This is a genomic window from Barnesiella sp. WM24 (genome assembly GCF_004570975.1).
Taxonomy (GTDB): domain Bacteria; phylum Bacteroidota; class Bacteroidia; order Bacteroidales; family Muribaculaceae; genus Muribaculum.
Map to the genome: position 1 here is coordinate 228,716 of NZ_SPPC01000004.1, position 57,671 is coordinate 286,386.

The 57,671-nt window shown below is 49.2% G+C and carries 47 protein-coding genes, 1 tRNA gene and 2 pseudogenes (2 of these 50 running past the window's edge); 21 read left to right on the plus strand and 29 right to left on the minus strand.

Annotated elements, in window-relative coordinates; genetic code table 11:
- On the minus strand, nt 1–1,248 hold the 5' portion of the coding sequence (locus E4T81_RS05815; RefSeq protein ID WP_135042328.1) for a HAMP domain-containing sensor histidine kinase. Its footprint begins 255 nt before the window's first position; only the first 1,248 of its 1,503 coding nucleotides appear in the window; its start codon is at nt 1,246–1,248; its stop codon lies beyond the left edge, outside the window.
- A gap of 190 nt (nt 1,249–1,438) precedes the next feature.
- On the opposite strand from E4T81_RS05815, the gene htpG reads away from it, so the two are divergent.
- The 7 genes from htpG to E4T81_RS05850 all read left to right on the plus strand — a co-directional run bounded on the left by htpG (nt 1,439) and on the right by E4T81_RS05850 (nt 9,271).
- Nucleotides 1,439–3,487: a molecular chaperone HtpG gene (gene htpG, locus E4T81_RS05820; RefSeq protein ID WP_135042329.1), complete on the plus strand. Its 2,049-nt coding sequence runs from the start codon at nt 1,439–1,441 to the stop codon at nt 3,485–3,487.
- A gap of 154 nt (nt 3,488–3,641) precedes the next feature.
- Nucleotides 3,642–6,431: an alpha-amylase family glycosyl hydrolase gene (locus tag E4T81_RS05825; RefSeq protein WP_135042330.1), complete on the plus strand. Its 2,790-nt coding sequence runs from the start codon at nt 3,642–3,644 to the stop codon at nt 6,429–6,431.
- A gap of 121 nt (nt 6,432–6,552) precedes the next feature.
- Nucleotides 6,553–6,708 (plus strand): 50S ribosomal protein L34, encoded by a 156-nt coding sequence (gene rpmH / locus E4T81_RS05830; RefSeq protein WP_135042331.1) that lies wholly within the window; start codon nt 6,553–6,555, stop codon nt 6,706–6,708.
- Between the two features lie 93 nt (nt 6,709–6,801).
- Nucleotides 6,802–7,686 (plus strand): bifunctional methylenetetrahydrofolate dehydrogenase/methenyltetrahydrofolate cyclohydrolase FolD, encoded by an 885-nt coding sequence (folD, locus tag E4T81_RS05835; protein WP_135042455.1) that lies wholly within the window; start codon nt 6,802–6,804, stop codon nt 7,684–7,686.
- Between the two features lie 8 nt (nt 7,687–7,694).
- Nucleotides 7,695–8,822: a CapA family protein gene (locus tag E4T81_RS05840; protein WP_135042332.1), complete on the plus strand. Its 1,128-nt coding sequence runs from the start codon at nt 7,695–7,697 to the stop codon at nt 8,820–8,822.
- A 23-nt stretch (nt 8,823–8,845) separates the two neighbouring features.
- Nucleotides 8,846–8,921 (plus strand) — tRNA-His (locus E4T81_RS05845).
- A 173-nt stretch (nt 8,922–9,094) separates the two neighbouring features.
- Nucleotides 9,095–9,271: a histone H1 gene (locus tag E4T81_RS05850; RefSeq protein ID WP_135042333.1), complete on the plus strand. Its 177-nt coding sequence runs from the start codon at nt 9,095–9,097 to the stop codon at nt 9,269–9,271.
- A gap of 97 nt (nt 9,272–9,368) precedes the next feature.
- On the opposite strand, the gene E4T81_RS05855 is transcribed toward E4T81_RS05850, so the two are convergent.
- From E4T81_RS05855 to E4T81_RS05920, 15 genes and pseudogenes are all read right to left on the minus strand, one after another.
- Nucleotides 9,369–10,292 (minus strand): DMT family transporter, encoded by a 924-nt coding sequence (locus E4T81_RS05855; RefSeq protein ID WP_135042334.1) that lies wholly within the window; start codon nt 10,290–10,292, stop codon nt 9,369–9,371.
- A gap of 47 nt (nt 10,293–10,339) precedes the next feature.
- Nucleotides 10,340–11,818: an O-antigen translocase gene (locus E4T81_RS05860; protein WP_135042335.1), complete on the minus strand. Its 1,479-nt coding sequence runs from the start codon at nt 11,816–11,818 to the stop codon at nt 10,340–10,342.
- On the minus strand, nt 11,793–12,800 hold the full coding sequence (locus E4T81_RS05865) for a glycosyltransferase family 2 protein (RefSeq protein ID WP_135042336.1): 1,008 nt from the start codon (nt 12,798–12,800) through the stop codon (nt 11,793–11,795). Before E4T81_RS05865 ends, E4T81_RS05860 begins: the two co-directional genes overlap by 26 nt.
- 19 nt (nt 12,801–12,819) lie before the next feature.
- A complete protein-coding gene (locus tag E4T81_RS05870; RefSeq protein WP_135042337.1) occupies nt 12,820–13,134 on the minus strand; it encodes a hypothetical protein in 315 nt (104 codons plus the stop codon).
- Between the two features lie 7 nt (nt 13,135–13,141).
- Nucleotides 13,142–13,942: a DUF4296 domain-containing protein gene (locus E4T81_RS05875; protein WP_167761733.1), complete on the minus strand. Its 801-nt coding sequence runs from the start codon at nt 13,940–13,942 to the stop codon at nt 13,142–13,144.
- Between the two features lie 2 nt (nt 13,943–13,944).
- Entirely contained in the window at nt 13,945–14,589 is a 645-nt protein-coding gene (locus tag E4T81_RS05880; RefSeq protein WP_135042339.1) for a lipoprotein signal peptidase, read from the minus strand.
- Between the two features lie 56 nt (nt 14,590–14,645).
- Nucleotides 14,646–15,029 (minus strand): TraR/DksA C4-type zinc finger protein, encoded by a 384-nt coding sequence (locus tag E4T81_RS05885; protein ID WP_135042340.1) that lies wholly within the window; start codon nt 15,027–15,029, stop codon nt 14,646–14,648.
- 23 nt (nt 15,030–15,052) lie between these two features.
- Nucleotides 15,053–15,706, minus strand: coding sequence for a DUF5915 domain-containing protein (locus E4T81_RS16075; protein WP_371683034.1), 654 nt, complete (start codon nt 15,704–15,706; stop codon nt 15,053–15,055).
- Nucleotides 15,680–18,616 (minus strand): annotated as a pseudogene (ileS, locus tag E4T81_RS05890) (isoleucine--tRNA ligase); the annotation flags it as partial. The pseudogene ileS and the gene E4T81_RS16075, both read right to left, overlap by 27 nt.
- Before the next feature lie 86 nt (nt 18,617–18,702).
- Nucleotides 18,703–19,290, minus strand: a complete 588-nt coding sequence (gene folE / locus E4T81_RS05895) for a GTP cyclohydrolase I FolE (protein WP_135042342.1) — start codon at nt 19,288–19,290, stop codon at nt 18,703–18,705.
- 2 nt (nt 19,291–19,292) lie between these two features.
- Entirely contained in the window at nt 19,293–19,778 is a 486-nt protein-coding gene (locus tag E4T81_RS05900; protein ID WP_209308160.1) for an SPOR domain-containing protein, read from the minus strand.
- Between the two features lie 142 nt (nt 19,779–19,920).
- Nucleotides 19,921–20,676, minus strand: a complete 756-nt coding sequence (tpiA, locus tag E4T81_RS05905; RefSeq protein ID WP_135042344.1) for a triose-phosphate isomerase — start codon at nt 20,674–20,676, stop codon at nt 19,921–19,923.
- Nucleotides 20,677–20,864: 188 nt separating this feature from the next.
- On the minus strand, nt 20,865–22,121 hold the full coding sequence (locus E4T81_RS05910) for a BT_3928 family protein (RefSeq protein ID WP_135042345.1): 1,257 nt from the start codon (nt 22,119–22,121) through the stop codon (nt 20,865–20,867).
- On the minus strand, nt 22,114–22,659 hold the full coding sequence (locus E4T81_RS05915; protein WP_135042346.1) for a DUF1599 domain-containing protein: 546 nt from the start codon (nt 22,657–22,659) through the stop codon (nt 22,114–22,116). The genes E4T81_RS05910 and E4T81_RS05915 overlap by 8 nt, the downstream gene beginning before the upstream one ends.
- Before the next feature lie 77 nt (nt 22,660–22,736).
- The gene (locus E4T81_RS05920) at nt 22,737–23,135 is read right to left on the minus strand and encodes an FKBP-type peptidyl-prolyl cis-trans isomerase (protein WP_135042347.1); all 399 of its coding nucleotides are present in this window, start codon (nt 23,133–23,135) and stop codon (nt 22,737–22,739) included.
- A gap of 189 nt (nt 23,136–23,324) precedes the next feature.
- On the opposite strand from E4T81_RS05920, the pseudogene E4T81_RS05925 reads away from it, so the two are divergent.
- A pseudogene (locus E4T81_RS05925) lies at nt 23,325–24,218 on the plus strand (pectinesterase family protein); the annotation flags it as partial.
- Between the two features lie 107 nt (nt 24,219–24,325).
- Nucleotides 24,326–25,516 carry a formate-dependent phosphoribosylglycinamide formyltransferase gene (purT, locus tag E4T81_RS05930; protein WP_135042349.1) on the plus strand — a complete coding sequence of 397 codons (1,191 nt, stop codon included), beginning with the start codon at nt 24,326–24,328 and terminating at the stop codon, nt 25,514–25,516.
- A 63-nt stretch (nt 25,517–25,579) separates the two neighbouring features.
- Here the strand turns inward: purT and E4T81_RS16025 are convergent, their stop codons facing one another.
- From E4T81_RS16025 to E4T81_RS05950, 4 genes are all read right to left on the minus strand, one after another.
- A complete protein-coding gene (locus E4T81_RS16025; RefSeq protein ID WP_135042350.1) occupies nt 25,580–27,583 on the minus strand; it encodes an AAA family ATPase in 2,004 nt (667 codons plus the stop codon).
- Nucleotides 27,584–27,657: 74 nt separating this feature from the next.
- Nucleotides 27,658–29,349, minus strand: a complete 1,692-nt coding sequence (locus E4T81_RS05940; RefSeq protein ID WP_135042351.1) for an OmpP1/FadL family transporter — start codon at nt 29,347–29,349, stop codon at nt 27,658–27,660.
- A 49-nt stretch (nt 29,350–29,398) separates the two neighbouring features.
- Entirely contained in the window at nt 29,399–30,490 is a 1,092-nt protein-coding gene (locus tag E4T81_RS05945; RefSeq protein ID WP_135042352.1) for a hypothetical protein, read from the minus strand.
- Nucleotides 30,491–30,843: 353 nt separating this feature from the next.
- Nucleotides 30,844–31,404 carry an HdeD family acid-resistance protein gene (locus E4T81_RS05950; RefSeq protein WP_135042353.1) on the minus strand — a complete coding sequence of 187 codons (561 nt, stop codon included), beginning with the start codon at nt 31,402–31,404 and terminating at the stop codon, nt 30,844–30,846.
- 557 nt (nt 31,405–31,961) lie between these two features.
- Between E4T81_RS05950 and E4T81_RS05955 the strand changes: the two genes are divergently transcribed.
- From E4T81_RS05955 to E4T81_RS05970, 4 genes are read left to right on the plus strand one after another with little or no spacing between them, the layout of a single operon-like run.
- Complete coding sequence (locus E4T81_RS05955; RefSeq protein WP_135042354.1) at nt 31,962–32,726, plus strand: glycosyltransferase family 2 protein; 765 nt, start codon at nt 31,962–31,964, stop codon at nt 32,724–32,726.
- Entirely contained in the window at nt 32,698–33,465 is a 768-nt protein-coding gene (locus tag E4T81_RS05960; protein WP_135042355.1) for a hypothetical protein, read from the plus strand. The genes E4T81_RS05955 and E4T81_RS05960 overlap by 29 nt, the downstream gene beginning before the upstream one ends.
- On the plus strand, nt 33,462–34,145 hold the full coding sequence (locus E4T81_RS05965; RefSeq protein ID WP_135042356.1) for a glycosyltransferase family 32 protein: 684 nt from the start codon (nt 33,462–33,464) through the stop codon (nt 34,143–34,145). The genes E4T81_RS05960 and E4T81_RS05965 overlap by 4 nt, the downstream gene beginning before the upstream one ends.
- Nucleotides 34,142–35,008, plus strand: a complete 867-nt coding sequence (locus tag E4T81_RS05970; protein WP_135042357.1) for a glycosyltransferase family 2 protein — start codon at nt 34,142–34,144, stop codon at nt 35,006–35,008. The genes E4T81_RS05965 and E4T81_RS05970 overlap by 4 nt, the downstream gene beginning before the upstream one ends.
- Here E4T81_RS05970 and E4T81_RS05975 read toward each other — a convergent pair.
- Both E4T81_RS05975 and E4T81_RS05980 read right to left on the minus strand, forming a co-directional pair.
- Nucleotides 34,928–35,644, minus strand: coding sequence for a tRNA1(Val) (adenine(37)-N6)-methyltransferase (locus tag E4T81_RS05975; protein WP_135042363.1), 717 nt, complete (start codon nt 35,642–35,644; stop codon nt 34,928–34,930). The two genes, E4T81_RS05970 and E4T81_RS05975, sit on opposite strands and share 81 nt — an antisense overlap.
- 22 nt (nt 35,645–35,666) lie before the next feature.
- Complete coding sequence (locus tag E4T81_RS05980) at nt 35,667–36,698, minus strand: lysylphosphatidylglycerol synthase transmembrane domain-containing protein (RefSeq protein WP_135042365.1); 1,032 nt, start codon at nt 36,696–36,698, stop codon at nt 35,667–35,669.
- A 193-nt stretch (nt 36,699–36,891) separates the two neighbouring features.
- Between E4T81_RS05980 and yihA the strand changes: the two genes are divergently transcribed.
- From yihA to E4T81_RS05995, 3 genes are read left to right on the plus strand one after another with little or no spacing between them, the layout of a single operon-like run.
- Entirely contained in the window at nt 36,892–37,509 is a 618-nt protein-coding gene (yihA, locus tag E4T81_RS05985) for a ribosome biogenesis GTP-binding protein YihA/YsxC (protein ID WP_135042367.1), read from the plus strand.
- 37 nt (nt 37,510–37,546) lie between these two features.
- Nucleotides 37,547–39,751: a bifunctional (p)ppGpp synthetase/guanosine-3',5'-bis(diphosphate) 3'-pyrophosphohydrolase gene (locus E4T81_RS05990; RefSeq protein ID WP_135042369.1), complete on the plus strand. Its 2,205-nt coding sequence runs from the start codon at nt 37,547–37,549 to the stop codon at nt 39,749–39,751.
- Nucleotides 39,732–40,568: a hypothetical protein gene (locus E4T81_RS05995; protein WP_135042371.1), complete on the plus strand. Its 837-nt coding sequence runs from the start codon at nt 39,732–39,734 to the stop codon at nt 40,566–40,568. The genes E4T81_RS05990 and E4T81_RS05995 overlap by 20 nt, the downstream gene beginning before the upstream one ends.
- Here the strand turns inward: E4T81_RS05995 and E4T81_RS06000 are convergent.
- The 3 genes from E4T81_RS06000 to E4T81_RS06010 form a co-directional block, all read right to left on the minus strand.
- A complete protein-coding gene (locus tag E4T81_RS06000) occupies nt 40,492–41,556 on the minus strand; it encodes an alpha/beta hydrolase (protein WP_135042373.1) in 1,065 nt (354 codons plus the stop codon). The genes E4T81_RS05995 and E4T81_RS06000 overlap by 77 nt on opposite strands.
- Nucleotides 41,557–41,641: 85 nt before the next feature.
- Nucleotides 41,642–44,263, minus strand: coding sequence for an alanine--tRNA ligase (gene alaS, locus E4T81_RS06005; RefSeq protein WP_135042375.1), 2,622 nt, complete (start codon nt 44,261–44,263; stop codon nt 41,642–41,644).
- Between the two features lie 198 nt (nt 44,264–44,461).
- The gene (locus tag E4T81_RS06010) at nt 44,462–48,115 is read right to left on the minus strand and encodes a hypothetical protein (protein ID WP_135042377.1); all 3,654 of its coding nucleotides are present in this window, start codon (nt 48,113–48,115) and stop codon (nt 44,462–44,464) included.
- A 204-nt stretch (nt 48,116–48,319) separates the two neighbouring features.
- Here E4T81_RS06010 and E4T81_RS06015 point away from each other — a divergent pair, with 204 nt between their 5' ends.
- A complete protein-coding gene (locus tag E4T81_RS06015; protein ID WP_135042379.1) occupies nt 48,320–48,883 on the plus strand; it encodes an isochorismatase family protein in 564 nt (187 codons plus the stop codon).
- Here the strand turns inward: E4T81_RS06015 and E4T81_RS06020 are convergent.
- Both E4T81_RS06020 and E4T81_RS06025 read right to left on the minus strand, forming a co-directional pair.
- A complete protein-coding gene (locus tag E4T81_RS06020; RefSeq protein ID WP_135042381.1) occupies nt 48,855–50,294 on the minus strand; it encodes a hypothetical protein in 1,440 nt (479 codons plus the stop codon). The two genes, E4T81_RS06015 and E4T81_RS06020, sit on opposite strands and share 29 nt — an antisense overlap.
- A 13-nt stretch (nt 50,295–50,307) precedes the next feature.
- Nucleotides 50,308–52,011: a glutamine--tRNA ligase/YqeY domain fusion protein gene (locus E4T81_RS06025; RefSeq protein ID WP_135042383.1), complete on the minus strand. Its 1,704-nt coding sequence runs from the start codon at nt 52,009–52,011 to the stop codon at nt 50,308–50,310.
- Between the two features lie 90 nt (nt 52,012–52,101).
- Here E4T81_RS06025 and E4T81_RS06030 point away from each other — a divergent pair, with 90 nt between their 5' ends.
- Both E4T81_RS06030 and E4T81_RS06035 read left to right on the plus strand, forming a co-directional pair.
- Nucleotides 52,102–53,967 (plus strand): TrkH family potassium uptake protein, encoded by a 1,866-nt coding sequence (locus E4T81_RS06030; RefSeq protein WP_135042385.1) that lies wholly within the window; start codon nt 52,102–52,104, stop codon nt 53,965–53,967.
- A gap of 16 nt (nt 53,968–53,983) precedes the next feature.
- Nucleotides 53,984–54,676, plus strand: coding sequence for a TrkA family potassium uptake protein (locus E4T81_RS06035; RefSeq protein WP_135042387.1), 693 nt, complete (start codon nt 53,984–53,986; stop codon nt 54,674–54,676).
- Between the two features lie 21 nt (nt 54,677–54,697).
- Here the strand turns inward: E4T81_RS06035 and E4T81_RS06040 are convergent, their stop codons facing one another.
- Both E4T81_RS06040 and E4T81_RS06045 read right to left on the minus strand, forming a co-directional pair.
- Entirely contained in the window at nt 54,698–54,991 is a 294-nt protein-coding gene (locus E4T81_RS06040; RefSeq protein ID WP_135042389.1) for a Dabb family protein, read from the minus strand.
- Nucleotides 54,992–55,011: 20 nt separating this feature from the next.
- On the minus strand, nt 55,012–56,628 hold the full coding sequence (locus E4T81_RS06045; protein ID WP_135042392.1) for an ABC-F family ATP-binding cassette domain-containing protein: 1,617 nt from the start codon (nt 56,626–56,628) through the stop codon (nt 55,012–55,014).
- Nucleotides 56,629–56,731: 103 nt separating this feature from the next.
- Here E4T81_RS06045 and E4T81_RS06050 point away from each other — a divergent pair, with 103 nt between their 5' ends.
- Nucleotides 56,732–57,148 carry a DUF4293 domain-containing protein gene (locus E4T81_RS06050; RefSeq protein ID WP_135042394.1) on the plus strand — a complete coding sequence of 139 codons (417 nt, stop codon included), beginning with the start codon at nt 56,732–56,734 and terminating at the stop codon, nt 57,146–57,148.
- A gap of 156 nt (nt 57,149–57,304) precedes the next feature.
- On the plus strand, nt 57,305–57,671 hold the 5' portion of the coding sequence (locus E4T81_RS06055; RefSeq protein ID WP_135042396.1) for a hypothetical protein. It continues 146 nt past the right edge of the window; the window shows 367 of its 513 coding nt (coding positions 1–367); its start codon is at nt 57,305–57,307; the stop codon falls past the right edge of the window.

A 57,671-nucleotide genomic window follows, 5' to 3' on the forward strand; every position in this document is an offset into this window, starting at 1 on the left:
TCCACCGGAGGGAGTGTTAAGCGATGCATTGACAAGCAGGTGATGCAAGACAGCCTCGACTTCCTCAGGATTGAAGCGCGCACTCATCTTAGGAGCGTTGACCACCATGTTTACATCGGGATTCATTTGTGCCTTTGCATCATCGACCACTTTCTCGCAGAAAGCGAGCACGTTATTGTCCTGCATCTCATAATGCTCCGACAGCGAGCTTTCAAGGTCGGAAAGCTGCTGTATATGGGAAGAGAAAGCCCGCAATGCCTTGACGGCAGGAAGCTTCTGGTCAAGGGTAGAGAGCGTTGGCTCCATCTGAGCCGAAATATTTCTGATAAACTCTGTTTTCAACGAATTATGTTCGTTGGCAACCATTATATTTTTCTTGAGCTTGCGGTTAAGGGCGATATAGCGCATCAACACGATAAAACCGAACACAAGCGCCGCTGCAAGCACACCGAGCAAAATGCCGAGCGTAACGATAATGCCTGTCTTTACGGCAATCGAATGGTCCTTTTCTTCGATAGTCTTCAGACTGTCGTCATATTTCGCCTTCATGGCATGAAGCTCATCTTTGGCAGTGAGGGCGCGTATAGAGTCGGTCCAGTGATTGTATCGTTCATAGGTACGTGCTACAAGGCGTGCATTATTGGTGCGGGTCGCCGTCGCGATAAGCTGCTTGTAACACTCGTCGGCCTTCTCATAGTCCTTTCCTTTCTGATAGGTCTCAATCAAGCGGTTTATCGCAGCGTCACCGAGAGCATTCTGCCCGAATGTATAATAGTAATTTGCCTGTGAATAAAGAAGGTCGTCGTCAAGAGAGCCTTTGGAGTTTTTAGCAAATTCCTCCATACGGTTAAGATATTCCTTTGACTTGGCGGGATTTTTCAGCTTGACATACATGTTCATGCGCTCCTTTGCGGTCTGGTAGTGAAGCTCGGGCATCTGACGTCCCGACTCCAGCTCACCCTGCCCTACAACCATGTCGACCTTGTTGAGCATGTCAAACGCCTCCTTATAATAATTCTCACGATGATACAGTTTCGCAACATTCACACCCGCCTCGGTAGCCTCGGCATATTTCTTTGCCGTAGCATAAGCATTGTAAGATTGCAGGAAATTATAACGAGCCTTGACATATTCCTTTGCCTCAAGCGCGCTTTTAGCCTGCTTCATCAATCCGTCGCCCCTGTCCTGAGCAAACGAGCCGGCGGCACATAGCAGTAGTAGAAGAAATAAAACAGTTAGCTTTTTCATATTAAATTTATAAGATTATACAACAAAGATAATACATTTTTCAAACTACATGACAGAAATTACACTGTCAAGTAAATTTGTCACTGAATTTAACATTAATTACAGATAAATGACACTGCGCGACAATGGCATTTATTTTGCTATATGTTATTACTGAAAGAAACTATTTAAATTTACACATATATTTATTATGAGTACACAAAAAGGAACAATCGGGGTAACGACTGAAAACATATTCCCCGTAATCAAGAAATTTCTTTACAGCGACCACGAGATTTTCCTTCGCGAGCTGGTGAGCAACGCCATTGACGCCACCAGCAAGCTCAAGACCCTTTCATCATTTGGCGAATACAAGGGCGAGCTCGGCGAGATGAACGTAAAAGTCACCGTCGACAAGGAAGCGGGCACCCTTACTGTCAGCGACCACGGCATAGGCATGACAGCCGAGGATATTGACAAATATATAAATCAGATTGCATTTTCAGGCGCAGAGGAATTTCTCGCCAAATATAAGGACAAGGCTGAAAACATAATCGGCCATTTCGGTCTTGGCTTTTACTCAGCCTTCATGGTAGCGAAGAAAGTCGAGATACGGACCCTTTCCTATAAGGAAGGCGCAGAAGCCGTGTGCTGGTCATGTGACGGTTCTCCCGAATATGAGATGACACCCATAGACAAGACTGAACGCGGAACTGACATCGTGCTGTACATCGACGATGATAACAAGGAGTTTCTTGAACAGGCGCGCATTGACACCCTTCTGAAGAAATATTGCCGATTCCTGCCCGTACCGGTGGTTTCCGGCAAGGAGCAGGAGTGGAAAGACGGCAAGTATGTCGACACTGACAAGGATCGTGTAATCAACAACACCGAGCCCGCATGGACAAAGAAACCTGCCGACCTTACCGACGACGACTACCGCAATTTCTACCACGAGCTTTACCCCGGACAGGAAGACCCTCTCTTCTGGATCCACCTCAACGTGGACTACCCGTTCACCCTGACAGGCATACTGTATTTCCCGAAAATCAAAAACAACATAGACGTCACCCGCAACCGCATCCAGCTTTACTGCAATCAGGTGTTTGTGACCGACTCTGTAGAGGGCGTTGTGCCGGAATTCATGATGCTTATGCAGGGCGTAATCGACTCGCCCGACATACCGCTTAACGTGTCACGCTCCTACCTCCAGAGTGACAGCGCCGTCAAAAAAATATCGACCTACATCACCCGAAAAGTAGCCGACCGCCTTGAAGAGATATTCAAGAATAACCGCGATGACTACGAGAAGAAGTGGGACGACATCAAGCTTTTCATCGAATATGGAATGTTGACCGATGAGAAATTTGCAGAACGCGCCATGAAATTTGTGCTTGTCAAGGACACCGACGGCAAGTATTACACGCTTGACGAGTACAAGGCGCTTATCGAAGCGGCACAGACCGACAAGGACGGCAACATCGTGTATCTCTACACAACCGACCCCGTCGCACAATACAATTACATAAACGCGGCAACCGACAAGGGCTACAGCGTGCTTGTGATGGACGGACAGCTTGACAGCCACTTCATAGGACTGCTCGAACAGAAGCTGGAGAAGTCTCACTTCGTGCGTGTCGACTCTGATGTCATCGACAACCTCATCCGCAAAGATGACAAAAAGACAGCCGACCTTACCCCTGAACAGCGCAACATACTCACAACCCTGTTCAAATCGCAGATTCCTCACGTAGAGAAAGCTGAATTCCTCGTATCGTTTGAAGCGCTTGCAGCCGACGCCGCCCCGCTTGTCATCACCCAGAACGAGTATATGCGACGCATGAAGGACATGGCGGCAATGCAGCCCGGCATGGCTCTCTATGGCGAGATGCCCGACAGCTACAATCTGATTGTAAATACAGAACACATTCTCGTCAAGGAGATACGCGACAACGCGGAAAAGGCAGTGGGAGCCACTGTTGCACCCCTGTCGGCCGACATTGAAAAGAAAAATGCTGAAATCACCGCAATACGCGATGCGGCAAAAGACGGTAAGCTGAGTGACGACGACACCAAGAAGACCTCTGACCTCGAGGGCGAAGTAAACAAGCTTCGTGCCGAAGAGACCAAGGTAATCAGCGACTACGCCGCCGGTCAGGACAAGGTAAGACAGCTTATCGACCTCGCTCTTCTCGGCAACGGACTGCTGAAAGGTCAGGATCTGAGCAGCTTTATCAAGCGCTCTATAAGCATGCTCTGACAGAATAATAAGTCATGAAACGGCAAGGGGCAGATTTATTTTGTCCCTTGCCTTTTTATGTTGTAAAACACACCTGACTCTCTTCCTTTTTGACAATAAATTATGCATCTTTGCAAATTGATAGTTGATTAAACAGCAACCATAGCGAAATCATATGACAAGATTCTATTCATTCATCATGCTTCTGGCATGTGTCGTCGTCGCCACCAACGCGCAGGTCGTCACGACATCTCCGGCTGTAGTACAGGAAGACAGCCGCGACATCGTAATCACATTCCATGCCGACAGCGGCAACAAAGGGCTTGCCGGACTCACTGCAAGTGATGCCGTATATGCCCACACGGGTGTGATACTCAAAGGTTCCGACGAGTGGATGTATGCCCCCTCGTGGACAGTAAACCAGGACAAATACAAGATGACCTACGTGTCGCCCGACACCTGGTCGCTCACAATCCCCTCTATCGACTCCTACTATGGCATAAAGGAGGGCGAGACAGTCGAGCGTCTTGCCTTTGTGTTCCGTAATGCCACCGGCTCAAAAGAGGGAAAGACCGCGTCGGGAGGCGACATATTTGTCAACGTATATCCCGCCGACGAGCTGTCGATTGCCTTCACTGCATCGGTAGAGCCTGGAGTGATTCAGTCACCCACAAAGATTGAGTTTACCGTCAACACAACCTCGGCAGCCGACATATATCTGTATGCCAACGACCACGAGCTGACATCAGCCAAGTCGACCGACAATCTCAGCTATGAGTACACCGTAGAAGAGATGGGCACAACCGCGATCAAAGCAAAGGCTGTAGCCGGAAACAAGTCGGCAGAGTCAACGCTCATCTATGTGAGGCCCAACGCGCCCGTGGCAAAGGAGTATCCCGGCGGCACACCCCGAATGGGTGCCACACGCGGTGACGACGGCGTCACCTATTTCTGTCTCGCCGCCCCCGGCAAAGAGAAAGCCAACATAGCGGGCTCATGGAATGAATACATCCCCTCGGCCGATACATATTACCAGGACTATGAAGGCAACCGCTACTTCTGGTGGAGCGTAAGCGGACTTAAAGAGAACACCGACTACATGTATTATTATATAGTCGATTCATCGACCAAAGTAGGCGATCCCTATGCACGCCTCGTGCTTGACCCGTCAAATGACAAGTATATCTCGTCAAGCGTATATCCTGACATGCCGGCTTATCCGTCGGGATATGTCACCGGCAACGTGCCTGTGGCAGTCTATAACTCAGGCGCCGACAATTATGACTGGAAAGTCAAGGACTTCAAAGGCGTCGACAAAGACCGCCTCGTAATCTATGAGCTGCTTATACGCGACTTCACCGGAACAGATGGGAAGGCAAAAGGCAACGGAACAGTAGCCGGCGTGATTGAAAAGCTCGATTATCTGAAAAATCTCGGCATAAACGCCATCGAGCTTCTTCCGATAATGGAGTTCAGCGGCAATAATTCATGGGGCTACAATCCTAATTTCTATTTCGCTCCCGACAAGGCATACGGCACGCCCGACGACTACCGTCGCCTTGTAGACGCCGCCCATGAGCGAGGGATTGCAGTCATCCTTGACGTAGTGTTCAACCAGACCGACGGACTCCACCCCTGGTATAAAATGTATTCGCCTTCTAAAAATCCGTTCTATAACGCCGGAGCGCCCCACTCTTACAGCGTGCTCAACGACTGGAAACAGGAAAATCCGCTTGTGCAGCAGCAGTTCAAAGATGTGCTCCGCTACTGGCTTGAGGCATACAATGTCGATGGATTCCGCTTTGACCTCGTTAAGGGTCTTGGCGACAATGACAGCTACGGCGCTACCTACAATGCATCCACCAATAAATTCACCGGTGTGACAGAGGCGAAGACCAATGCCTACAACGCATCACGCGTGGCACGCATGGCTGAGCTGCACGCCGCCATGAAGGAGGTGAAGCCCGACGCATATTTCATAAATGAGAATCTTGCCGGAGCAAAGGAAGAAAACGAGATGGCTGCCGACGGCGAATTGAACTGGGCAAACGTCAACAACGCGTCATGCCAGTTTGCCATGGGATGGCCAGAGGGCTGCCAGCTCAACCGTTTCTATGCCGTTAACGACAGCCGCACAAAAGGCTCGACCGTATCTTACGCCGAGAGCCATGACGAGGAGCGCATGGCGTTTAAAATCAGCAAGTGGGGAGCGGCAGGCGTGAAGGACGACACAGGCGTTGCCATGCGCCGCCTCGGTTCGGTAGCCGCCATGATGCTTATGACCCCCGGCTCCCACATGATATGGCAGTTCCAGGAACTGGGCGCCAACGAGTCGACCAAGAAGACAAATGCGGCAGGCAATCCGACCGGAGAAAACAATACCGACCCCAAGAAAGTGGTGTGGAGCTATCTTGACGACCCCGACCGTGCCGGACTTTATGCCACATACGTGCATCTCAACAGCCTGCGCAACAGTTACCCCACCCTGTTTGGCAATGATGCGTCGGTGACAATGAAGTGCAACTCTCAGAGTTCGTCAAAGTGGGGCAACGGTTTCACCATCACCGTCAGCGACGGCAGCAGGGAGATGTATTGCATCGTCAATCCCGAAGTGACAGCGGAGATGACAGTTACCGTGCCGTTCAAAAATGCCGCCGACAATTATCATCTGATTCTGGCAAGCCACGCCACCACCCCCTCTCTTGCGGGCAGCGACGTGACACTTGCCCCGGGAGCATTTGCCATCTACGGCACTCTTGACATCTCAGGCATCGACGGGACTGTCAGCGACATGGGCGGCAACGTGACCGTAAAGGGCGGTAACGGCGAGATAATAGTCGAAGGCGACTATACCGACCTGCGTGTCTACTCGCTCGCAGGAGCATCGGCAGGGACAAGCGGTCTACAGCCTGGCATCTACATTGTCATCATCGACGGTGAGCCTTATAAGGTTGCAGTGAGATAAAAATGAGACAAAACCACTTTTTTTCACAAAAAAGCCACGCGGAGTTGCATGAATAAAATGTTTTATGTAATTTTGCACTCGCTTTATACGCTTTGACAACAAAACAAAACATTATACAACGATGAAAAGAACGTTTCAGCCCTCTAACAGAAAAAGAGTAAATAAGCATGGATTCCGTGAACGCATGTCTACCCCCGACGGTCGTAAAGTGCTTGCACGCCGTCGCGCTAAGGGTCGCGCTCGTCTTACTGTAAGCGATTCTATCGCCCACAAGTAATAACATCGGAGACTGCAAACTCATAAAAAGCGCATCGGTCGTAAAGTGCCGGTGCGCTATTTGTACTTATATCAACTTCTAAAAATCATGACAATGACACTTATTGACGGAAAGAAAGTAGCCGATCAGATTAAGGAAGAAATAGGCGCGACCGTAGAAAAGATGGTTGCCGAGGGAAAGAAACGCCCCCACCTCGCCGCGATACTCGTGGGTCACGACGGAGGAAGCGAGACCTACGTGGCACACAAGGTGCGCGCATGTGAGCAGTGTGGCTTCAAGTCCACCCTCATCCGCTTTGAAGATGACGTGACAGAAGAAAAACTGCTTGAGGCAATCGACTCGCTCAACCGTGACGCCGATGTCGACGGATTCATCGTGCAGCTTCCCCTGCCCCGCCACATCTCAGAGCAGAAAATCATCGAAGCGATAGACTACCGCAAGGATGTCGACGGATTTCATCCAATAAATGTTGGACGCATGTCAATCGGTCTTCCCTGCTATCTCTCCGCCACGCCCGCCGGCATCATGGAGCTTATAGCCCGCTACAACATCCCGACCAAAGGAAAGCGCTGCGTAGTGCTCGGCAGAAGCAACATCGTAGGCAAGCCTGTCGCCACACTCATGATGCAGAAGCATCAGCCCGGTGACGCGACAGTGACCGTGTGTCACAGCGCAACTGAAAACATCAAGGAGATATGCCGCGAAGCCGACATTATAATCGCGGCTCTCGGCAAGCCCGGATTTGTCACAGCCGACATGGTGAAGCCCGGTGCGGCAATAATAGACGTAGGCACAACCCGCGTGCCCGACGCGTCACGCAAAAGCGGCTTCCGCTTGCGCGGCGACGTGGACTTCGACAATGTGGCACCGCTGTGCTCCTACATCACTCCGGTCCCGGGCGGCGTAGGTCCCATGACCATCTGCTCGCTGATGAAGAACACCCTTCTTGCCGGACAGGGTGCCATCTACGGTAAATAAAGCGCACCATGCAGCTTTTTGCCATAATGCTATTCACGCTCTCGTCGCTGTTTTCATGCAGCGACGGAGCGTCTATTGTTTTTGCAGGTGACGCAATGCAGCATCAGGCACAGATTGACGCCGCCAAGCGAGCCGGCGACGGCGTCTATGACTACTCCGAATGTTTTGAGGCTGTAGCCCCCTATATCGACGCAGCCGACTATGCCGTGGTCAACCTTGAGACACCGCTCGGTGGCGCGCCTTACGCCGGCTATCCCTGTTTCAGCGCCCCCGACACCTATCTCGATGCCCTCAAGGATGCAGGATTTGACCTGATGCTTACAGCAAACAACCACACCCTTGACAAGCGCGACAAAGGACTTGTCAGGACACTCGACAGGCTTGATGAAGCCAATGTTGATCATATCGGGACTTACCGCAATCGTGCCGAACGCGATTCGGTCATACCGCTCATACGCGACATAAACGGGTTCAAAGTAGCTTTTCTCAATTATACCTATGGCACCAACGGTATAGAACTTCGCTCTCCGGCTGTGGTCGACTACATCGACCGTAACCTTATGAAAAGCGACATCGAACGGGCGCGGAGACTCGGCGCGGAGATTGTCACCGTGTGTATTCACTGGGGCATCGAGTATGACCTGCTTCCATCAAAGCAGCAGAAAGCCCTTGCCGACTTCATTTCCGAAGCTGATGCCGACATCATCATGGGCGGTCATCCCCACGTGATTCAGCCGATGGAGATGCGTCACAACGCCGACGGCAGAAAAGTGCTTGTCGTTTATTCGCTCGGCAACTTCATCTCCAACATGAAGACCCGCGACACCCGCGGAGGCGCCATGATAAAAGTCGATCTTGCGCGCGACCCTGACGGAAAAGCGTCGGTCGCTGCAGCATCTTATCGTCTTATTTTTACCGTTCCGCCTACAGGAGGCAAAAACTTCCGCCTCGTGCCCGTCGAAAAGTGTGATGAATCAGCGTGGAACGCTCATTGTAAGGCTTTTGAACAATCGGCGGAGTCGATATTTAACCGTCACAACATAGGGGTGACACGCGACACGACAGAAATTTCCACAAAAAAAATTACACCAATCGAAATATTTTTTCACAAAACATTTGGTACATTTAAAAATTAGTGCTACCTTTGCACCATCAAAATGGTGAGATTAGCTCAGTTGGTTAGAGCGTCGGATTGTGGTTCCGAAGGTCGTGGGTTCGACCCCCACACCTCACCCTAAGAAGGAGATGCTAAAAAGCATCTCCTTTTTTATTTCCACCACCCCATATTCCTGCCGAGTCCCCAAATCTGTGATTTTTTGAATTTGACGGCACATTATAATCAAAAAAAAGCTTAAATGTGATTTTTTGTATTACCTTTGTGTAGAACTTAGAAACTAAAATTATCACAATGAAAGAAATCGTAGAAAAAATCAAAGAAAGCTACAATGCTTTCTTGACCGACTCAGCTCTCCAGATTGAAAATGGCAACAAGGCAGCCGGTACTCGTGCCCGTAAAGCATCACTCGAACTTGAGAAGCTTATGAAAGAGTTCCGCAAGGCATCACTTGAAGCATCAAAGCAGTAATACTGCCAATTTGCTACAAGCGACAATAACAATCCCCATATGGCACGTTTACAAAGATACGCCATATGGGGTTTCCATTTTCCGGCATGCAACAGCGTCAACGGCGGTGACGCGGGAACAGACGCCTTATCGCTGTAAGATGAACAGAGATTTTACCGCCGACAACAACGAGCGACACCGCTATGATAATCAACACTAGACCAACTAAGATACGGGGTGTTAGTGTCTCATGGAACACAACCACACCTACCACCACAGCCGTAAGCGGCTCCATTGCACCGAGTATAGCCGTAGGCGTCGACCCGATATAGGTAATGGCGAGCGTGGTGCAAAGGAAGGAGACTGCAGTAGGGAGCAATGCCAAAGCGCCGACACGTCCCCATTGAGCCACCCCTGCCGGAATGGTGACATGCTGCTTCAACACAATGTCGCCTACAAATATCAGCAATCCAAACAGCAGCACATAAAAAGTCACAGTCAATGTAGGCACCCTTGAAAGCTGCGACTTGTTGACTCCGACGATATAAATAGCATAAGACAAAGCAGAGAGCATCACAAGCAGGGTGCCGGTCACACTGAGTACCGCACCATCCTCCCCCTTGTAAAGCAGCCCGATGCCGACAAGTGCCGTGGCGAGACACAATACAGTGACCGGCGTGACACGTTCATGAAACATAGCCGCCATAATCAGAGCCACCATAAGCGGATAGACAAACAGCAGTGTCGAGGCAATCCCCGCATCCATATAGCGGTAGGACTCAAACAGCGTCACCGATGACAGCCCGACAAGCAGCCCGAACACCGCAAGCAACCCCAGCTGCCTGCGCGAGACCTTGAATGACTTTCCTCTCACGACTATCATCGCAGCCATGACCGGCAAAGCAAGGAGATAACGGAAAAACAAAATTGACGACGTGTCCATGCCGTCATCCATCAACGGCAACGCAAACAGCGGATTCAATCCATAGGTAGCCGCGGCTATAAAACCGAGCGCATAGCCCTTTATCTTTTTTACATTCATAAACAAGAACCAATTTTCATGAAACCTTCAGGAAAAAGCCTATAAAGTCAATCAATATCAGGCTGCTTTTTATGCAAGCCGCTCAGCTTTTTTATTCTAATCAGAGACACGACGCATACAGCCACAAATATAGCACCCATGGAACAGTAAGACACCGGCGAATCGGATATAAACGAGCATGCAAAAGCCGCTCCGCCACACCCGACGGAATAGAGCGCACTGACAAGCGTCGAACGGTCATAGCCATAGCCATACATGCGACTGTTTATCACATAATACAAGACATATGTCACTGTGGCGCTAACGACCAGACTCACACCAAGCCCTATCAGTCCGAACATATAATATCCCGCACAGCTCAACAAGAGGTTGAGCAGATTGCCAAACACGCCTTCCATCCAGAAGAAAAGTCGTTTATTGTCTTTGGCAAAAGCAATGTAGCCCATAGGATAATTGAGTCCGCGCAGAAGAATTCCAAATCCCATCCAGCGCATAAGCGGCATAATCTCCATAAAAGACCCGGTGAGCAGCAGACGTATAATAACCGGCGCCGTAAGAATCAACCCTACGACAAGAGGCGTAAGCAACAGACTCACGACCTCGGTCTGGCGATTGACAACCTCGCGCATCTTCACGTTGTCAGACGCAATCGCCGTAAGTCTCGGGAAAAAATCAAGCGACATCGCTGTAAACACCACACCGACATACTGATTAGTGACCGAATTAGCAGCCTGATAAAGACCGACACTGTCCACTGAGCCGAAATAACGCACAAAGAGATTTATAAGATAGTTGGTGAAGGTTCCTATCAGAGAGCTTACCATCAAGACCACGCCCAGGCCCACCAGACGGGTGACAAGGGGACGGTGTTCACGCCACACAAACCTCACTCTATCAATGTCGACACTCTTCTTTACCGAGCGGTAATAAAAGACAAACATAGTAAACGACAGCGCTATCATTGCCGGGACAATTCCAGCCGTACCCCAAAAGTAATAAAGAGGCACCCCGACAAAAAGCCCCGTAACACCGCCCACAATTGACGCCTTGGAAAGGCGCTTAACCACATGCAATCCCTGCAAAAGCGACATCTCCCCCGCCGAGGCGATGGCAAAAAACACCATAACCGAAAGCAGCATGAAGCCGAATGTATGAGACGAGTCACCGAATGTCCAGCGGCTAAGGAGCGGAGACAGCAACAGACACACAACCGCACCAGTCAGACCGCTGACAAGAATAAGACGACGCGCTACGGCAAATGTCACAGAAAGCCGCGAACGGTCATCTTTTCCGGCGGCAACCTCTTTCACTATCGCAAGATTCAGCCCAAGCGACGCAAACTGCTGTAAAGTATTAGCCGCTGTCGTATAAAGCGAGGCGACACCCATACCGGCAGGTCCGAGAAGCAACGCAACAAACTTGCCTCTCACCAAAGCGAGAAGAATCTGAAACACCTGCACCCCGCCAAATACAGAAGTGCCCTTCAGAATATTCCTGTAACTATTTTCTTCCTTTAATCCAGCCATTAACCAATGAAACAAAACGATAGGGCGTCACACCCGCGCGGAGCAGCCAATACTTGGCTCGCGACACCTTATCATGTATACTTTTCCAATCGACTGCCTCACGAGCCTCCGTCATCATCCTGTATATATGGTCATAATGAGGCGCAAGCTCCCCGGCGTGCATAGTCCAGAATGTCATCAAGCCTGCAATATCACAAAAAAGATGCAGATCCACCAATGACCGCTCTTCACTACCGGCAGGGTAACAGTCATATATGAGGCGCTTCAAGGCGACATCAGTCAGCAGCATCTCAAATTTATGAAATGACACCTTTTTAGAAACTGAATCGGCTACATACCTGTAATGATACACAGCGTCACAGAATGTCACCTTATCAGCCATAATCATCAGCTCTCGCGACAACAGTTCATCGGCATTCATCCCGGTCAAGCCGGAGCGCGGCTCTTCAAAGGCACGGAGATACAATTCACGCTTCACGGCACCGTTAGGCGCAATTTTCCATCCACACAGAGTGAGACGCGGCAAATCACGCCCGGCGTATATAGCCGATGTATCCACACTCTCATGAGGCAACACCCTGTCGCCAAAATCAAGATGACAAAAGACGGCATCAGCACCGGTCACAGAAATGCGACGGTGCATCTTCTCAAGAAAATCCGCTTCAAGATAATCATCGGCATCAAGAGTAACGACATATCGACCTTCAGATGACAGAATCGCCCTCATTCTCGGCTTATAGGCATTACCGCTATTCCTGTCAAGCCGACTCAATTTTATACGGGCATCCATGAGAGCAAGCTCTTCAACAATATCCGGCGTGGAGTCGGCCGAACAGTCATCGACAACGACAAGCTCCCAATCGGTAAAAGTCTGGGCAATCACGCTCTCCACGGCCTGCCTTATATATGCCTCTGCATTATAGGCAGGCATAACTACCGAAAAAAAGACCCGGTTGCCAACAGTGCTGTCGTTTATGCTCATAATCCGCTGCTATCTAATATTAACGCTGGAGAATCACAAGAGAGGGCTTCTCACCGGGAGCAACAGCAAGACCGCGCGCTTCGGCATAATGAGCCACGCGCTTAATAGCCTGCTCTACGAGCGCGGCGCGTCCCATGATACGCTTCATCTGATCCACATTGACGGTAGTTACACGCTCTTCCGGAACGACGACAATTATACCCGATACAAACACCGTGGAATGTATCTCTCCGTCAAAGCGCGTTACAGCCACCGCATCGCCATCAAGCTGCACAATAGACTGACGGAACACTTTTCCGGCATGAATCACCGCATGGGCAAGATACCTCACCATAACCCCGCTAATTTTTCTCCTTTTTTCCGTTGGAATAATGCTTTACGCCGCTACGGTTGTAGACATCGGGATTAAAGCGTGTGCGCGTCAGGGTTATGCTGTCGACATAGGCAATCTCCCCTCTTTTTGGAGTCATCTCCATGAATCCATATACATAGCGCAGAGAACGGGCCGTGTCAGACTGCAATTTAAGTTCATTCCATCCGTCGGATGTCACGGTCGTAGTCACGTAATCAGTCGTGCCGTCATTATAATCAGCTCCGATAGTGACTTTCATTGGAGAAAGTCGATTGGCGACAAACATGCGCCAGGTATAGACATCACCCTCCTCCCAGTTTTCATCACGGCGGAAAGAAAACTTCAGATTGTCGGCAGGATATCCGTAGGCAAACCTCCTGTAGCGTGTATCATTCCAGGCATCGACCGAGTCACCGACTACGGCAAGCTGAATCTTCTCTCCCGACGCTGCCACATCGGCATCCTTCAGCTCCTTTTCCAGCTCATCGATTACCTTGTCATAAACCTCGATGTATTTCTCGATATTATGACCATACCACACGAGAGAAGTGTCGACCTGCTCCGCCGTCACGCCATGTCGCATGTAAATCGACTGCTTCAATACCTTTCTTGCCGAATCACTCCTGTAAGCCGCCGTATTCAGGTCGACCACACCCTCACCCTTATGAATGTCGACAAGTAGTGCAGCCATGTCATCAGGTTTAATAACATAGTCGGGTGTGCGGTCGCAGGCGGAAAACAACATGACCGACAAGACACAGCCCAGCGGGGCGGCAAGGAGACGTCTCATAATCATTTATTCTCTTCCGGAAGAGAGTCCGCGCTCTCTTTGCCGGGCATAGACAGATATTTGGAATAGAAAATAATCAGCACAAGAATGCCCACAGTAATCGCCGCATCGGCAATATTGAATATCGGCTGGAAAAAGAGGAAATATTCACCGCCGACAAAGGGCACCCAGTCAGGCCAATAAAAGCTGAACAGAGGGAAATACAGCATGTCTACCACACGACCGTAGAACACAGGGGCATATCCGCCCTCCGGAGGAAACATCATAGCCACTTCAGGAGGATAAGGGTCGTTGAAAATCACGCCATAAAACACGGAGTCGATTATATTGCCCGCCGCACCGGCAGTAATCAGGGCACAACAGACGATGTAACCCATCTTGATGTCAGTGCGGCGTCTGATGCGGCATATATAATATATGAGCAATCCAACCGCGACAATGCGGAACAGGGAGAGAAACAATTTGCTTCCCAGCTCCATGCCAAACGCCATGCCGTTGTTTTCGATAAAATATATCCTGAACCAGTCAGCTATCACAAATTCCTGACCGAGAAACATGTGGGTCTTAACCCATATTTTCACAGCCTGGTCTATAATAAGGACTCCGATAATTATAATAGTGGCAATCCAGCCTCGGGACAATTTCATTTATTGCTCGGTTAATAAGTTTTTGGCGGCCGGATGACCGCCAATGACAAATGTATTTATTTTTTCTTGCCACTCTCCTTAGCCTCCACACTCAAAGTGGCGTGAGGCACGGCGAGAAGTCTCTCGCGGGGAATGAGTTTACCGGTCTGGCGACAGATACCGTAAGTCTTGTTTTCAATTCTTACAAGCGCCGCCTGCAGATGCTGGATAAACTTCATCTGTCGCTGTGCAAGCTGACCGGCCTCTTCCTTGCCGAGAGTGCTCGCTCCCTCTTCAAGCACCTTGAATGTAGGAGAAGTGTCGGCAGTATCATTTCCATCACTATTTGTCACATTAGCTTTCAGCAACTCGTAATCGCGCTGTGCCTTATCAAGTTTACGGAGTATCAATTCCTTGAACTCCTGAAGCTCTTCATCAGTGTAACGTGTCTTTTCACTCATAACAGTACTATTTAGGTTATATGTCAAGAATTAGAAAGTCTAATACGTGTCTTCAGCTCAATGCCGTCAAGGTCAAGCACCTCCACGTCAGAGTCGGCGGCATCAAGAGGAGCCACGTCAACAGAGACTGCAAGCACCTGACGGGCTATGTAGTCGCTATAAGCCTTAACCGCGTCATCGGTAGCGGCGCCGGGCTCAAAGACAAGCTCAATCTTGTCGACAATATCGTAGCCCCTGCCCTTACGTATGTTCTGGACACGGTTAACGATGTCACGCGCGATACCTTCACGGCGAAGGTCGTCGGTAATCGTTATGTCAAGCGCAACGGTGATGTTGCCTTCGTTAGCCACCTGCCATCCGGGAATATCTTCAGAGATGACTTCCACATCGGCAAGGTCGACAACAGCCTCGACACCATCGACATCAAAGGTAAAGCTTCCGTCGCGCTCAAGCTTCAGGATGTCAGCCTGCTCCATAGCGGCAACCTTTGCGGCAAGCGCTTTCATAATCTTGCCATACTTCGGTCCAAGCTTCTTGAAGTCGGGTTTCACACGTTTCACAAGCACACCCTCGTCATTGCCGACAAACTTGATAGCCTTGACATTTACCTCGCCAAGTATAAGGTCGGCCATTGACTCTACCATAGCTTTCTGGCGGTCATCGAGGACGGGTATCATAAGGGTGCCCAACGGCTGGCGCACCTTAATGTTAACCTTGCGGCGCAGCGCGAGCACCATTGAGGTGATGTCCTGTGCGAGTTTCATGCGCTCCTCAAGCTCCTTGTCGCTATCTCCGGCGACAGGGAAAAGTGCAAGATGAACGGAAGTAGTGTCGCCCACGGTCGCCGAGCGCAAATCAGTGTACAGGCGGTCGGCAAAGAAAGGCGAAACAGGCGCCATAAGAAGAGCGACAGTCTCAAGACAAGTATAGAGTGTCTGATAAGCGGCAAGCTTGTCCTTGTCCATCTCCCCGCCCCAGAAACGCTTACGGTTAAGACGAACATACCAGTTGCTGAGATTGTCATTTACAAAATCATTTATGGCACGCGCCGCCTTGGTAGGCTCATAGTCGTCAAGCGACTCTTCAACCTCGCGTATAAGAGTGTTAAGGAGGGAGAGTATCCATCGGTCAATCTCGGGACGCTCATTCAACGGCACCTGAGGCTCTGAGTTGTCAAAGCCGTCGACATTGGCATAAAGCGCGAAGAATGAGTATGTATTGTAAAGCGTAGCGAAGAGCTTGCGGGAAGTCTCCTTAACGCCTTCCGGGTCATATTTCAGGTTATCCCATGGAGAAGAGTTGGCAATCATGTACCAGCGGAGCGGGTCGGAGCCAAACTCCTCGATAGCCTCAAAGGGATTGACGGCATTGCCGAGACGCTTGGACATCTTATTGCCAAAGCGGTCAAGCACAAGACCATTGGAAATCACCGCCTTGTAAGCGACCGAGTCAAATACCATGCCGGCTATCGCATGAAGCGTGAAGAACCAGCCACGGGTCTGATCGACACCCTCGGCAATAAAATCGGCGGGATACAGCTCTCCGGAGTCAAGGCCTTCTTTATTTTCAAAAGGATAATGAATCTGTGCATAGGGCATCGCACCGGAGTCAAACCACACATCAATCAGGTCAAGCTCGCGATGCATAGGAGCGCCTGTAGACGAGACAAGAACTATGTCATCGACATAGGGACGGTGAAGGTCGATTTTTTCATAATTCGCCTTTGAATAGTCGCCGGGGATAAATCCTTTATCCTTATAGGGATTGGATGTCATTACACCGGCAGCCACCGACTTCTCTATCTCATTATAAAGGGTCTCCACGCTGTCGATGCAGAGTTCCTCGCTGCCATCGTCAGTGCGCCATATCGGGAGCGGAGTTCCCCAGTAACGGCTACGCGACAGATTCCAGTCCTGAAGATTCTCAAGCCATTTTCCGAATCGGCCTGTACCGGTTGACTGCGGTTTCCACTTTATAGTCTCGTTTTTCTCCATCAGGCTTTCACGGGCGGCAGTAGTGCGGATAAACCAGCTGTCAAGCGGATAATACAGCACCGGCTTGTCTGTGCGCCAGCAATGGGGATAATTATGGACATGCTTTTCAATTCTGAACGCCTCGCCCGCCTGCTTCATCTCGAGCGCGATCACCACATTCAGGTCCTCGCTCTTTTCAGCAGCCTTCTCGTCATATCGACCATCGACATTAAACTTCGGGTCGTAGGCATTTTTCACGTAATCGCCTGCGTGACGCTCATAGAGAGGCAGATTGACACATGCCTTCACAAACGCGGGCGCACACTCGTCGACAGTGTAGTATTTACCGGTGAGGTCGACCATCGGGCGAGTCTCTCCCTTGGTGTTGATTATGAACAGAGAGGGGATTCCGGCAGCCTTCGCCACGCGGGCGTCATCGGCACCGAATGTAGGCGCGATATGCACGATACCGGTACCATCGTCGGTGGTCACATAATCACCCGGAATCACGCGGAACGCCTCGTCGGCAAGCTCGACAAATCTGTCGTTTCCAACCTCAAACACCTTTTCCGGTTCAGCAGCCGCATAATCGGTGACAAAACCGGGCGATGAAGGAGTCAGCTTCTCACACGGCTTCACCCATGGCATAAGCTGCTTGTATTTCATGCCCACAAGGTCATTGCCGGTATATGTAGCCACAATGCGATAAGGCACAACTTTGTCACCGGGCTTATAGTCGTCGAGAGGGAGATCGGCACCTTCCGGTTTAAGATATGCGTTCAAGCGATCCTTTGCAAGAATCGCCGTAATCTTTTCAGCTGTGTAAGGATTGTAAGTGCGCACTGCAACATACTCATACTTCGGGCCTACACACAACGCAGTGTTGGAGGGCAATGTCCAGGGGGTGGTGGTCCAAGCAAGGAAGCAAGGCTCACCCCATCCTTCCATCTCGGGGAAAGGAGCCACGACCTTAAACATGGCTGTCACGGTAGTGTCCTTGACGTCGCGGTAACATCCCGGCTGGTTAAGTTCATGAGTACTCAATCCCGTACCGGCGGCAGGCGAATAAGGCTGTATGGTATATCCTTTATACAGATAGCCTTTTTGATGAAGGCGGCTCAGCAGCCACCACACTGACTCGATATAACGGTTGTCGTAAGTGATATAGGGATCGTTCATGTCGACCCAATAGCCCATAGAGTTGGTAAGGTTTTCCCACTCGCGGGTGTACTTCATCACCTCGCGGCGACAAGCCGCGTTATAGTCATCGACTGAAATTTTCTTTCCGATATCTTCCTTGGTAATGCCGAGCGCCTTCTCCACGCCAAGCTCCACGGGAAGTCCGTGGGTGTCCCATCCCGCCTTACGCTTGACATGAAAACCTTTCATCGTCTTGTAACGGCAGAATATGTCCTTAATCGTACGAGCCATCACATGATGGATACCCGGCATACCGTTTGCCGAAGGGGGACCCTCATAAAACACGAATGACGGAGCGCCCTCGCGCACCTTCATGCTCTGCTCAAAAAGGTTGTCAGCGTTCCAGCGCTGAAGCACCTCCCGGTTTATCTGGGAAAGATTGAATTTATCGTACTCGTTAAATTTCTTTTTCATTTCAATGACTGGATTTGTCGTACTTAAAAAATTTTTGCAAAGTTACAACAAATTAGTCAGAAATAAGGCACAAATACCCAAAGAAATCATCTCACATCAGTGAGCAGACGGAAAAACTCCTCGCGCAGAGCGGGATTGTAGGCAAATTGTCCGGTATATTCAATAGAAGTCGTGCTTGACTCCTGCTTTTCGACACCGCGCATCTTCATGCACAGATGCTGCGCGTTGCAAGCCACGATGACTCCCTTGTTTTTCAAAGATGAATCCACTGTGGCACATATCTCGGCCGTAAGCCGCTCCTGAACCTGAAGCCTGCGGGCGTGAACGTTGACGACACGCGCAAGCTTGGAAAGCCCCACCATCTCTCCATCGGGAATGTAGCCGACAGAAACTTTTCCGAAGAAAGGCAGGATATGATGCTCGCAAAAAGAGTAAAACTCGATATCTTTTACAATGACCATGCGCGAGCCTGCATAATCAAATATCGCCGACTTCATTATTTCGGCGGCATCCTGCCTGTAGCCCTGAGTAGCGTAATACAGAGCCTTTGCTGCACGCACAGGAGTCTTTTCAAGCCCCGGGCGCGCAGGATTATCGCCAAGCAGGCGTATGATACTCTCGTAATGTGATGCAATCTCGGCGATTACCTGTTCCTGTTCCATTGTCACCGTCATTTCTACTCAGTAATAACCACGCGGTCGCGCACCACCCTTATCTCCCGGCTATAGCGCGGGAATGCCTCTTTCAGCTCATGGGCAGCCTGATTAGCCTCTTCCTGAGTGCGGAAATTTCCGACACGCAGTCGCCAGTAAGGGGAGCTATAAACCACATATGTAGGATATTGGGGGAACTGTGCGCTGATATTACGCGCACGTGTACGCGCCTCCGACTTTGCAGTACGGGCATTGTTGTCGGAAAACACCTGTATGCGATAGCCACCCATCTTTCCGGTGACAGGCTTTACGTCCTCTTCCTTTTCCTTTTCAGCGACATACCTGATGCGTTCAAGAAGAGCATCGGGCATCTCGACAATCACATTTCCGCCCTCCGCTATATGACTTGTAATCAGCGGCCGGCTATCCGGCTCAGCGGCCGACTGTGCGCGGGAAAAGAGCGCCACGGCAACCATAGCCATTATTGTAATATATCGACGTAGTTCCACTTATGCAGAGAATTTATTGTTACGTAACTGAAATTTCCGCAAAGGTAGACAAAAATATCAACCTGTGCAATAGTATAAAAACAGAAGCGGGGACTCACCAAAAGAGTGACGTCCCCGCCTATAATGTCGGTCAACCGTATTATCAGAATGCGTTGACAATACCCATAAATGACTCAGCGTCAAGAGAAGCACCGCCGATAAGACCACCGTCAACATCGGGCTTTGCGAAAAGCTGGGGAGCATTAGAGGGCTTGCAGCTGCCACCATAGAGGATAGAAGTGTTTTCAGCCACTTCCTTGCCGTAACGGTCAGCAATCACGCCGCGGATAAACGCGTGCATGTCTTCAGCCTGATCGTCGGTAGCAGTCTTTCCTGTACCGATAGCCCAAACCGGCTCGTAGGCAAGAATAATCTTGCCGAAGTCTTCAGCAGAGAGGTTGAAGAGAGCTTCTTCAATCTGCTTTTTAACTACATCGTTATAAGTGCCGTTTTCGCGCTCTTCAAGCACTTCACCGATACAGAAAATCGGGGTGAGCTTGTTTTCAAGGGCAAGAGCCACTTTTTCTTTAAGTATTTCAGAAGTTTCACCGTAATACTGGCGACGCTCAGAGTGTCCGAGGATTACATAAGTAGCGCCGGTAGAAGCTACCATAGGAGCCGACACCTCACCGGTGTAAGCGCCTGACTTGTGGTCGGCACAGTTTTCAGCGCCAAGACCAAGCTTGTTCTGATCGATAACAGCGTTGATTGAAGCAAGATGGGTAAAGGGGACAGCGATTACGACATCACACTTGGGTTCAGCACCCTTCAAAGCTTCATTGACTTCCTTGGCAAGAGCCACGCCTTCCTGGAGAGTAGTGTTCATTTTCCAGTTACCGGCTACAATTTTCTTTCTCATCTTCAATATAAATTAAGTAAGTAGTATAAGTCAAACGACATAAGTAACAGAATAACGCCTTATTTTTTTTACCTATTACCTATTGAATCATTTTGGTTATAAACAATCCTTAAAAAAATCAGCAAAAACAGCCGATGATTTATCAGGCGGTCAACTTTTGCGAATTATTTAAGAGGCTACAAATATAGTCATTTTTTTCGATTCCTGCGTGTTAAATGTAGTTTAACCGCCCTTCCGCTTCTGTCAACACCCCACAGGAATAGTTCCACACCGACAAACAGGAATGTAAGCAGCCAGAAATAGCCCATTCCTGAATAGGCGAGACGGTCAAGGGTGTAGTCGTCGGGGGAAGCGAATGTGTCACTGTCAATAGAGTTAAGAGAGCGTTTCCAGACTATCACCCCATTCTTCAGATACACGACCGCGACATTTCCGCGGGCAAGCTCCTTGATAGCAGTGTCTTCGGCTGAATAAAGCCCGTAGGACGCCATCGTGATGTCACGCCAGAAGTCTATTCCGTCATCGTCAGCCCCGATTATGCCTGTCATCCTGCCACCCCGAGAGTTCACATAACGGTTCATCTCATTTATAAGATAGGTCGACGACACATCAATATCCTCAAGCCCCGGGATGAGAAGCAACACATGAATGCTGTCGGGCGCAAGCACGTCGGCAGTCACATCCTCATCGCCGTCAAACACGGCAAATGCACGCTCATCTCCGGCGGTGCCTTCCACAAGCCTGCGGTCAACAAAACTCCATGTGCTGTCAGGAAGCTCGTCTTCGCCAAACTCTTTCTGCACCCCGTCTTTCTCATAGACAAAGGTGAACTTCTCCTCATCGGCATCGCCTGAGCCATCACCCGCAAGCAACGTCGTGCCTACTTTGTAGGGGCGGAAGTCGACAAGCGGCTGCACATGGTAGCCGAAAAGCCCGATGGAAATGATATAAAGGAATGACACAAACGCCACAAGCCACTGGGAATAGGATGTAAAGAGTCCGTCGACCTTATGATTGTTAAAGAGGAGATAAACGAGCATTATCATCAACGCCACATTTTTCAGGAAAGTGGCGAGATTGGAGATGATAAGGAAATCGCCGAAACATCCGCAGTCGCTGACAGGGTCGGCAATAAGGATATAGAGTGTAAGCGGCAGCATGCCAAGCATTATAAGCGTCATAAGCCACGCGGCTGTGCGCTTATAGCATCCTGTAGCCATGAAACAGCCAAGCATGAACTCGGCGCCCGACAGCCCCATTGCTACGGCAAGCACAAGCGAACGTGGCTGCGGCATGTCCCACACCGCGAGATACTGCTCGATCTTATATATAAAGCCCCATACATCAATCATCTTCGTCAGACCGGAGAAGATAAATGTAGCTCCGACGAGCAGACGGCATACCCAGACAATCGCCTTACGGTGGCGACAGAAAAAGTCAGTCATCGCTTTCTGTAAGCTTTATGATAGCAAACACGGAGTAGTTTATCATGTCCTGATAATTGGCATCTATTCCTTCAGACACAATGGTGACCCCGGCATTATCCTCAATCTGCTTTGTCCTCATCAGCTTCTGCAATATTATATCGGTGTAAGAGTGGACACGCATTCCTCGCCAGGCCTCGTCGTAGTCATGATTTTTGCGAATCATCAGCTCGCGGGTAGCGGCGATATGCTTGTCGTAAAGCTCGATTGCACGCGAGGCGGTGATGTCTTCAGTGTCGCTGAATCCAAGCTCAAGCTGAATCAGCCCGATTATGCCATAATTGACAATCGCGATAAATTCGGGCAGAATGCCCTCACCCACCTTTGACACTTTCTTTGTCTCAAGCGAGCGTATGCGCGTCGCCTTTATAAAAATCTGGTCAGTGACCGACTCAGGACGCATAATGCGCCATGCGGCACCGTAATCAGTGAGCTTTTTCACAAATATATCCCTGCATCGAGAAAGAGCAAGGTCAAACTGTGCTATCGTATCAGCCATAAAAAGTCAGTTATTCTAAAAAATTAATCTATTACATGCAAATGTAGCAATTATCGGTAAATAAGTCATAATTACAATCATGCAATACCGATAAGCTCTATTTCAAACACCAGCGTCGAGCCTCCGGGAATGCCGGGCTGCGACATCTTCCCATATCCCATCTCGGCAGGAATGTAGACCTCCCAGCGGTCGCCGACGTGCATCTGCTGAAGAGCGATAATCCAACCTTGAATCAAGTCGCGCAGACGCATGGCAAGCGGTGTGCCGCCACGGCTGCTGTCAAAAGTCTTGCCATTGATTGTCTTTCCGGTATAATGCACCACTACCACGCTGTTTCTCGAAGGCACCGGAGCGTCACTCCTGCCCTTGGACAGCACCTTATACAAAATACCCTTGTCAAGCGACATTACACCGGGTTCCTGCGATTTAGCCTGAAGCCATTCGCGGTTTTTAAGCACATATTCCTGTTTTGCCATGATTTTTTACATTAAACGACATTGCAAAGTTAAGAGTTTTGGCAATATAATCATGCCGGATTTGCCTGCGGTTGAAATATTTTATAATTTTGAAGTGAATAAACTAATATCACGATGAAATCTACAGTAATTTTTGTTATCAGCCTTCTATTGGCGATGGGTTCCGCGACAGCGGCGGAAGAAGTAAAATATGACATCACGGTCGCACAGGACGGCTCAGGCGACTTTACAACCATACAGGAAGCAATAAATTCTGTGCCCGACTTCAGAAAAAAAGCACGTACGACAATCTTTATTAAAAAAGGCGTGTACAAGGAAAAACTTATCATCGCACCGTGTAAAATCAACCTCACTATGACAGGCGAGGATGGCGCGGTTATAACGTATGACGACTATGCGTCCAAGCTCAACCGCTTCGGCGACGAGAAGTCAACATCGGGCTCGGCGTCATGCTATATATATGCGCCCGACTTCATCGCCGAGAATCTCACGTTTGAAAATTCTTCAGGCGCAGTAGGTCAGGCAGTGGCGTGTTTTGTCAGCGGAGACAGGGCCGTATTCCGCAATTGCCGTTTCCTTGGCTGCCAGGACACACTCTACACTTATGGGGTCCCCTCGCGCCAGTATTATGAAGACTGCTACATAGAGGGCACTGTCGACTTTATATTCGGCAAGTCAACTGCCGTATTTAACCGCTGCACCATTCATAGCAAAGGGAAGGGATATGTCACGGCTCCCGCCACCGAAGAAGGGGCTGCCTACGGCTATGTGTTCCATGACTGCACCCTTACGGGCGCTGATGGTGTCGAAAATGTATATCTGTCGCGCCCGTGGCGTCCATATGCCCAGGCAGTGTATATCAACTGTAACCTCGGAGGACATATCGCGGCAGCCGGATGGGACCATTGGGGTAAAGAGTCAAACAAAGAGACGGCATATTATGCCGAATACAACAGCACCGGTGCCGGTGCCAACCCGTCGGCACGAGTCCCCTACTCCCGCCAGCTGACCGACGCAAGCCGCTATGAAATCGAGAAGGTGCTTGCCGGTGATGACGGATGGAATCCGCTGTCGGCACAGTGACCTCTTCGGTCGTAAACGGCAAAAATGGCGCGGGCAATTTGTAGCTGCCGCCACTTTTATATAACTTTGTAAAGTTAATTAACCGAAATTTCAACAGTAGCAGATATATGACTAAGATTGGATCAGTAATGACCCCGATAGCACGCAAAGCGTTGTTGCTGGGTAGTGGAGAATTAGGAAAGGAAGTGGCAATCGAGCTTCAGCGTTATGGAGTCGAGGTGATTGCATGTGACCGCTATGCCAATGCACCCGCCATGCAGGTAGCTCACCGCAGCCACGTGTTTAACATGCTCGATGGAAAGGCTCTTCGCGAGATTATCGAGCTTGAGCGCCCCGACCATATCATACCCGAGGTAGAAGCCATTGCGACCGACACTCTTCGCGAGCTGGAAAAAGAGGGCTACCACGTGACTCCTACAGCAAGAGCCGCGTGGCTCACCATGAACCGCGAGGGAATACGCCGCCTCGCCGCCGAGGAGCTTGGAGTAAAGACATCGCCCTACCGCTTTGCATCGGACTATGACGAGTTCAAGAAAGCCATCGAAGAGATAGGACTGCCTTGCGTAATCAAGCCTATCATGAGTTCTTCAGGTCATGGACAGAGTGTGGCGCGCAAGCCTGAGGATATCGAGCGTTCGTGGGCAATCTCCCAGGAAGGCGGACGCGCAGGCGCCGGAAGGGTGATTGTTGAAGGTTTTGTCGATTTCGACTACGAGATCACTCTACTGACTGTGCGCAGCTGCTGCGGCACCACTTATTGCGAGCCGATAGGTCACATACAGGTCGACGGTGACTACCGTTACTCATGGCAGCCGCAGCCTATGACGACAGCGGCGCTGCAGAAAGCTCAGGAAATAGCAAAGAAAGTGACCGACGCGCTTGGCGGTTATGGAATATTTGGCGTGGAACTGTTTATAAAAGGTGATGACGTGATATTCAGCGAGGTATCACCACGCCCCCACGACACCGGAATGGTGACAATGATTTCTCAGGATCTCAGCGAGTTTGGATTGCATGCCCGCGCACTTCTCGGACTTCCCGTTCCGTCAATACGCTTCTATGGGCCGTCGGCGTCACGCGCAATAGTAGTGGAAGGCGACACAGACAAGATGGAGTTTGACAATCTTGAAGAGGTGCTAAAGGAGCCGGGTACACAGATAAGGATATTCGGAAAGCCTGAAATCAAGGGTCACCGCCGCATGGGAGTCATTCTTGCCACCGACGAGACTGTCGACGCAGCCCGCGAAAAGGCAGAAAGAGCCTACAACGCGCTGAAGACCAATGTGCTTCCCCGCTAATCCTGGCTGACTCACAAGCTATCACGGGTCCTGAATCCTCAGAGAGAGGAGGTTCAGGGCCCGTCACTTTTTACGGCGACGGAGCTTGCGGGCTATATCACGGTGATGAGCCGCAGCGTTGTCCTCTCCGGCTCGTTTATATATCTCGGCGAGAAGAAGATGGGTCGAGGAGCGCTCTTCATCTATCTTGACCGCTATAAGCCCCCAGTCGAGCGCCTGCACGCAATCTCCCTGCTGAAGCCATAACTTTGAAAGCTCGTAAGGTGGAGCCACATTGCCCGGGTCAAGTTCACGAGCCTTGGTGAGCGATGACAATGCCTCGTCGAAATCTCCGAGTTCAGCCGCCAGAGTACCCTTTTCAAGCCACGGGTCGGCAAAGTCGGGCGAAAGTGATATCGCCTTGTCATAGTTGGCAAACACAGGTACAGGATCCATGCCTTCGCTACGGCACTCGCGCGCCATATCCAGATATTCCGACGCGAGTTTACGAAAACGCGACCTGTCATCGGCTACCTGACCGGCAAGCCTCTCCGCTTCAGCCTTATACACTAACAGACTGTTAATCTTACGACGCACAAGACGCATCAAAGGCTGATTGTCAATCTCGCTCCTTGAGCGCATAGCCTCGACAAAGAGATCAAAGGCGCCCGAAATGTCGTCACGGCAAAACGCGTCAAGCGACTTGGCGTAAAGGTCGTCGGCTTTCGCTCTTTCAAGCGCGTCCTCAATCAGACGGGTGTCATTAAACGAGCGGCTGAAATTTACCACAGCGGGATTGATGAACACATCACGCTTGTTAATCGTGGCGGCAAGCCTCAGCCCGTCAAGACTGCGACACCGGCTGAGCGCCACATAAGCCTGTCCACCGCTGAAAGTGCCGTTTCCAAGGTCAATCACGACATCGTTGAATGTAAGACCCTGGCTCTTATGGATAGTCAGCGCCCAGGCGAGCCTGACGGGAAATTGCGTGAAAGAGCCAAGCACAATCTCGACCACCTTATTGCTACTCTCGTCATACTCATATTTTATGTTGCTCCACACGACCGGCTCGACACAGTGAATCTTTTCATCTTCCAGCTGTATCATAAGCTTATCATCGTCAGCGAGATAGACTTTACCTATTGTCCCGTTGACCCAGCGTTTATCGACATCGTTGCGCACAAACACTACCTGAGCCCCGGTCTTCAGAGTCAGCTCCTTCAGCGTAGGTAGCGAGTTTTCAGGGAAATCGCCGCTGATTTCACCGGTATATGTAATCTCGGCGGCTGGAAGTTCTTCAAGCCGCTCGTCGTTAATATGGTCGACCATGCTTCTTTTTGTGGCAAGCGTCATCACCATGCGCCCGTCATCGTCGGCTCCGGGCTTGACCAACCTGCGGTTGAGTGTCATTATATCAAGGTCGGATGGCGAACCGCATCTCATGCGGTCAAGCATCTCTACGAAACCGCTGTCGCTCTGTCGATATACCTTGCGGAGTTCAATCGGGACAACCCTGATGCGAGAGAAAGCCTTCGCACTGAAGAAAAACGGATTAGGATAAAATCGTGACAGGATGTCGCGCATGTCGCCTGTGACTACCGGCTCAAGCTGAAACAGGTCGCCGACAAAAAGCATCTGCTTCCCGCCAAACGGCTCGCGCCAGTTGCCGGAATATGTGCGCAAAATCTTGTCAACAAAGTCTATAACATCGGCACGCACCATGGAAATCTCATCGATTATGATAAGGTCGAGCGCACGAAGCAGGTTGACAAACGACTTGGAATATCTCATGCGCGACTTAATATGGCGCGCATCAAACTCCGGGTCGTCAGGAAGAATAGGCTTAAACGGAATCTTGAAAAAGGAGTGCATCGTCACCCCGCCGACATTAACGGCGGCAATGCCCGTCGGAGCAAGCACGACATATTTCTTATGAGTATTGGCACATATATACCGTAGGAAAGTCGACTTGCCCGTGCCCGCCTTTCCGGTAAGAAACACCGACTGACGGGTAAAGCGTATCAGCTTCCACGCATCCTGAAACTCCTTGTTGTCAAGGTCAATATCCTGTTGCTCTTTCTTTTTCATAAACTGCCCGAGGGGTGCTGCCGCGTCAACTGCACGGTGACAGCACCCCTCAGGTACAAAGTTAATAAATTTTCTTAGAATTTATATCCGAGACTCAGCACAACCTGGTTGCGGGTGTCGGTAACCTTTGCGGCAGGCGAGCCCTGGTCAATAGTCTCCTGAACCACTATCGGAGAGAAGGCATGCCATGTCGACTCACGACGCCTGTTGACATAGGCGAGGTCGGCGTAAAATCCGCCGTAACGGTAACCGAGACCTGCGGTGATATACTGTGTATCATTATCAAACATGTAGCTCGGAAGAGTTCCGGCAGTCCAGATGTTAAGACCGTCGTTTGCCGCCTGCTGCTTCACGCCTGTCCATTCATAGCTATAGCCGAGACGCAGACTAAACTGCGGGGTCACGCGGTATTCAGCACCAAGACGCACGATATTCGTGCCCTTGAAGTATTGCTTCACATCAGCCTTTACATCCTCATAGACATAACCGTCTACACCCGATGTCTGCATGTTTGTGCCACGATATTCATAATCCATGCTCAGGATACCCTGACCGCCGATCACTCCGGCGATACCTACCATCATGCGCCAGGGTGTACGCATGTTATAGTCAGTATATTCACTCACCCCATAATTGGTCTGCGCCACGCCCGTGTTATCGAGATAACCGTTAGCATAGTCTACCGACACGCCGTCAGGATCAAGCCCCATGCCGGGACGATAGTCATAGCCAAGCGCACCCCAATAGGTGTCGGTCATCTGATACCATGTAGGAGTGTGAACGGCAAAACCGATCCTGAGTTCATTTATAGGCTTCACTATCACTCCGAGTTTAACATTGAAACCTGTACCGTTGGAGTTCAGATAATTGGTCAGACGATAGTCGGCAGAGCCTCTCACCATGTCGTAAGCCCCTTCTTCAGCCTTGGACTCAGCTGCAATGTATGCGTCGGATAGATTCTCTTCATAAAATGCCTGCTGCGTATAATTTATATCAGTAATGCCGAAGCCTATACCCCAGTAGACAGTATTATAGATGTTGCCGCCGAAATTGATTGAATATTCGTCGACATATCCCTTCTCTCTCACCTGAAACGAAGCGGAGCCGGATGTGTCGTCGCCCATAAGTCCCTGAAAACCGGTAAAATTACCATCTTCATCATATGTGTCGTTGATTGCATAGCCCTGATAAGAGAGTATGCTCAGCCATGGAGCCTGGGAATCCATATAAGGGTTATAATTGCTTGGGGCATTGGACGGGAACATGTCGGCGGGCGTCCATCCCTCGCTGTTGGTCATTGCTGCGACATAGTTGCTCAACGAAGCACCGCCAAGATTGCGGATGCCTCCACGGAACACACGGTCAAACGACTGCACCCTCGCATAAGACGCACCCCACGAGAATGTAGGGCAACTCTCGCTGTTAAGGCGTATAGTGCCTATGTAGCCGAAGTTATTGAATGAAAACTTTGTCTGGTCGTCGGTTGACGATAAGCCCTGAGCCTCCGCCTTCGACGACTGAAAATCAAGGTTCAGCGTAAATCCTACCTCACTGCTACGGTAAATGCCGATACCCGCAGGATTCTGATTAAGCGATGACAGGTCACCGCCAAGCGCTGTAAACGCACCGCCCATAGACATAAAGCGTGCTGTGCCTCGCATGTCGGGACGCGAGAGGTTATATAGGTCGACTGCAGCCTGAGCGTTGCCAAGCAACGGTGAAACACCTATAGCAGCGAGAGTCAATGTATTATAAATAACTTTCATAGGCATATAAATAAATAGTAAATTACATTAAACGTTAAGCCCCGGCTAATCATCGACGACCTCCGCGATGGCTTCCGCCACCACCGCCGCCACCGGAATATCCTCCACCGCGAGAGGGAGAGCTGTGGCTCGGTGCCGAGTAGGAGCGGTTGCTGTTATAATTATTATTGTTGTTATAACGGCTGTTGTTATTGCCACGGTTTCCGCTGGTTGTGCCCCAGCTTCCATTATTGTTGGACGGGCGCGAACCGCTGTTATTGGACGGACGATATGTACCACCCTGGTTGTTATTATATGACGGGCGGCTTGACGACGAGGAGCCGGGACGGTAATTGCCAAGCGATTCATGAGTGACACCGCCTCTGCCGGGAGTCCTGTTGCCGGAAGGACGCAATGAACTGTTGCCTACTCCGGTGTAGCCGTTGCGTATGCCGACGGGACGTCTGCCTGTAGTCGATCCGGGACTGTAAGCCCATGACGGCCCCCATCCGGGATAGCCCCATCCGGGTCTCCATGCAGGTCCCCAGCCGGGATAACCCCAGCCCCATGACCAGGACGGGCCCCAGCCCGGATAGCCCCAGCCCCATGACCATGAGGGACCCCAGTACCAATCCCAACTGTTCCAGTACCAGGGAGAATTCCATGCATAATAATTGTATCCCCACGGATAATTCCAACCATAGCCGGGAGCGTTGATAATGATATTGACATCAGGCTGCGAAGCGTAGTAGTACTCCACAAGCTCCGGGTCATTGATGTCGGCTATAATGTCACCGTTATGATACTTCTCGATTCTTCGGGTATAAGTGAAGTCATCGCCCTCAGCCACCGCAGCCGACGAGTCGGCGGGGGCATACGCGCCACGCCTGTTATATTCGTCAACATCGCGGGTAGAGCTGCTGACCACCTGATATGCGTCGGCTCCATAAAAATCATGCCCCCCGATAGTAGGGTCATAGTTGTTGTATTGCGCCGCCTGTTGCGCCGCCTTCCGTGCAGCCTTATCAGCCATTTCCTGCTTTGCCTTTGTGTCCTTAGCCGGGTTGTAATAGATGTCATCATCATTAAATCCCTGAGCATGAGAGATGATAAATCCGCCGGTAAGAAGCGAGGTCAATAAAAGTAATTTCTTTGCCAACATAAGACTTGTTCCTCAATAATTAATGATAAGTAACTCATTGAAACTGTTTAAAACCGGCATTTACTTTTAAGCGATAAGCGAGACTTAAAAATCAGCATCAAGCTTAAACAGATTCTTATAAATATTTTCTGTATTGGACATATAATATCAAAGATAGTTTAATCCAATAACACATAAAATTACATCATTTCTTGTAAGCAGGCAACATATTATGATATATTCACTTAACAGGTAAGATTTTTTAACACATCACCACCCGGCAACAGCGCGGAACGCATCAACCGTCGTCAACAAATGGAGGCGGACTCGTGGGGGTCCGCCTCCTATATAAATTTTATGTCAGGATTGTGAGTCTACTTTTCAAGCCGTCCGGCAGGCTTTATGTCGTAAGCCACCATACAGATAGAAAATCCCCAGTAAATGAAAGCAAGAGAAGTAAGGAAGCTTACCATCATCATATTCTGTACCCATCCTGCCTCAAGGAAGAAGAATCCGATGAGCATCAGCAGAATACCATTGACAAGATAGAGCCACCAATATCTGCCCTTATGCCCGTTGCAGGAGCCTATCACCATAGAAATGCCCCAATAAAGGAACACCAAGGCAAGGAAATAAGGGAACACAAACTCTGACAGCATGATACTTCTCACCAAGAGGAATCCGATAAACATGTTAATCATGCCACCGGCAATCCACCATCCCCATCCTTTAGGATAACGCGGGCCCGCAGCCACAATCAACTGCACGATTCCAAACAGAATCAATACCCATCCAAAAATCTGAGATGCGATAGCATATCCCGCATCAGGCCAGAACCAATACGCAAACCCGCATATCACCATCACAATACCGGCTATCAGAACGAGCCACCAGCTCTTTGAGAAGCCCAAGAAGTTAAATTTTGTGAGATTCATAACACTAATAAATTTTAGTTGATACTTTTAATTATATAACAACACATCAGTTAATTTGTTGAAATTTTTTTGAACGGAAATCGGTAATTGCCCGATAACATCAGCGAGGCTACTGCACTACATTTTCCACCGCATTTTCTGTGAGAACAACTATTTTTATCCGATACATAGCCCCACAAATAATATTTTTTTGTTAATTTTGCGACAATTGCAAGTGATGCCATAGAGTTGGCCCATGCAAGGACATATTAACAAAAGGTGTTATTGAAATTATCTTCATAGTTCAAACTTGGCGGTTTGTAAATGCAACGGAGATGATTGGCAATAGCACCTGCATTGAGTGTATGTGTGTGCACCTGCATATTGTCATTTTCGGCAATAGAGAGGTGTATGTATATATCATTTGGTGTGGGGCTATTGCTTTATCATGTTGCATGGGTACGCCAAGACCTGAACTATATGATAAAGCAGATACATCCTCCACACCTTTTTTTATTTTTATAAGAACAACCGTTTTTTGGGCAGGATGAAAGACACATAGCCATGACCGTAGTTTTATGGACAACAAAATTTCAGTCGTGATGAACACTTACAACGCGGAAGTTCATCTGCAGAAAGTGCTTGACTCCCTGAAGGGATTTGACGAAATCGTCGTATGTGACATGGAAAGCACCGACTCCACAGCCGCGATAGCAGCCGACAACGGCTGTCGTGTCGTAACATTTCCCAAAGGGAATCATAACATATGTGAACCTGCGCGTGACTTCGCCATCCATTCCGCCAAATACGACTGGGTGTTTGTAGTAGATGCTGATGAAATAGTGCCGAAAGCCCTTAAAGACTATCTTTACAGCCGCATAAACGAACCGGGATTCAACTCTGCGCTCGCAGTGGCTCGACAGAACATGTTTCTCGGACGCCCCGCGACGGCATCACCCGACTACCAACTGCGCTTCTTCCTTAAAAACAAGACGACCTGGCCCGCTACTATACATTCGCGCCCGAAAGTCGAATGTAAAGTCGAGAATATACCCGCCAATAGAAAAGACCTTTATATGATTCATCTTGATGACCTATCCATAAAATCAAGAATCGACAAGATGAATGTATACAGCGATTATGAGGTTGTGAAGAGATCTCATAAAAAGTATGGAACAGTGAAAATGCTTGTAAGACCGTGGTGGTTCTTTATCCGCAGCTTTATATTAGGCAAGGGCATCACCGACGGGAAAAGGGGACTTGTCAGAGCCTACATGGCATCGCTCTATCAGATTATCTATCTTTCAAAGCTTTATGAAAATAGTGTCAAGGACAAGCGATAAAGCAGGGGAGCTATTAAAACGTCTCACAACAGACATCCTTGACAACAAGAATAATAGCAATAACGCAGTTGTAGTCCACTCAGGCAGAAACAAGATTTGGCGAGAAAATGTAGGAGGCGAGGATGTGGCTATAAAAATATATGGCACCTCACTTGTCAAGTCAATAATCTACATATTCAGGAAAACAAAAGCGCGGAAAGCTTATGAAAATGCCCTCGAACTCACGAAACGCGGTGTAGCTACACCGGCGCCACTTGCGTATGGAGAAAGACGCGGATTCATGAACCGGCTTATCAAAAGTGTCTATATCTCAGTCTATGAAGAGTCGACACCTTTAGCTCACTATCTTGACTGTGAAAATGTAGATGTTATTGATCAGTTTTCCTGCTTTACGGCTATGCTTCACAGCAAGGGGATATTGCATCACGACCTTAACTCAACCAACGTAAGAATAATACCTGCACCTGGACATGCTACGTTCAGCCTTATTGATATAAACCGAATTAAGTTCATTCCGGTAGGGATAACAGTCAATCTTAAAGATAGATTTAACAATATTACAAGATTTTCATCTCTTAATGATAACTACATATTCTTTGTAAAAAAATATCTCAAATACGCCAATCTGCCAGAAGCGCTCTTTGACACAGCTATTCAGTCCAAGTCAAGACATGATACAAAAAGTTCCCGCATACATAAAATCAAAAACATTTTAAAATTTACAGCAAAAACAAAATGATACCAAAGATTATACATTATTGCTGGTTTGGTCACAATGAGAAACCGGCTAAATTCAAAGAGTATCTTGAATCGTGGAAAAAGCATCTTCCTGAATACACTTTAAAAGAATGGAATGAGGAAAACTTTGATGTCAATATCTGTAATTACTCAAGAGAAGCTTACTACACACGCAATATGGCATTTGTATCTGACGTATGCCGCGTATATGCACTTCTGACAGAGGGAGGGATATATCTTGATACCGATGTCAATATATTAAAATCGCTTGACGAAAAACTTGATCTTAAAAACGGATTTCTTGGCATGGAGACTGAAACACTTATTGGAACGGGGCTTATGGCAGCGCCAAAAGGAGCAATGTGGGTAAGTGCCCTTTTTAACTATTATAAACGCCAACGATTTATAAACATATGGGGGCATCCCATGAGGACACCGAACACCAAGATACTCACCTACAAGATTATGCCTAAAATTCCTACATACAAACGCCCAAAAGTATTCCCTATGGGATTTATCGGCGGTGATTTCATTAATCACACATTTGAAATAACGCCAAATACATTTGCCGTACATTATTATCAAGGATCGTGGAAATATAAAAAGACACTAAAAGTAAAACTTAAAAACCTTGCACAAGGATTCTGCGTAAGACACTTTAAAACTGATTTCTCTAAATGAAAATATCTCTGATTATATCTACCTATAACCGTCCTGACGCATTAAAATTATGTGTTAAGAGCGCAATATCGCAAAGTACTGCTCCTGATGAAATAATAATAGGCGATGACGGATCCACTTTGGAAACCAAAGACATGATTGATAGTCTGAGACTACTTACACAGATACCGATAATTCATGTGTGGCAAGAAGACAAAGGATTTCGCCTGGCGATGATGAGAAACAAGTCAGTTGCCATATCTTCAGGCGATTATATTATAGAAATTGATGGTGACATAATACTTCATCGCGATTTCATAAAAGACCACATCGCTCTATGTAGACCAAACCATTACATCAGTGGCGGTAGGACTTATCTGAACAGAAGCTTCTCTGAATACCTATGTAGTGAAGATAAGTTGGACTATCCAAATTTTATGTCTTCCAAAATTGAATACAAACGCGAATACTGTATAAGAATACCTTTGTTTTCAAAAATATTTGCATCGCGATACAGGAAAAACAGAACCGGACTTGGATGTAACCTGTCTTTTTTCAAAAAGGATTTTGCTGCAATAAACGGATATGACGAGAGATTTGAAGGATACGGCTACGAAGATAGCGATTTAGAATCCAGATTAAAAAACCACGGCATAAAAAAACTATTTGCCAAATTTTCTGCCATCGCATTCCATTTATGGCACAACGAGGCATCAATGACCAATCTCGACAATAATCGCTCAATGTATGAACAAAGTACACAACAACAAAAGGTAAGATGTGTAGACGGTTATGACAAGTATCTAAAGGGCAAGATAGAAGTCGCGGAGAAGGATATTGTAGTCGTCACTGCCGATTATGAGGGAGTCAGCGACAATGGGTGACGGCTCAACGGCAATCTCCCAAAGCAGGCGCGAGGGCGACGGCGCGGAAGGCTTGGTGTAGACGCGGGTGAGTCGGGTGACGTTTAATCCGGAAAGCTCACAGTCAAGCATTATGTCATTTTCACGGTCGGCGGGTGAGACAAGCGCCAGGCGTCCTCCCGGGGCGAGCAGATTGCGAGCAGCGCGCAGGATGTTGGCATAGCTCAGCCCGTCGCCATGACGTGCGGCTGCGCGCGCCCGGTCAGGCGACTTTATATCAGTCATGAAAAACGGAGGGTTACTTACAATCAGGTCATAGCGCGACAGGATACCGCTCCCTACAGCCTCGGAGAAGTCGCCCTCTACAAAATCGAGTCTGTCGCCCCAGGGGGAAGCGGCGGCATTTTCCCTCGCCTCGGCGACAGCCTCAGGCACGACGTCTATGCCGGTAATCATCGCCTGTTGACAACGTTGAGCGACCATAAGCGCAATCACGCCGGAGCCTGTGCCGACATCAAGCACGCGAGTGCATCCGGTGACATCACACCAGGCACCGAGCAACACACCGTCAGTGCCCACTTTCATAGCGGCAAGACGGTTGGCCACGGCAAATTGCTTGAACCGGAATGTATGTTGTCGATTTTTATTCGTACCCATTGCGCTGCAAAGGTACAACAATTTACCGGCTTGAACCAATTTTACGTTTAGTAGCCGCTATATATATCGCGCTAAACACACCGAGCATGACAAGCATAGCAGCCTGAAAACTCCACATAACCATAGAAAACGCCGCTCCTTCCGTATTGCCGATGCCGTAAATCGAGAGTGCAAACATCACTGCTATATTCCACGGCCCGAGACCGCCGTTGGACGGGACTGCCATGCTGAACGAGCCGAACACAAACACAACAAGTCCCGGAATCAGCCCATAGGCGGAGCCCGGTGAATCAATCAAAGCGCGCGTAAACGGAAATGCATAAAAACACACATAGGTCTCCATGAAATAACACAGCCAGATACCAAGAGTGAGCACAACATAAGCCCCGACACCTTTCATCGTGAAAAGCACCTTGAATCCTTGCCACACATTTTTCAGGCTACTGTCAATCTTCTCTATATAGCGGTATTTACGGAAGAAATACAACGACGCCCACACGAGTGTAAGCCCAAGAATCACGGCACACCACAATCGCGGGTCATCGGAAAAGTGGCGTATGTCCTCACCGATGGCATAATGGGAAATGAAAGTGTCGATAGGTCCTTTTGCCACGACAAGCGCAAGCCCGAGAAGCATAAGCACCACCACGGCATCGGAACTGCGGTCACCGAGGTCTGTGCCTACGACTGTTGAAAGAGGAGTGTTCTCTCTCCGCGACACGTAGACACACCGCCATGCCTCCCCTACCCCTGAAAAGACGAGATTGAGGGCATAGGCTCCGAAAATTGCCACACTCTCCGCTACGACCGACATACGCGGCACCCCTACGGCACGCAGCTGAATACCCCAGCGTATGCCCCTTATCACATGGGACAACGCTGTTATCAGCATCATCACAACTATCCAGCGGAAATCGCATCCCTCGCGAATCACCCTCATCATCTCATGGATGTCAACCTTGTGAAACAGCCACACCACCATCCCGGCCGATACCAGAAACGGTATCAGATAGCGGGCAATCTTTTCAATCCATTTTCGCAATCCGTCAGTCATATAGTCATCAATAATTTACAGTCTTCTATATCATGCAACCCCGATGAATCGTTAGATTTATCAGGCTGTAGTCAGCCATCGCGGGTCACACGACATTTTTTCTATATTAACAACTGAGCTAAACATTAAGGTAAGATTTACGTTTCTATTAACATAAAATTTTGTATCTTTACGCTAAATAACCGATGAAATAATGAATATAACCTCTGCAAAATTTGAAATAAGCAACACAGATGTAAAAAAGTGTCCGTCGACGCCACGTCATGAATACGCGTTTATCGGGCGTTCCAATGTAGGAAAGTCATCGCTAATCAACATGCTTACAGGAAGGAAAGGTCTTGCCATGACCTCCTCCACCCCGGGCAAGACCACTCTCATCAATCACTTTCTGATAAACGACGAGTGGTATATCGTTGACCTTCCCGGTTACGGATATGCCCAGCGCGGAAAAAAGATGCAGGCGCAGATCAAGCAAATCATCGAGGACTATATTCTTGAACGGGAACAGATGACATGTCTTTTTGTGCTTGTCGACTCCCGCCACGATCCACAGAAAATCGACATGGAGTTTATCGAGTGGCTCGGAGAAAACGGAATCCCGTTTGCCCTGGTGTTTACAAAACTTGACAAGATGTCGGCTGCTGCTGCAAAAATACAGACAGGCAAGTATCTTGAACGCCTGAAGGAACAATGGGAAGAGCTTCCGCCTGTATTTTACACTTCAAGCGCCAACGGCAGAGGGAAACACGAGCTCCTCGACTACATCGAAGAGCTGAACAAGCTTCCTCTACTTGCCTCCGGCGATGAATAACGAGTAACCCCCATCTACCCCATTACACCCAACAGTCATGAACGAAAAATATCTAACCCCGACGGAAAGGGAAGAAATGATAACCTCGTTCCGCCGATTACTTGAGCATACCAGAGATATAGTCGAGCCTGATGACATCAAGAGGGTGAGACATATTATCAACGAAGGTATCAGCCAAAACCACTACCGACGCGATAAATATGGCATAAATCCGGCACTTCACAATATAAAGACTGCCCTGTCGCTATGCGAGAGGGTGAGTCCCGACCGCAACATGATACTTGCGATACTCCTTTACAACCTATGTAAAAGTGAGTTTATCCCCGAAGATGAACTTGTAAAGGCGTGGGGTGAAGACATCGCAAAACTTATACGCGGGCTGCTGAAAGTGTCGACACTTTACAGCAAGCAAGCCGCCGTAGAGAGCGACAACTTCAGAAAGCTGCTGCTTACCTTTGCTGAAGACATACGCGTCATAATCATCATGATTATCGACCGTCTGGAACTCATGCGCACCATCAACCACCATCCCAACGAGAAGATGGTGCATGACGTAGCCTACGAGTCCAACTACCTTTATGCCCCGCTTGCCCACCGTCTCGGTCTTTACGCCATCAAGTCGGAACTTGAGGACATGTCGCTGAAATACACCAACCGCAGCACTTACACCGAGATAGCCCACAAGCTCAACGAGACAAAGGCAAGCCGCGACGCATATATAGCCGAGTTCATCAAGCCTATAAAAGAGAAGCTTGACAAGACTCCCCTGAAATATGAAATCAAAGGCAGGACAAAGTCGATATATTCGATATGGAACAAGCTCAAGAAACAGAAAAACGACATCGAGCATATATATGACCTCTTCGCCATAAGGATTATCATCGACAGCGAGCGCGAGGCGGAGAAAAGCGACTGCTGGCTCGCCTACTCCATAATCACCGACCTCTACCGGCCCAATCCGTCAAGGATGAAAGACTGGCTCAGCATACCCAAAAGCAACGGCTACGAGTCGCTCCACATAACAGTCTACGGCCCTGACAACCGATGGGTCGAGGTGCAGATACGCACCAAGCGCATGGACCTCATTGCGGAAAAGGGACTTGCCGCACACTGGCGCTACAAAGGCATCAAGAGCGAAGGAAACCTCGACGCGTGGATGAACAATGTGCGTGACATCCTTGAAACTGCCGAGACCGGACCGATGGAGCTGATGAAAAACATGAAGATGGACATCTACGAAAAAGAGGTGTTTGTGTTCACTCCCAAAGGCGACCTTTACAAGTTGCCGTTCGGAGCATCGCTCCTGGACTTTGCCTTCAACATCCACACCAATCTGGGGATGAAGTGTACGGGCGGAAAAGTCAACGGCAAAAACCAGAAGCTAAACTACAAGCTGAAAAGCGGCGACACTGTCGAGGTGTTCACCGCCTCGACACAGATTCCGAAACTCGACTGGCTCAACTTTGTAGTGACGTCAAAGGCTCGCAACAAGATAAGACAGGCTGTCCACGAAATGAAAAACGGTGCGGCAACGCTTGGCAAGGAGCTTGTCGAACGACGCTTCAAAAACCGCAAAATCGACCTGCAGGAGGCGACAATAATGCGCGTGATAAAGAAGATGGGCTACAAGACCGTGACCGACTTTTATGATGCCGTGGCAGCAGAATCGATAGACATAAACGACATAATAGCCGAATATGAAAACATCGAGAAGAAGGATGCAGCCATAGGCGAGATACGCTCCGCCGAGGAATTCCAGCTCTCACCAAAAACCGATGACGAAGAGCGTCAGGACGACGTGCTTGTAATCGGCGACAATATCAAAGGCATCAACTACAAGCTTGCGAAATGCTGCAACCCGATTTACGGCGACGACGTGTTTGGCTTCATTTCGGCCGAGGGCGTCATCAAGATTCACCGTCACGACTGCCCCAATGCCGACAATATACGCCAGAAATATCCCTACCGTCTGATTACTACAAGATGGTCGGGAAAACTCGGGCAGCAGTTCGGGGCGACACTGCGCATAATCGGTCATGACGACATAGGCATCGTCACTAACATCACCTCCATCATCAACAAGGAGAAAGACGTGACCCTGCGCAGCATCTCGATCAATTCCAACGACTCAATATTCCAAGGCTACCTGATTGTCGGAGTAAACGACACTGTAGCCCTCAACAACCTTATAAAAAAACTAAAAACCGTAAAAGGAGTAAAAGATGTGCAACGTAGTAAATAAAGCGGTCACTGCCGCAGCCGCCTTAGCGCTTGTGATGACGGCATGTAATGGAAAAAACGCGGAAAAAGAGAGTGCGGAAAGCCTTGTCGCCACAGCTGACTCGGCGCTTAACGCGGGCGACTACCGCCTCGCCATAGAACTTCTTGACACATTACAGTCAAAGTATCCCGCCCAGATAGAGAGCCAGCGCAAAGGGATGCACCTGCGCCCGCTGGCAATGGAAAAAATGACTGTCGCCGAGATGCAGATGACCGACAGCCTTCAAGCTTATTACGCTCATCTTCAGGACTCGCTGATGAATTATTTCACCTTTGTCAACAATCCGGAACTTGTAGAGGGATATTATGTGATAAAGGAGTCGGCCAACTCCAACCTGTTCAACCGCACCGGAGTCGAGGCGCGAGTGTCGCCCGACGGCGGATTCTATCTTATAAGCTCGCTTAACGCCCGTCAGGTGCGCCACACATCCATCAGCCTGAAAGGTAGCGCGGGAGAGGTCAGCACCTCGGAAGTGGCATATGACGGTGACCGCAACTACCGTTCGGGCGGCACAGAGATGATTACATTCATCGGAGCGGAGTGTGACACACTCGGTCATTTCCTTACTGCAAATCCTGACAAAAAAGTAACGTTGACCTTCAAAGGGGCGTCAAACTATTCCACCCCTCTTTCAGCCAACGACAACCGCTCCATCACACTCGCCTATCAGCTCGGCAAGGCAATGGAGCAGTCACGGTCGCTCAGCTCGAAACGCGACTTCCTCGACCGACAGCTTCTTCTCGCCCGCGACCAGGCTGCCCGCACTGATAAAGATTAGCATCAAGCCAGCCAAACATATAATCGTAAAGTGCATTGCGGACTTCAGGCTTTGACAACACAAGGTCATGAAGTCCGCCTTTTACTGTAATCTCAGTGACAAGCGGGCCGAGACGCTTTCCGTAGCGCGATATATCCTCCACATCAAGCACAGCATCGCTTGACGAGTAGACCTCACGCGGGTCACCGGCCTTTGCCGTGCGGTCAGAGTGCATCAGCAATACCGGAACCTTAATAAACGGGTCGTTCTGTATTATAGCCTGAGCCATGTCTATAGCGCGTATCCAGCCGGTGTCGACATCGGGCGAGACCTCCAATTTCAATGAAGTGTCAAATTCCCATTCGCCGCCATACTCTTTCAACAGGCTCTCACTGTAAGCCCGGCTATCACCCTGAGAAATCGCGATACCTGGCAAAACGCCACCGATACAGTCGACCGCGGGAATCAGTATGCGTTCCTGAAACTTGCTCTGATTCCAGTCAAGAAACGGGCTGTTAAGCACCAGAACCTTGATTTCGGCAGGAGGATTCTCATTCATATATAGCGAAGTGGTAAGCCCGCCTGTAGAGTGTCCGATGAGTACAATCTCATCAATGCCGTCACGCTTCATACACATAACGGCAGAATCAATGTCGGCGAAATACTCATGCATATCCCTGACCTGAAACGCTTTCTGCCCTTCCATCAAAGAGCGTCCGTACTTACGCAAATCCACAGCATAGAAGTTGTAGCATGAATCCACAAACCTGTCGCCCATCTCTTTCTGGAAAAAATAGTCGTTAAACCCGTGCACATACAGCACTCCGCGATGTCCGCCACATGCCGAGCGCTTGCGCACAATCGTCGAACGCACTTTTCCGCTGTAATCATCGGGCTGCTCCACATAACGCATCTCATAGCCGTCGCCAAGCCTGTCGGGCATCCACTGTGCCACTGCCGGAATTACAGCAACAGCAACAAGCATCAATAACAATACGGTCTTTTTCATAAGCAATAATCAAAACAATGCGGGCACGAAAGAATCCGTGCCCACATCTATAACATTATTTTAAAAATTTTCGTTCACAGAGTCATCATACCCCGAGCAAAGCGCGCATTTTCTCGTAAGCTGCCGACAGACCATCCTTGTTTTTTCCTCCGGCTTGGGCAAATCCCGGCTGACCGCCGCCACCGCCTTGTATCAGCTTTGCCGCCTCACGCACCGTAGTCGACGCGTTCATGCCATCCTTCACCAGGTCCTCGGTAACCATGACTGTCAAGAGAGGTTTGCCCGAGGGGTCGTGGGTAGCACCGATAAACACGGTGTGTTCCGGTGACTTGGCACGTACACCAAACGCGACATTCTTTACGACATCAGGCAGACGCACACCCGTAAGCTCAACAACCTTGATGCCGCTTGTCTCATAAGCCTTGGCGAGCAAATCATTAGTAAGATTGTTGACACGTTCATTGAAATACTCCTCAGCCTGATGCTTCAGCTCGGCATTTTCATCAAGCGACTTACGCAGGGCAACCAGTAGATTGGGGGTGTTGTTGAACATAGCGCCAATCTCGCGCAGGGTGTCCTGCATGTCCTCGATGACGCTCTCAACACGGCTTCCGGTTATAGCCTCGATACGGCGTATGCCGGCAGCGATACTGCTTTCCGACACAATCTTTATCATACCTATGTTTCCGGTATTGTCGACGTGAGTACCGCCACAAAGCTCTACCGACGAGCCATAACGGATTACCCTGACCTCATCGCCATATTTCTCGCCGAATAGAGCCATTGCCCCCATCTCGCGAGCTTCTTCGATAGGCACATTGCGATGCTCGTCACGGGCAATAGCCTTGCGCACACGCTCATTGGCTATATGCTCTACCTTGCGCAATTCCTCGGGAGTCACCTTCTGGAAGTGGGAGAAGTCGAAACGCAACACATCAGGAGAAACAAATGATCCGCGCTGCTCTACATGAGAGCCAAGCACCTCGCGGAGAGCCTCGTGGAGCAAGTGAGTCGCAGTGTGGTTGCAAGAGATGGCTCGACGCGCCTCTTCGTCAATCACCGCATCAAATGTAGCCTGAGGATTGCGCGGCAACTTCTTGGAAAGATGCACGCCGACTCCGTTTTCACGCTTGGTGTCATATATCTCAACCACATCATCGCCATCGACAAGCTTACCTCGGTCACCTACCTGTCCGCCCATTTCGGCATAGAAAGGAGTGACAGAGAGTATAATCTGATAATATTCGTTATTCTTCTGCTTCACCTTGCGGTAACGGAGTATCTGTGTCGGTGCCGAAGTCGAGTCATAGCCCACAAACTCCTGCTCGCCGTCACGCACCACCACCCAGTCGCCGGTCTCTACAGCTGCGGCGTTGCGGGCGCGTGCTTTCTGAGCCGCCATCTCGTCGTCAAACTCCTTATGGTCAAGCGTCATGTCATGTTCCTTCAGAATAAGCTCGGTGAGGTCAAGAGGGAATCCATATGTGTCATAAAGCACAAAAGCCTCTTTACCTGAAATCTCGCTTTTGCCCTGAGCCTTTGCGCTGGCAATCGCTCCGTCGAGCAGACGGATACCATTGTCAAGTGTGCGCAAGAAAGCATCTTCCTCCTCCTTTATGACACGCATGATAAGTTCGCGCTGCTTCGGGAGTTCCGGATAAGCCTCACCCATGCTCTCGATGAGAGTGTCAAGCAAGCGATACATGAAAGCCTGCTTCTGACCGAGGAATGTATAGGCATAACGGACAGCACGGCGCAAAATACGACGGATTACATATCCCGCCTTAGCATTGCCGGGGAGCTGCGAGTCAGCGATAGAGAACGCAATTGTGCGCACATGGTCGGCAATCACGCGCATTGCTATGTCAACTTTCGGGTCATCTCCATAACGCTTTCCGGAAAGCTCGCCGATTTTATTGATAAGCGGAGTGAACACGTCAGTGTCATAGTTGGATTTCTTACCTTGAAGAGCCATGCAAAGACGCTCAAATCCCATACCTGTGTCAATCACCTTTGCAGGGAGCGACTCAAGCGAGCCGTCAGCCTTTCTGTTATACTGCATGAATACGAGATTCCATATCTCTATTACCTGCGGATGGTCATGGTTGACAAGCTCACGTCCGGGGACAGCCTTCTTCTCTTCCTCACTGCGGAGGTCGATATGGATTTCAGAACAGGGACCGCAGGGTCCGGTGTCACCCATTTCCCAGAAATTATCATGCTTGTTACCATTGATTATATGGTCGGCGGGAAGATGTTTTTCCCAATATGACGCCGCCTCATCATCACGGCTCAGTCCTTCCGACGCAGAACCTTCAAAGACAGTGGCATATAGATTAGCCGGGTCAAGCCCAAGCACGTCTACGAGATATTCCCACGCCCAGTCGATAGCTTCCTTCTTGAAATAATCGCCAAACGACCAGTTGCCGAGCATCTCGAACATAGTGTGATGATATGTATCCATTCCCACTTCTTCCAGGTCATTGTGCTTACCGCTTACACGCAAGCACTTCTGCGAGTCGGCGACACGCTGATACTTAGCGGCGGCATTGCCAAGTATAATATCCTTGAACTGGTTCATACCGGCATTGGTAAACATCAATGTAGGGTCATCCTTGATGACCATAGGGGCAGAGGGAACAATCTGATGACCCTTGCTGCGGAAGAAGTCTTTGAATGACTCTCGTATTTCTTTTGCAGTCAGCATTTTATATAATAATTTACGTTTTCTTTCTATTTATCGGTGTATTACTATAATACACTATTCCATAATAATTTGCAAAATTAGTGCAAACCACCGTCTTATGCAAGTTTCATAATAAATATATAAGCCCGCAAAATAAAAACAAATATGGGGCGCCGCGCAGCGACACCCCATATTACTATGTATCGACAGTCTATCGACTTACTTTACAAGACACTTTACAGCCTTATTGCCCGCCTTCACGATATAAAGACCGGAAGTGACGTCAACATTGATGTCGGCAGCACCGGTGGCTACGGTTGCAAACACTTTCACGCCGGCAAGAGTGTAAACCTCCACAGCAGCGCCTTCAGCGGCATTTTTCACCGTAATGCTATTGGTTCCGGCGATTACAACAACACCCTCGGAAGCGTCGGCAATATTACCGATGCCAAGAGCCTCATCGTGAATCACTGTCACCTCACACTTAGAGCCAAACATTGTGATTGTAGCCTTGCCCGGCTTCAATGCCTTGAAACCGATAGCGGCAACACCGTCGGCATAATTCATCGAACCGGTCATCTCAACAACCGACTCATCAGAACTTTCGTAAGTGAAGTTGTCAATGAATTCCTCTTCGGTGAACGGAACAGCGCGTACAAGGAACACATTTATATCAAACTCGCTGCCTTCCATTACTGAAATCTCGACAGGGTCGATGATAGATGCTGCCTCATGGTAAAGGGCAGGATCATTGTCAGCAACATCACGCCAGGGAGCGTCAACCGACGTGCCATAAACAAGACCAAGAGTATTCTTGAACCATTCTGCCGAGAGTTCCGATGCATCAACCGATTTACCTTCCACTGTGTTATGGTCAGCGGTAGCGTCTTCAGCGCCAAGAGCAAGCGAAGCGACAGCGTAATTGTTGCTGATTGCCGACTCTTCGCCTCGCGGATCTCCATATATAGGATTCCAATCTTCATCCTCGCCTACGATGTCAGGCTCGTAGTTGGCGTTGGAACGACCGGCGATACGGTGGATAGTAGCCTGCTGACCTGGATATTCCTCGGGCAGCTCGGGAGTATATCCCTCAAGTGAAGAGAGATTGACGAAACAGTTAGTTATAGGATTAACCTTTTCTGAAGAACCGTCACCCTCGGGAAGAGAAGAATTACCGGTGTCAGCTCCGAGGCTTCCTACGACACCGCCGGCACAAGGACCATTGTCATACCAGCGCGCCTCGCCTCCGACAGCCTTTATAGAACCCTCCACATAGCAGCGGGTAATCTCTGCGCGTGAAGATGCGCCGGCTATACCACCGACAGTGTTACGTGCGGTAAGCGCAGCGTCAACATGACAGTCGGTGAAAGAGTCACCGCTGTTAGATGCAGAACCCACGATACCACCTACCTCGGTAGCACCGATGATTGTTCCAATAAATGAAGAAGCCTTCACAGAAGAGCTTGTACGGGTCTCGCCGACAATACCTCCGACAGAGCTTCCGGGCATGTCAATCACACCATTTACAGAGCTGTTGGAGATTACAGAAAAGTTAGTGGCACGACCTACGATACCGCCGAAATCGGTAGAAGTGTCATCACTTGCCTTTGCATCAAGAGCATACACATGCACATTGTCGATTTTTGTACCGAGAGCCGATGAAGCAAGCGTTCCGGCAAGAGAGCTGCCTGAGCAATCAACCTTTACCTTATACAGGTTAAGATTCTTGACCGATGCACCCTCTGACAGATAGTCGAAGATACCGGTAAGTCCGGTCAAATCAATATTTGACAAGGTGTAGCCGCCACCGTCAACCGAACCGACAAACGCGCCCTTGAAAGTAGACATTGTGTATTCAGAGAAATCAATGTCATTTACAATGCGGTAGTGAGATGACAGTGATTTTCCAATCTCCCTGAAGTCACCCGGGGTAGCTATGAGGTAAGGATTGTCTACAGTTCCGTCACCACCTACAAAACGGGTGAAAGGCAGAGAGTAGGAATCTACATTATACGCATTGTTCTTCTCATAGATTGCAAGCAGAGTATTATTCTGAGGCATTGTCACAGGGTCAACCCGGCGAAGCTCGCCTTTCTCGGCATCAGCAGTCAGGTCAAGCAACACATCATAAGAGTTGGCAGCAGTTATCACCATGTGAGTATCAGTTCCGGCAGCGCCGTTGGGACGATACTTCTTGATAAAGAACATATACTCATGCTCATCATCAGTGTTGCAATAATAGGGAGAAAGCACATTCTGGCTCATAAGCATCATGGCATTTGCAACATCCTTTCCGAGATTTATCTTATCAACACCAATCACCTTGCCGTCGGCATCAAGCCATACAACACGTTCGATAGAACAACCGTCCTCCGAAATCGGATTCATCGCCTTGAAGGCATATTTGTAACCGAGAGCAGCGGGAACACGGTCAACATAAGAGCTCAGGCTATAACCATCCACAATATTGGTAAACATCGCAGCCACGTCGCCGGAAGGAACATCCACAAACGAAAGCATGTAACCCATATTGGTAACAGTAATAAACATATACTGGTGGTCATAACCTGGGACATCAGACAGACCCATAAATCCGACAATATCTTCGGCAAGAGTCTTCTCTACCTCTCCGTCGCTGTTGTAAATGTAATATGAATCGGTAGTAGCGTCATCATTACCGGAGATATATTTCTGCTTTGCGATAACCACCTTATAGTCATCACCATCCTTAACAATATCCTCATTATAGCCTAAGTGACCTGCACCATAATAAGTACACAACACCTTGTCATCGCCAAATGTCTGGTCAGTAGGTATACTGATACGCTTTTCCTCTTTCAAAGCCTGGTCATAGGCACCGATGGAGTTAATCTCCACAATAAGATGATTGTCTTCAGACAGTGACTCATCTGTCCACCCGGTAGGATCGACAAAGAAACTCTTTTCATATTGCTGATAAACAAAATAAGCCCTTCCTTCGCTTGCAAATGAAAGCAGCGGAGAAGTGCTCATCTGGTCGCCCGGAAGATCCATAAGACGTATCTTCTTTTGGGCAATACAAGTCGGGCCTCCTGAATAAGACGCTTTCTTATAAGTATCTATAACCATTTTAAATGTACTCAGATAATCAAGGTAGTTTTCACTGTCAACCTTTGATTCATCTTTTTCCTCATAAGAAAATGACAGGTAGAAATTCTCCGACCAGCTATCGGTAGAAGAGTCGACGGCGTCACAGAGCGTACCCTGAAACTCCATTATAGGCACATCGTTTCCGTCAGCATCTTTCTCGCCTCCTATAGAATAAGCATAAGAATAGTAACGGTTCTCATAAGAGGTCGTGTTCATGCCCAACGAGAATATGACCTCATAGTTGTTGTCATAATTAAAGAATTTCTGGGTAACTACCGATGCAATCTCATATTGCACCGCTCTTACCTCATCATCTTTATATTCAATAACATCCTTTATTTCTCCTATTTTCTGAAAATAGGAGTCATATATGGTATATTTAAAACCTTTGAGAGTCTTCTGTGTGTAGGCTTCATTGGATATTGTCTCAAAATCAAATTCTCCGGTAGCATACCATACAGAACCGTCAGGAGCCTCAAGGTAGTCAAAATATTCGATACCGGTAAACACACTTTCAGACTCCGGAGCCTTTTTAAGCCCGGACTTGTTCATCATAGCAGTAAGAGCCGCAGCTTTTTTGTCTTTAAAAGGAATGTCCATCCTTGACATACGACCCTCATTCATTGACTTGACGACACTTCCCAACTGATTTCTGTCGGTAACAGGCTTTGCCGACACAGGAGAAATCCCGGTTGCAGAAGCGCACAATGCAGTCGTCAAGATTACTTGAAAGAATCTTTTCATCTTGTTTCTTTTAATTATTACTATATTTACTGTTTATTAGAATTTCCTGCACGCACTTGCATTAAAAATGCAAAAGTAATCAATTTTGTAATAAAATAACCCAACGACAGACATTTTAACACATATTCAGCCTTCATGATAAAAAGAAGAGCATTATTTCCGCGACGGTCCAACTATTTTGTATTAGCCAATGTTCTTACAATCATGAGACGCATGCTGTTAATCGTAGACCCGCAATATGACTTCATCACCGGCTCTCTCGCGGTAGCCGGTGCGGAGGAAGCGATGAATTCACTCGCAAATTACATCACTGAAAGCGATGGAAAATATGAAGTGAAAGTCCTGACAGCCGACAGCCATCCGGCAAATCACATGTCGTTTGTCGAGAACGGCGGACTCTGGAACGCCCATTGCATAGAGGGGACTCCGGGCGCAGCAATATGGCAACCCGTGATGAGGGCGCTTATCTCTACACAAGGAGACACAATTTTACTTAAAAAGGGCACTGACACCGCCACTGAAGAATATTCGATATTCAAAAACAGCGATGCCGCCGTCAGAATCAAAGAAATCATCAGGCGGCATGGAATAGATATAATCGACCTATGCGGAATAGCAGGTGATGTATGTGTGCTCGACACGCTTAATGACGGACGCCGACTGTTCGGTGACGGCATGTTCAATGTGCTCGCCGACTACTCGCCGTCAATCGACGGAGGCGCACCACTACAATCAGCAATCAATTCTTTGCAAGAAAAGGGTCGATAGGGTCTACTTCAAAGTCGACACCGGAGCCGATAGCGCCGCCTATAGATTTCATGATGTCACACACCTTCATAGCCGTAAGTCGCTTTTCAAAGGGGTAGACATCGCGTACATCAAGCTGAGTCACAAGGTCGATAAGCTTCTTTGCCGCCATTGACTGACCGCATCTTACAAGACTAAGCACAAAAATCAGTGCGTCGGTCATGGAGAGATCGAAGCCTGAGGCATCTTCAGCGGCAAGCACGACATCACGGTAAAGAGTCACAATAGCCTGGTAGTCGCCGGAGCGATAAAGCCCTTCAAGCATCGGAGTCCACTCGGGAATCTGTCCGCAATGCTCCATCAAAACGAGCAGAATATCGGCACACTGCCTGTACTGGTCGCGGTTGTAAAACGATTTTGCCCAAGCCGCCCATTCCTCCGTGTTTTCTTCCGGAAACGATGAAAAATATTTCTTGACCGCCATAATGCCGGAATCGCGGTCACCGAGCATCAACAGGTGTTCCACCGCTTCCTTGTCGGCGGGATTTTTCTCAAGATAACCGTTAAGCAGCGACACAGCGTCAACGACGCGGTCTTCAAAAGTGTACATGGCGGCAAGTGTGTGTACAGCCACTTTGTTTCCCGGCTCCTTTCTCAGCAGCTCCTCAACCATCTCCACCGCCTTGCCACGGTCAGCCTTCATGTCAAAGAGTATCTGCGCCTTTGTAAGCTGATAAGCCTCGGAGGCGGCATCAATGGCAAGCGCGTAGTCAATCGAGGCAAGCGCCTCGCTATAGTTGTCGAGTCTCACCTGCAGCTGGGCAAGCATGTGCCAGAACGTGGCATTAAACGGCTCACGCTCGGTAAGCTCCTCCATAAGCTTCGATGCAAGGTCATAATCGGCACGCGAATCAGCCTCCATCGCCATCTCGTAAAGGAATGTCTCCGGGTAGGCGCAACGTCGCTGAAGCTCGTCTTTGTGTTGCACCACCCAGTCAAATATGCCAAGGTCGGAGCATGAATCGACAAGCTGGATAGCTGTCTCGTCGTCAAAGTCGGAATACCGGTCGAGGATAGCCATCATCGCCTTGCGGCACTCTTCGGGTGAAGGATGCCTTACCATCAGGTCGAGAACCGCCCAAAGCGCCGACTCCTGACTACGGGAAGCGGCAAGATTGGCGGCTCCCTCGGTCATCGACAGGTTGCCATACATATAAAATGCACGCCGCTGCATCATTTCCTCACTTTCGGGGTAAAGACGGGCGGCAAGCAATATCACCTCAAACTGTACATACTCGTCATACACGTCATTGGCGTAATCAAAAATGTCCAGCAGGTCATTTTCGTCATATACCGGCGGGGTAATCCCGCCGGCAAGACTCTCTTTGAAATTCCTGTATAGTTTTTCTCTTCGTCGCTGTTCGCGATCCATAGATTGTTTCTCCTTATTTCTTTTGTAGTTTTTCCCAGGTGTCCTTCAACTGCATCGTGCGGTTGAAGATGAGGTTACCCGGCTTTGAGTCGGAATCAAGAGTGAAATATCCGATACGCTGGAACTGGAAATGATCGCCGGGCTTCACATTTTCAGCCAGATACGGCTCAATCTTTATACCTTCCACCACCTTCAACGAGTCAGGGTTAAGCATTTCACGGAAATCCTTGTCCTTTTCCTCAGCGGGATTCTCGACTGAGAACAAGCGGTCATACAGACGAGCCGTAGCATCGACGGCATGAGCAGCCGACACCCAGTGGAGCGTGCCCTTTACTTTGCGCATGCTTCCGGGCATACCGCTCTTTGACTCCGGGTCATAAGTGCAATATATCTCCTCGATGTTGCCATCGGCATCTTTTTTGACGCCTGTGCATTTTATGATATAGGCACCCTTTAGACGCACCTCTCCATCAGGAGCGAGACGGAAGAACTTTTTAGGGGGATTCTCCATAAAGTCATCGCGCTCGATATAAATTTCGCGTGAGAAAGGCATCTTGTGGGTTCCGGCGGTAGTGTCCTCGGGATTATTCTCCATTTCCACGATTTCCTCCTGACCTTCGGGATAATTGGTTATCACCACCTTGACAGGGTTCATGACCGCCATCACACGCGTAGCCACCTTGTTAAGGTCCTCGCGCACGGCGTGTTCAAGAAGCGAGATGCTGTTAAGCGCCTCCACCTTCGTATAGCCTATCATGTTGATGAAATTCTTTATCGACGCGGGAGTGAATCCGCGACGACGCATACCGGAGATAGTCGGCATACGCGGGTCGTCCCAACCGGCTACAAGCCCTTCCTTTACAAGCTGAAGCAGCTTGCGCTTGCTCATTACAGTATATGTAAGATTAAGACGGTTGAACTCAATCTGGCGGGGGCAATAGCTCTCATCGGCAAGCTCCTTCACAAAATACTCGTAGAGAGGGCGGTGAGGCACAAACTCAAGAGTACATATCGAATGTGTGACACCCTCGAAATAGTCGCTCTGACCATGAGCGAAGTCATACATCGGGTAGACTTTCCAGGTCGTGCCGGTGCGGTGGTGGGGGTGCTTTATTATACGATACATTATCGGGTCGCGGAAGTGCATGTTGGGCGAAGCCATGTCTATCTTCGCGCGCAGCACATAGGTGCCTTCGTCAAACTCGCCTTCATTCATGCGGCGGAACAGGTCCAGGTTTTCCTCTACGGGACGGTCACGGTAAGGGCTGTTGACGCCGGGCTGTGTCGGGGTGCCTTTCTGCTCGGCAATCTGCTCCGATGTCTGATGGTCGACATAAGCCTTACCCTCCTTGATCATGCGCACGGCAAGGTCATAAAGCTGAGGGAAGTAGTCGCTTGCGTAATACTCGCGGTCGCCCCAGTCAAATCCAAGCCAGTGGATATCCTCACGGATTGAATCGACATACTCGACATCTTCCTTTGTAGGATTAGTGTCGTCAAATCGCAGGTTGCAGGTGCCGCCAAACTTTTCAGCGATGCCGAAGTCCATACATATTGCCTTGGCGTGACCGATGTGAAGATAGCCGTTAGGCTCGGGCGGGAAACGTGTGTTCAGTCTACCGCCATTTTTACCGGCGGCAAGATCGTCGCTCACAATCTGCTCGACAAAGTTCAAGCCACCCTTTTCTTCATTTATTTCTTCGATTATTTCCGACATAATGATTAGTTTTATAATTTTATAGTCACAAAATTACTCATTATTTTTTATAATGCATAACTTTACCCCCGGCTATTTCGTTTAAAAGTCATGAATCGCGTAAATCAATTCATCAGGCACCTACGCAACCGTCTTTATAGCGCAGGAAGATACTGGGAAAAGCAGCTGCGCCACTCGATAAATGCCATCAAGGCGGCTACCGGGGTGCTTACGGTGATCACGTTTGTAATGGCGGTCGCCTGCGTGCTGTTTCTCATAACCTATGCGGGCTACGACCATGAGCCGGCGAGGATGAAGACCATATTCCGCTTTCTGCACATAATCCAGTGTGTATTTGCCCTGAACGTGATATTTAATTTCGTATTCAATACGCGCAAGACCCTGCAAGACACCCGTATAATAAAATGGATTGTCGACATCGGAATACTGTCGACACTGCTTCCGCTGGTATATCCGCAGCCCGAGGAGCCGTGGATAAGATGGCTCGCTACGCTGCTTTACAGCAACAAGTATTTTCTTATAGTGATGTTCTGCTATGCCGTGGTCGATATAAGCTACGGAATAATGCATATAATGGGGAAGCGCACCAACCCGTCACTTATGCTGTCATGCAGTTTCCTGTTTTTCATATTTCTCGGGTCTTATCTGTTGATGATGCCCAAATGCACCTACGACGGCATATCCTATATCGACTCGCTGTTTGTGGCGACAAGCGCGGTGTGCATCACCGGGCTGACCACGATAGATGTAGCGAGCACATTCACCCCGCTCGGCATATTTGTACTCGGGCTTATGATACAGATAGGCGCTCTCGGAGTCATGACTTTCACGAGCTTTTTCGCACTGTTTTTCAGCGGAGCGACGTCAATATACAGCCAGCTGATGGTCAAGGACATGATATACACGGAGTCGGTCAACGCACTGCTCCCTACCCTTCTGTACATATTCATGTTTACCATCGTCGTAGAGGGACTGGGCGCACTCGGGATATGGTGGTCGATTCACGATGTACTTGACATGCCTCTGAGAGAGCAGGTCGAATTTTCTGTGTTTCACGCCGTGTCGGCATTCTCCAACGCGGGCTTCTCCAATCTGCCGGGAGGGATGTCCAATCCGGCTCTTATGAACAGCGACCAGTCGATTTATCTTGTAATAAGTGTCATCGTGTTTGCCGGGTCAATCGGCTTTCCGATACTTGTCAATTTCCGCGACGCGTTTTTCGAACATGTGAGGCTTGCGTGGCGACGCCTGCGACATCGCCCCGTGACAGGCAGGAAAGTGCATATATATAACCTCAACACTAAAATCGCATTGCGCGCTACTCTCATCATATTTGCAGCAAGCGTCGTGCTGTTTTTCCTGTTTGAGCGCAACAACACTCTCGCGGGGTTCAGCCTATATGACCAGATCGCTCAGTCAATCTTCAACTCCACCACTCCACGCAGTTCAGGATTTGTATCGGTCAACCCGGCAAACTTCCTTAACGTGACACTCGTGTTTGTGCTTTTTCTCATGTGGGTGGGAGGAGCCTCCCAGTCCACGGCAGGAGGAATAAAGGTGAACACATTTGCCGCGATACTCATAAACCTGAAAGCAATAATACTGGGACACAAACGTGTCACAGCATTCAACCGCACTATCGCCACGACATCGATAAGACGCGCCAACGCCGTGGTGACCCTTTCGATACTCTCCTATTCGCTCTTTTCAATGGCGATAATGCTGCTTGAGCCGGAGATGACGGCAAAGAGCCTGCTATTCGAGGTGTCGTCGGCGATATTCACCGTAGGGTCGTCGCTCGGCATCACGCCAATGCTCTCCACCGCGTCAAAGGCATTGCTGATATGTGCCATGTTTCTCGGCAGGGTCGGCATAATATCGCTTCTTATCGGCGTCACAGGAAACCGGCAAGACCGCCCCGTACAGTATCCAACCGACAATATAATAATAAACTGATAAACCACTATCTTCTATGCGTTACCTCATAATCGGACTCGGCATATATGGCGCCAACCTTGCCATAGACCTGACTGCAATGGGTCATGAAGTGATAGGCGCCGACAGCAATCCCACGCTTGTCGAAGCGCTTAAAGACAAAATATCGACAGCCTACATCATAGACTCGACCGACGAAGCCGCACTGTCAGTGCTGCCGCTGAAAACAGTAGACCTTGTAATCGTGGCAATAGGCGAAAACTTCGGCGCGAGCGTGAAGACCGTGGCTTTGCTGCGGAAACTCGGAGTGAAAACCATCTATGCGCGTGCCGTGGATGAAATCCATGAGACAATATTGCAAGGATTCAAGGTCGACCGCATCCTCACCCCGGAGCAACGCGCCGCACGAGAGCTGACACGCGAGCTTGAGCTCGGCTGCAACGTCGACTCGATGCGCATTGACTCCGACCGCTACGTAATCAGATTTGCCGTGCCGGAATATTATGTAGGCACCCCGCTCGGCGAGCTTGACTTTGAGAAGGATTTCAATATAAAGGTCGTGGCAGTCTCGCGCCCGGCGCCAAAAAGAAATTTTCTCGGCATCACCAACAATGAACTCCAGAAAATAGAAAATCCGACGCCGGACACCAAACTTGAAGAAGGCGACATAATCACCGTCATAGGGTCCCAACGCGGATTCAGAGACTTGTTTCACCACATAAGCGCCTGACGCCTATGTGGTGAAGCAAAATCAAAACTCATAGTCGACACAGGCGCGGTCAGCCTTATGTCCGGCAAGGAGTGCGGCGGCAGCCACATGAGCCGGATGATTGGCATAGACGGCGACATCAGAAAGAGAAGGCACCACGGCTGTAAGCACAACGTCCCAGCTCTCGGCGGGGTTTTCATTTATGCCTACCTCCATTGACTGCAATACGTCAATCTGCTCCGGAAGCGCGAGAAGCGCGTCGCGGAACGCACGTGCCACCTCAAGACGCTCAGCGTCCGAGCCTGTAAGTTTGAATGTTACTATATGCTTTACCATTGTTTCTTTTATTTTAATTGTTATTTCGCGTAAAGACGTTCGCGGGCTGCGGCTACACGCTCGTCGGTGATATAGTCGTCATAGTCCATCATCTTGTCGATAATACCGTTGGGCGTCAGCTCGATTATGCGGTTTGCCACGGTCTGTATAAACTCGTGGTCATGAGAAGCAAACAGCACATTGCCCTTGAACGACTGCAAGGTGTTGTTAAACGCCTGAATCGACTCCAGGTCAAGATGGTTGGTCGGCGAGTCAAGTATAAGAGTGTTGGCATCCTTCATCATCATGCGGGCTATCATACACCTCATCTTCTCACCACCTGAAAGCACCGAAGCCTTCTTCATCACCTCCTCGCCTGAGAAAAGCATCTTCCCGAGGAATCCTTTCAGATAAATCTCGCTTGAGTCGTCGCTCCACTGGCAGAGCCAGTCGACAAGATTCATGTCAGTGTTGAAATAAGCGCTGTTGTCGAGCGGCAAATAGGCTGTGGTGATGGTCTGACCCCAGTCATATGTGCCGGCATCAGCCTTGCGGTTTCCGGTCACGATCTCAAACAGCGCGGTCATGGCTCTCGGGTCGTGGCTAAGGAACGCTACCTTGTCACCCTTCTCTATGGCGAAGTTTATATCCTTGAAAAGGATTTCGCCATCAACAGAGGCTGTAAGACCGTGCACTTCAAGAATCTTGTTTCCGGGTTCACGCGACGGGGTGAAGATAATGCCCGGATAGCGGCGCGACGAGGGCTGAATCTCCTCTACGTTCAGCTTCTCAAGCATCTTCTTGCGTGAAGTGGTCTGCTTTGACTTTGCCACATTGGCCGAGAAACGCTGAATAAATTCAAGCAACTCCTTGCGCTTTTCCTCAGCCTTCTTGTTTTGCTGCTGCTGCTGACGCAATGCAAGCTGCGATGACTCATACCAGAAACTATAGTTACCGGCAAACAGGGTCATCTTATTATAATCTATGTCAAGCGTGTGGGTACATACGGAGTCAAGGAAGTGGCGGTCGTGAGACACGACAAGCACCGTGTTCTCAAACTTCGATAGATAGTCTTCGAGCCAAGCCACAGTCTCAAGGTCAAGGTCGTTGGTCGGCTCGTCGAGAAGAAGATTGTCAGGATTGCCAAAGAGTGCCTTTGCAAGAAGCACACGCACCTTCTCATTACCGCTCATGTCTTTCATCAGCATGTAATGCTTGTCTTCCTTGATGCCAAGACCGCTCAGCAGAGCAGCCGCGTCGCTCTCGGCATTCCAGCCCTCAAGCTCTGCAAACTTTTCTTCAAGCTCGGCAGCCCTTACACCATCCTCATCAGAGAAATCAGCCTTTGCATATATGGCATCCTTTTCCTTTATAATATCCCAAAGCACGGTGTGACCCTGAAGCACGGTGTCAAGCACAGTGCAATCGTCAAACTTGAAGTGATCCTGCTCCAAAACCGACATGCGTTCGCCCGGTCCCTGCGACACAGTGCCGTGGGTGGGAGAAAGCTGGTCACTGAGTATGCGCATAAGGGTTGACTTTCCGGCGCCGTTAGCACCGATAATGCCATAACAGTTGCCGGGTGTAAATTTCAGGTTTACATCCTGGAAAAGCACGCGTTTGCCAAATTGCTGAGTTAAATTATTGACCGCTATCATCTTATATATGTTGTATTTCAAATTAGGACTGCAAAGGTACAAAATATTTGCCGAAATTTCGTAATTTTGCCATTATTATCAATCCACTCAAATATAAAATGTTATGGTAATACAACGCTGGCAAACAGTATTCCTCCTTCTCGCCGCAATATGCATGGCACTCGTATCATTCCTCCCCCTCGGCACCGGAATGTCCGTCAATGGCGCCCCATCATGTGTCGACGCGCTTGATTTCATCCCTCTTTTTGTAATCAACATCCTTGTGACCCTCCTGCTTCTCATTGACATCTTCCTGTTTCGCGACCTGAAGCTTCAAAAGAAGGTGGCGCTCGTCAATGTGTTTCTCGAAGCAGTGTCTATCATAGTCACAGGACTGCTCATGCTACCTGCCGCCGGCTACATCGAAGAGATGACATGGACCGCCACCCTGCCGGTTGTCGCCCTGATACTCACCATTCTGGCGAGAAGCCGCATGGCAGCCGACGAGCGATTGCTCAAAAGCTACGACCGCATAAGATAAGGCGCAATAATCTTTACGCAAGCCGGAAATGTTTTAATGAGTTGACAAACGTTAAATCAAAGTTAAAGCACAGCGACATTTTAAACGCATGATTGTTATTAAAGTCATAGATACAGTAACAGACGAAAACATAACTATCAAATAAAACTTTAACTTATGAAAAAGAGTATTCTATCAGTGGCTGTACTTGCCGCATCACTTTTTTCGTTTAACGCTTTTGCCCAGACCCCTTCAAAGACAGCTGAAAGCTGCGCCAAGACAGAGCAGTGTGCGTCCAAGGCATGTCCCGACGGAGCCAAGGCTTGCAAGCCTCAGCGTCCATGTGCAGCCGACCCCTTTGCGGGGATAACCCTCACCCAGGACCAGCAGACCAAGCTCACCGCCCTTAAAGAGCAGCGCAAAGCCAAGAGCGCTGTAGCCGCCAAGGCTCGCAAAGAGCGTGTACAGCAGCGCGACTCAGTGGCACGCTCAGGCAAGAAAGAATATCTCGAAAGTGTAAAAGAGATTCTCACCCCTGACCAGT

Coding starts and splice junctions, on each gene's coding strand:
- E4T81_RS05940 (WP_135042351.1), bottom strand. CDS start 29,349: ATGAAAGTTATTTATAATACATTGACTCTCGCTGCTATAGGTGTTTCA.
- E4T81_RS16025 (WP_135042350.1), bottom strand. CDS start 27,583: ATGAAAAAGAAAGAGCAACAGGATATTGACCTTGACAACAAGGAGTTT.
- E4T81_RS05870 (WP_135042337.1), bottom strand. CDS start 13,134: ATGGTGAGGTATCTTGCCCATGCGGTGATTCATGCCGGAAAAGTGTTC.
- E4T81_RS06020 (WP_135042381.1), bottom strand. CDS start 50,294: ATGGATCGCGAACAGCGACGAAGAGAAAAACTATACAGGAATTTCAAA.
- E4T81_RS05860 (WP_135042335.1), bottom strand. CDS start 11,818: ATGGCTGGATTAAAGGAAGAAAATAGTTACAGGAATATTCTGAAGGGC.
- alaS (WP_135042375.1), bottom strand. CDS start 44,263: ATGCTGACTGCAAAAGAAATACGAGAGTCATTCAAAGACTTCTTCCGC.
- E4T81_RS05975 (WP_135042363.1), bottom strand. CDS start 35,644: ATGGGTACGAATAAAAATCGACAACATACATTCCGGTTCAAGCAATTT.
- folE (WP_135042342.1), bottom strand. CDS start 19,290: ATGACGGTGACAATGGAACAGGAACAGGTAATCGCCGAGATTGCATCA.
- E4T81_RS05915 (WP_135042346.1), bottom strand. CDS start 22,659: ATGGCTGATACGATAGCACAGTTTGACCTTGCTCTTTCTCGATGCAGG.
- E4T81_RS05880 (WP_135042339.1), bottom strand. CDS start 14,589: ATGAAATTGTCCCGAGGCTGGATTGCCACTATTATAATTATCGGAGTC.
- E4T81_RS05840 (WP_135042332.1), top strand. CDS start 7,695: ATGCAGCTTTTTGCCATAATGCTATTCACGCTCTCGTCGCTGTTTTCA.
- E4T81_RS05990 (WP_135042369.1), top strand. CDS start 37,547: ATGAACGAAAAATATCTAACCCCGACGGAAAGGGAAGAAATGATAACC.
- E4T81_RS06050 (WP_135042394.1), top strand. CDS start 56,732: ATGGTAATACAACGCTGGCAAACAGTATTCCTCCTTCTCGCCGCAATA.
- E4T81_RS06035 (WP_135042387.1), top strand. CDS start 53,984: ATGCGTTACCTCATAATCGGACTCGGCATATATGGCGCCAACCTTGCC.
- E4T81_RS05970 (WP_135042357.1), top strand. CDS start 34,142: ATGAAAATATCTCTGATTATATCTACCTATAACCGTCCTGACGCATTA.
- E4T81_RS05980 (WP_135042365.1), bottom strand. CDS start 36,698: ATGACTGACGGATTGCGAAAATGGATTGAAAAGATTGCCCGCTATCTG.
- E4T81_RS05855 (WP_135042334.1), bottom strand. CDS start 10,292: ATGAATGTAAAAAAGATAAAGGGCTATGCGCTCGGTTTTATAGCCGCG.
- E4T81_RS05955 (WP_135042354.1), top strand. CDS start 31,962: ATGGACAACAAAATTTCAGTCGTGATGAACACTTACAACGCGGAAGTT.
- E4T81_RS05965 (WP_135042356.1), top strand. CDS start 33,462: ATGATACCAAAGATTATACATTATTGCTGGTTTGGTCACAATGAGAAA.
- E4T81_RS05945 (WP_135042352.1), bottom strand. CDS start 30,490: ATGTTGGCAAAGAAATTACTTTTATTGACCTCGCTTCTTACCGGCGGA.
- purT (WP_135042349.1), top strand. CDS start 24,326: ATGACTAAGATTGGATCAGTAATGACCCCGATAGCACGCAAAGCGTTG.
- E4T81_RS06010 (WP_135042377.1), bottom strand. CDS start 48,115: ATGAAAAGATTCTTTCAAGTAATCTTGACGACTGCATTGTGCGCTTCT.
- E4T81_RS05950 (WP_135042353.1), bottom strand. CDS start 31,404: ATGAATCTCACAAAATTTAACTTCTTGGGCTTCTCAAAGAGCTGGTGG.
- E4T81_RS06040 (WP_135042389.1), bottom strand. CDS start 54,991: ATGGTAAAGCATATAGTAACATTCAAACTTACAGGCTCGGACGCTGAG.
- E4T81_RS06045 (WP_135042392.1), bottom strand. CDS start 56,628: ATGATAGCGGTCAATAATTTAACTCAGCAATTTGGCAAACGCGTGCTT.
- E4T81_RS05995 (WP_135042371.1), top strand. CDS start 39,732: ATGTGCAACGTAGTAAATAAAGCGGTCACTGCCGCAGCCGCCTTAGCG.
- E4T81_RS16075 (WP_371683034.1), bottom strand. CDS start 15,706: ATGATACCCGTCCTCGATGACCGCCAGAAAGCTATGGTAGAGTCAATG.
- E4T81_RS05960 (WP_135042355.1), top strand. CDS start 32,698: ATGAAAATAGTGTCAAGGACAAGCGATAAAGCAGGGGAGCTATTAAAA.
- E4T81_RS05885 (WP_135042340.1), bottom strand. CDS start 15,029: ATGAGTGAAAAGACACGTTACACTGATGAAGAGCTTCAGGAGTTCAAG.
- E4T81_RS05875 (WP_167761733.1), bottom strand. CDS start 13,942: ATGAGACGTCTCCTTGCCGCCCCGCTGGGCTGTGTCTTGTCGGTCATG.
- E4T81_RS06030 (WP_135042385.1), top strand. CDS start 52,102: ATGAATCGCGTAAATCAATTCATCAGGCACCTACGCAACCGTCTTTAT.
- E4T81_RS05825 (WP_135042330.1), top strand. CDS start 3,642: ATGACAAGATTCTATTCATTCATCATGCTTCTGGCATGTGTCGTCGTC.
- yihA (WP_135042367.1), top strand. CDS start 36,892: ATGAATATAACCTCTGCAAAATTTGAAATAAGCAACACAGATGTAAAA.
- tpiA (WP_135042344.1), bottom strand. CDS start 20,676: ATGAGAAAGAAAATTGTAGCCGGTAACTGGAAAATGAACACTACTCTC.
- E4T81_RS05850 (WP_135042333.1), top strand. CDS start 9,095: ATGAAAGAAATCGTAGAAAAAATCAAAGAAAGCTACAATGCTTTCTTG.
- E4T81_RS05865 (WP_135042336.1), bottom strand. CDS start 12,800: ATGAGCATAAACGACAGCACTGTTGGCAACCGGGTCTTTTTTTCGGTA.
- folD (WP_135042455.1), top strand. CDS start 6,802: ATGACACTTATTGACGGAAAGAAAGTAGCCGATCAGATTAAGGAAGAA.
- rpmH (WP_135042331.1), top strand. CDS start 6,553: ATGAAAAGAACGTTTCAGCCCTCTAACAGAAAAAGAGTAAATAAGCAT.
- E4T81_RS05910 (WP_135042345.1), bottom strand. CDS start 22,121: ATGACTGACTTTTTCTGTCGCCACCGTAAGGCGATTGTCTGGGTATGC.
- htpG (WP_135042329.1), top strand. CDS start 1,439: ATGAGTACACAAAAAGGAACAATCGGGGTAACGACTGAAAACATATTC.
- E4T81_RS06000 (WP_135042373.1), bottom strand. CDS start 41,556: ATGAAAAAGACCGTATTGTTATTGATGCTTGTTGCTGTTGCTGTAATT.
- E4T81_RS06015 (WP_135042379.1), top strand. CDS start 48,320: ATGAGACGCATGCTGTTAATCGTAGACCCGCAATATGACTTCATCACC.
- E4T81_RS06025 (WP_135042383.1), bottom strand. CDS start 52,011: ATGTCGGAAATAATCGAAGAAATAAATGAAGAAAAGGGTGGCTTGAAC.
- E4T81_RS05920 (WP_135042347.1), bottom strand. CDS start 23,135: ATGGCAAAACAGGAATATGTGCTTAAAAACCGCGAATGGCTTCAGGCT.